Raw genomic sequence first — 57,010 nt, forward strand, 5'->3', positions numbered from 1 at the left:
GATGTATGAGTTCTTGGATCGTTTAATCGCTGTAGCATTACCGCGTATCCGCGATTTCCGTGGCATTAACGATAAAGGTTTCGATGGTCGTGGAAACTATACGTTGGGTATTACCGAGCAGATTATTTTCCCCGAGATTGATATCGACAAAATCAACAAAATACAAGGTATGGATATTACCTTTGTAACCAGTGCCAAAACGGATGTGGAAGCGTTGGAATTGTTGAAGCAGTTCGGATTACCATTCAAAAATCAAAATACGACAACTAATGGCTAAAGAAGGAATCAAGGCACGTGAAGTGAAACGTGCCAAGCTGGTAGCTAAATACGCCGAGAAGCGCGCAGCCCTGAAAGCTGCGGGCGATTATGTTGCGCTCGATAAATTGCCTAAGAATGCGTCGCCCGTTCGTTTGCATAACCGTTGCAAACTGACCGGCCGTCCTAAAGGCTATATGCGGCAATTCGGCATTTCGCGGGTTACGTTCCGTGAAATGGCACTGGCCGGAAAGATCCCGGGAGTAAAGAAGGCTTCTTGGTAACTCCGGCAATATATCAGAATTTTTAACCGATAGCAGGTCCGATGGCCAAGGTGGCCCAGGAAACCGTTATTACAATTAATAATATCAATGAATACAGATCCAATAGCGGATTACCTTACCCGAGTAAGGAATGCCATCAAGGCCAACCACAGGGTTGTAGAAATTCCTGCATCGAACCTGAAGAAAGAGATTACCAAAGTACTCTTTGACAAAGGTTACATTGCCAATTACAAATTCGAGGATGACAGCGTTCAGGGCTCTATAAAGATTGCGTTGAAGTACCATCCTGTGAGTAAAATTCCAGCAATCCGCACGTTGACACGTGTAAGTAAGCCTGGTCTGAGGAAATATGCGGGAGTGGATAGCATGCCACGTGTGTTGAACGGTTTGGGAATCGCCATTCTGTCTACCTCCAAAGGTGTGATGACAGACAAGGAGGCTCGCCTCCAGAATGTGGGTGGCGAGGTATTATGTTACGTATATTAATCAGGAGGAACACACAACATGTCAAGAATTGGAAAAGCGCCGATTGCCATTCCCGCTGGGGTGACAATCACCGTGTCGGATAAGAATCTGGTAACGGTTAAGGGGCCGAAAGGTGAGTTAACGCAACAGGTGGACCAAGATATCGAGGTTGGCCAGGAAGACGGCCAGCTGTTGGTGAAACGCCCTACGGATCAGAAAAGGCATAAATCATTGCATGGACTGTACCGTTCGCTGCTGAACAATATGGTGGTAGGTGTGACCGAAGGGTACAAAACCACTCAGGAATTGGTTGGTGTAGGATACCGCGCCAGCGCACAGGGGAGCACCTTGGATTTAACGCTTGGTTTTTCCCACCAGGTAGTGTTGATCCTGCCGAAAGAGGTGAAGGTTTCGACCACGGCCGAAAAAGGTAAGAACCCAACCATCACGTTGGAGTCTATCGATAAGCAGTTATTGGGCCAAGTAGCGGCTAAAATCCGGTCACTCCGTGCACCAGAGCCGTATAAAGGAAAAGGTATTAAATTTGCTGGTGAGCAACTACGCAGAAAAGCAGGTAAATCAGCATCCAAAAAATAGTAATCGTCATGGCAGGAAATAAAGTATCGCGTAGAGAACGCATCAAACAGGGGATCAGGAAACGTGTTTCAGGGTCGGCCGAGCGTCCGCGCTTGTCTGTTTATCGGAGCAATAAAGGTATCTATGCACAGGTAATTGATGACCAGGCGGGAGCGACCCTGGTATCCGCATCGACGAATAGCAAGGATTTTGCGGCTTCGGGCAACAAAGTGGAACAGTCTAAAGCCGTTGGCAAACTAATCGCCGAGCGGGCGTTGGCTGCGGGAATTAGTAAAGTGGTTTTTGACCGTAATGGGTATCTGTACCACGGCCGCGTGAAGTCGCTTGCCGATGGTGCCCGGGAAGCTGGTTTGGATTTTTAATTAGTTGAGAACATGTCATTAAGCAACATAAAAAGAGTTAAGTCAAGCGAAATCGAGTTGAAGGATCGCTTGGTGAGCATCCAGCGGGTAGCTAAGGTAACCAAGGGTGGTCGTACGTTCAGCTTTTCGGCCATCGTTATCGTGGGTGATGAGAACGGTGTGGTAGGGTATGGTCTTGGTAAAGCCAAGGAAGTAACCGAAGCTATTACCAAGGGAATCGACGATGCCAAGAAGAACCTCATCAAGGTGCCCATCATCAAAGGTACCGTGCCCCATGAGCAGTACGGCAAATATTCAGGCGGCAATGTATTGATCAAGCCGGCGGTGCATGGTACCGGTGTATTGGCGGGCGGTGCTATGCGTGCCGTGTTGGAAAGTGCGGGGATAACCGATGTATTGGCGAAGTCCTTAGGATCATCCAACCCACATAACGTGGTTAAAGCAACCATCGATGCGCTGTTGAAAATGCGTGATGCATATACCGTTGCCCAGCAGCGGGGCGTGGATTTAAACAAGGTATTTAACGGATAATCATCATGGCAAAGATCAGAATTACCCAAATCAAGAGTATTATTGACCGTAGCGAGCGCCAAAAGCGGACCGTTCAGGCGTTGGGGTTGAAAAGAATCAACCACTCCGTTGAAGTGGAAGCTACGCCGTCTATCATTGGGATGGTACGCAAGGTGAATCACCTTGTGGCAATAGAACAAGTATAACATACGTTTAATCGTTGTACCTGTATAGTGAAAGCGAAGGTACAGCACAATATCAATAAAGATGAACTTAAGTAATCTAAAGCCGGCGGCGGGATCAACAAAGACTAAAAAACGTGTAGGACGCGGTACCGGCTCAGGTCGTGGCGGTACGTCAACGCGTGGTCACAAAGGGGCGCAATCGCGGTCGGGCCATAGCACGAAAACCGGATTTGAAGGCGGTCAGATGCCGTTGCAACGCCGGGTGCCGAAATACGGATTCAAGAACCTGAACCGTGTGGAATATGTGGGCGTGAACCTCGACGTACTGCAAGGGCTGGTGGATAAGTTTAACTTATCAGCCATCGATTTCGAAACATTGACGTCGCACGGGCTGGTCTCTAAGAACGACTTGGTGAAGATCTTGGGCAGAGGGGAACTGACGGCCAAGGTGGAAGTAAAAGCACATGCATTTTCAGCTACGGCACAACAAGCGATAGAAGCAGCAGGAGGCTCGATTGTAAAACTTTAATACATGAAGAAGCTAATTACAACCTTGACCAATATTTGGAAGATCGATGATCTGAGAACGCGTATCTTGAATACGCTTTTATTTCTTTTGATTTATCGTGTAGGATGCCATATCGTATTGCCCGGTGTCAACCCTGCTGCGCTTCAGCATGAGGCCAAAGAAGGGCTGCTCGGATTGCTCGATATGTTTGCTGGCGGATCGTTTTCCAGATCGGCTATATTTGCATTGGGCGTAATGCCTTACATCTCGGCTTCCATTGTTGTTCAGTTGCTTGGTATCGCTGTTCCCTATTTCCAGAAGTTGCAGAAGGAAGGGGAGAGTGGCCGTAAAAAGATGACGCAGATTACGCGCTATCTTACATTGGCGATTACCTTGGTGCAGTCAGTTGCATACGTACGTACGCAGATCGATGGGGGAGCCAAGATGATTGCTGACCCGATGTTTACCATCCTATCGGCGTTTGTGCTGACAGCCGGTACATTGTTTGTGATGTGGCTTGGTGAGAAGATTACCGACAAGGGGATAGGCAACGGTATCTCGTTGATTATCATGGTCGGTATCATCGCCCAGTTGCCCAGCGGTATTACCGCTGAATGGTTTTCCCGGATGAGTACGGGCGGGGGCGGTCCCATTCCGTTGTTGCTGGAGTTTATTGCGCTGTTTTTCGTGGTTATTTTTACGATCCTTATCGTGCAAGGTGTGCGTAAGATACCGGTGCAATATGCCAAGAAGATTGTGGGCAATAAACAGTATGGTGGCGTGCGTCAGTATATCCCGTTGAAAGTGAATGCGTCGGGCGTCATGCCGATTATCTTCGCGCAGGCTATCATGTTTGTTCCGATGAGTATCGGGCAGTTCTTCCCCGATTTGCAATCGTCGTTTTTGACCTCGCTAAGTAACTATACATCCGTTACTTACAACGTAGTATTCGCCATTTTGATCATTGCCTTCACGTTCTTCTATACCGCTATTATGGTTAATCCGCAGCAGATGTCGGAAGACATGAAAAAGAACGGTGGGTTCATCCCCGGTATCAAGCCGGGGCAGGCAACCAACTATTTCATTGATGGGGTAATTTCGAAAATTACCTTTCCGGGCTCCATTTTCCTGGCCATCGTTGCGATATTTCCGGCAATAGCGAGCCTGTTTGGTGTAAACAACCAGTTTGCCCACTTCTACGGAGGTACGTCTTTGCTTATCTTGGTGGGGGTAGTATTGGATACGCTACAGCAGATCGAAAGCCATTTGCTGATGCGCCACTATGACGGATTGATGAAGACCGGTCGTATTCGGGGAAGAGCTTCCGCGGTGGGCACCGGCGCGTCACAGTCGGTCATATAGTTTTCGAATGTCTAAGGTATATTACAAATCCACTGAAGACATTGAACAACTGCGGAAGTCGGCTACCGTACTTTCGCAGTTGCTCGGTGAAATAGCGAAGGTCATCCGTCCAGGTGTAACCACGCTGTCATTGGATAAGTTGGCTTACGACTATATCCACGACCATGGCGGCCGGCCGGCATTTCTCAATTACAACGGATTTCCCAATTCATTGTGTATATCCGTAAACAACCAAGTTGTGCACGGTATCCCGGGCGATTATGCGCTCCGCGAAGGAGACATTGTATCCGTAGACGGTGGCGTTGAATTGAACGGGTATATCAGTGACTCGGCATATACCTTTGCCGTGGGCGAAGTAAGTGCCGAAGTAAACCAACTGCTGCGGGTAACCTTGGAGGCGCTTAACCTGGGTATTGGGCAGGCGACTAAGGGCAAACGTGTGGGGGATATAGCCTATGCCGTACAGGACCATGTGAGCCAGTATGGGTATGGGATTGTGAGGGAGTTGGTTGGACACGGTGTGGGTTTCAAACTGCATGAGAAGCCGGAGGTACCCAACTATGGAAAACGCGGCACGGGGAGCAAGCTTGAAGAGGGTTTGGTGATTTGTATCGAGCCGATGATCAATATGGGTAAAGCGCAGGTGAAGTTTTGGGACGACGGTTGGACGGTAAGCACGGCAGATGGCAAACCATCGGCCCATTATGAGCATATGGTAGCCATCCACAAGGGTTCGCCCGATGTGTTGACCACGTTTGCGTATATAGAAGAAGTTTTGGGCAAAAAGAATTGACTTTCAATTTTTTTTGGTTATCTTTGCAACCCTGTTTGTACAGGGGTATAATTAGATAATAATCAAGACTATATGGCTAAACAAGCCTCAATCGAGCAAGACGGAGTCATTAAAGAAGCGCTATCCAATGCCATGTTTCGTGTGGAATTGGAAAATGGGCATGAGATTATTGCCCATATTTCGGGTAAAATGAGGATGCATTACATTAAGATTTTGCCGGGCGACCGGGTAAAACTGGAAATGTCTCCGTATGATTTGACAAAAGGAAGAATAACATATCGATATAAATAGAGCAGGGCGACCTGCTTAGACAATAACATAAGATCATGAAAGTCAGAGCATCCATTAAGAAGCGTAGTGCGGATTGCAAGATTATCCGCCGCAAGGGTAAAGTTTTTGTTATCAATAAGAAGAACCCTAAGTTCAAGCAGCGTCAGGGATAATCGTAAATTACTACAACATTATATGGCAAGGATCGCAGGTATAGATTTACCTAAAAACAAAAGAGGGGAGATAGGCCTCACCTATATTTACGGAATTGGCCGCTCCACGGCTCAACGCATTCTGGATAAGGCTGGCATCGGTTACGATGTGAAAGTACAGGACTGGGATGACGAGCAATTGGGTGCTATCCGTAACGTTATCAACGAAGAGATTAAAGTAGAGGGGGCCCTCCGTTCGGAAGTCCAGTTGAATATCAAACGCTTGATGGATATCGGTTGCTACCGGGGACTACGTCACCGTAAACACCTGCCGGTTCGCGGTCAACGTACCAAGAACAACTCACGTACGCGGAAAGGGAAACGCAAGACGGTTGCAAATAAGAAAAAGGCTACGAAATAATAATTGAACGAATATAATGGCTAAAAGTAAAAAAGTAAGCAAAAAGCGCGTCGTTACCATTGAGCCGATTGGTCAGGCACATATCAACGCCACCTTCAATAATATCATTATTACGCTTACAAACAACCAAGGGCAAGCCATTTCTTGGTCTAGTGCAGGCAAAATGGGCTTCAGGGGGTCTAAGAAAAACACACCCTACGCTGCTTCCCAAGCTGCTTCTGACTGCGGTAAGGTTGCCCACGATTTGGGATTGCGGAAAGTTGAAGTTTTCGTGAAAGGCCCCGGTGCCGGACGTGAGTCGGCAATCCGTACGTTGCAGAACACGGGAATCGAAGTAACAGCGATCAGGGACATCACGCCGTTGCCCCACAACGGTTGCCGCCCTCCCAAACGTAGAAGAGTATAATTCAATAAATTTTTAAAGCTAAGATTCTTCAGCTATAGGCTGAAAGATACTTTAAAACCAATCGTCATATGGCAAGATATACCGGACCAAAGTCCAAAATTGCCCGTAAATTTAGGGAACCTATTTTCGGGCCAGACAAAGCATTAGAGCGTAAGAACTATCCTCCAGGGCAACATGGTGCGTCGAAACGCAGGGGAAAGCAATCGGAGTATGCCGTCCAGTTGCTCGAAAAACAGAAAGCAAAATATACCTATGGTGTATTGGAGCGCCAGTTTGCCAACTTGTTCGCGAAGGCTTCTTCCAAGCAAGGCATTACCGGTGAGGTTTTCCTGAAATTATTGGAAGCCCGGTTGGATAATACGGTTTATCGTTTGGGGATTGCCCCTACGCGTTCTGCTGCCCGCCAATTGGTCGGACACAAACACATCACCGTGAACGGTGATGTGGTAAACATTCCTTCTTACAGCCTTCGCCCCGGCGATGTGGTGGCCGTACGTGAGCGTTCCAAATCACTGGAGGCTATTGCCGATTCGGTAGCCGGACGTAAAATCAACAAGTTCAGCTGGTTGGAATGGGATGCCAACGAATTGTCTGGAAAATTCCTGAACTATCCGGATCGTACTGAAATTCCTGAGAATATCAAGGAAAACTTAATTGTGGAGTTGTACTCCAAATAAGTAATACACGAGAACAGCATAGCCTATTCGGGGTATGCTGCTCTTGTGGTAGAGCATTTTTGTAAACAATCATTAAGAATAATTAAATGGCAATCTTAGCATTTCAAAGACCTGATAAAGTTATCATGCAGAAATCGACGGATTTCGATGGCACGTTTGAATTTCGCCCATTGGAACCTGGTTTCGGTGTGACAATCGGTAATGCTTTACGCCGTATTCTATTGTCCTCACTGGAAGGATATGCAATTACGTCGGTTCGTTTCTCGGGTGTATCGCATGAGTTTTCTACCATCAAGGGTGTCGTGGAGGATGTTACCGAGATTATCTTGAACCTCAAGCAGGTACGTTTCAAGAAAACCGGTGAAATGGGTGATTCGGAAAAGGTGTTTATGGTTATCAATGGACAGGACCAAGTTACCGCCGGCGATATCACCAACTTTTCCAATAATTTCGTTGTATTGAATCCCGATTTGGTGATTTGCAATATGGAGAGTTCGGTGACATTGGAACTTGAACTCAATATCGCGAAGGGACGTGGTTACATTAACGCCGAGGAGAATAAAGTGGCTGATGGTCCTGTTGGCCTAATTGCCGTCGACTCGATCTTTACGCCCATCAAGAACGTAAAGTATACCATTGAAAATTATCGGGTAGAGCAAAAGACCGACTACGAGAAATTGTTATTGGATATTTCTACCGACGGTTCCATCCACCCGGAAGATGCACTGAAGGAAGCTGCCAAGATTCTGATTCAGCACTTTATGCTGTTCTCTGACGAGAATATGCTGCTTGAATCCCAAGCCAAAGAGGAAACCAAAGTCGTAGACGAGGAGATTTTGCACATGCGCAAGATTTTGAAAACCGAATTGGTTGATTTGGATTTGTCCGTGCGGGCATTGAACTGCTTGAAAGCAGCGGATATCCGTACACTGGCCGAACTGGTAACCTACGACGTGGCGGACATGCTGAAGTTCCGGAACTTCGGAAAGAAATCCCTGAGCGAAATCCAGGAATTGGTTAAATCAAAGGGCTTGTCGTTCGGAATGAACCTAGCTAAGTACAAGCTCGACGAAGAATAAATTTATATAATAGCGACCTGTTGCATAATTCCTCTTGGCAAAGAAAAAAGTAAAAAAGAAAAAGTTAAAAATTAGGCGAAGCGCTCATGTTTTTGACTTTTAGCCTTTGACTTTTAATTTCGAAAGAACGGTATGCACAAATTTTAACAACAAAATGAGACACGGAAAAAAATTCAACCATTTAGGGCGCACATCAAGTCACCGTAAGGCGATGCTGTCTAACATGGCAACATCGCTGATCAAGCACAAACGCATTACGACTACATTGGCCAAAGCCAAAGCGCTGCGCCAATATGTAGAACCATTGATTACCAAATCCAAGAACGATACCACGCATTCTCGCCGTACCGTATTCAGCTACCTGCAAGATAAGGAAGCTGTAACGATACTTTTCCGCGAGATTTCCGAAAAGGTGGCTACCCGCCCGGGCGGTTACACCCGTATCATCAAGTTGGAAAACCGTTTGGGAGACAATGCTGAGATGGCTTTTATCGAGCTCGTGGATTACAACGAGGTGTATAAGAAAGACGGTGACGCACAGGAGCGCAAGTCTACGCGACGACGTGGTGGCAAGAAGAAGGCCAGCGCTGCTGCACCTGCTGCGGACACAACGACTGAGGTTGCTGTAGATGAGAAACCAACAGCTGCTGAAGAAACAGTGGCGGAAGTAGAAGAAACGGCAGCCGAAGCCGCTCCAGCGGTTGACGACGAAGCGGAAACTCAGAATGAAGATAGCCAGGAAGAAGGCAAAGAGGAAAAGAAAGACTGAGTTTTTCAACGTTGACAAGATGTATGGAACCGGCTTTACTCAAAGCCGGTTTTTTTGGTTTTTATCAGTTCGTGTTTTTGCAAGTGGAAACCCATCGTAACTTGCGTATAGGTTTCCGGCTGCATATCAATTCAAGTTTATATCTTTACGCAGATGATTTACTCCATTAACAATCCTGTTCCTATATCACGGAAATCACAGGAGCTATTTGGTAAGAAAATGAAATTATTTGATGTTTATGCCATTAATCCCATAGAAATTGCACGTGGGGAAGGTTCAGTTGTATGGGACAGCGAGGGCAATGAGTACCTGGATATGTATGGAGGCCACGCGGTTATCTCCATCGGTCACACGCATCCACATTACGTCAAACGGATTACAGACCAATTACACAAAATAGGGTTCTATTCCAATTCCGTTGAGATTCCCGGGCAAACACAGTTGGCCGAATTAATCGGCAATGTTTCCGGAAAAGCCGGTTTTCAGTTGTTTTTGTGCAACTCGGGAGCAGAAGCCAATGAAAATGCATTGAAATTGGCGTCATTCTACAATAACCGAAAGAAGGTTATCGCCTTTACAGGCGCATTTCATGGCCGCACTTCATTGGCGGTGGCCGCCACCCACAATGCCAAAATTGTGGCTCCTGTCAACGAGACCGATCATGTAATATTCCTGCCCTTCAACGATACGGAAGCGCTGGAGGCAGCTTTTTCTTCGTATGGAAATGAGATTTCTTCGGTCATCGTAGAGGGAATTCAGGGCGTGGGCGGCATCCAAGTAGCTTCCTATGAATTTCTGAAACAAATCCGAGACCTTACGTCGCAATATGATTCGATTTTCATTGCCGATTCGGTGCAATGCGGGTATGGTCGTTCAGGCTCTTTCTATTCACACGACTTAGCCGGAATAGAAGCGGATATTTACAGCATGGCAAAGGGTATGGGTAACGGGTTTCCGATTGGAGGTATTGCTATTTCGCCCAAGATCAAGCCCTGGATAGGGATGCTGGGGACAACATTTGGCGGAAATCACCTGGCTTGTGCGGCGGCATTGGCCGTATTGGAAGTAATCGAGAAAGATAACCTTATTGAAAATGCGGCTGACGTGGGCACGTACTTAATCGACGAACTGCGAAAAATGGACAAAATTTCGGAGGTGAGGGGAAAGGGTTTGATGATTGGCATCGATCTGCCCGAGGAACTATCTTCGGTAAAGAAGAATTTGTTACTCAAAAACCGTATCTTCACAGGGGAGGCTAAGCCAAACGTTATCCGGTTGCTTCCGGCGCTGAATTTGACGAAAGCGCATGCAGATCGTTTTCTCGAAGCACTCGACGAGCGACTGAAAACAGATTAGAATTTAAGTTTAACCGCCAACGGGCGGACGATTTTGGATTTACGATGAAACAATTTTTTTCGGTGGCAGATGTAACCCATCTGTCGGATATGGTGGATGAAGCACTGCGCTTGAAACAGGCGCCATTTGCATACGAGCATTTGGGCAAGCGCAAGACATTGGGATTGGTTTTCCTCAATCCGAGTTTACGGACGCGACTGAGTACGCAAAAGGCCGCCTTGCAGCTGGGCATGGATGTGATGGTCATGAATATGGATAAGGACGGCTGGGCACTCGAAACGCGCGACGGTGTAGCCATGAATGGGACCACGGTGGAACATATCCGTGAAGCCGCCGCCGTAATGGGACAATACTGCGATGTATTGGGGATACGGTCTTTTCCGAAACTACAAGACCGCGATGCGGATTACAGCGAAGATTTATTTCACAAATTTAGCAGTTATTGCGGCGTTCCTGTGGTCAGTTTGGAAAGCGCTACACGGCATCCCCTTCAAAGTTTCACCGATTTGATCACCATAAAGGAACATTGGAAGGAGTCACGGAGGCCCAAGGTTGTTTTAGCGTGGGGCCCCCACGTAAAGGCATTGCCACAGGCGGTTCCCAACTCCTTCTCAGAATGGATGTGCCGGGCTCAAGCGGATGGGATGGTCGATTTTACGGTTGCACATCCGGCGGGGTATGCACTGGCTGACGAGTTTACGCAGGGCGCAGCGGTCACCAACACGTTGGATGAAGCGTTGTACGGCGCAGACTTCGTGTACGTTAAAAACTGGTCTTCCTACAAGGATTATGGCCAGATTTTACCGGTAAGTGGGCAGTGGATGCTGGATAATAGCAAATTAACGACAACGAATGGTGCCAAGGTAATGCATTGTTTGCCGGTTCGTCGCGATCTGGAGTTAGCAAGCGAGGTACTGGATGGTCCGCAGTCATTGGTTATCCAAGAGGCGGGCAACCGCGTGTGGGCAGCACAAACTGTCTTGAAGCGAATACTGGAAGGGAATTGACAGGCACCCCGTGGCAGCATTCGATTTTGGCACTGATTATACCCTGGAAAACGAAGTCGCGTTGCTTCGTCCATTGGTGAGCAATGACCATACTAGGTTATTGCCCTTCGCCTTGAATGAACCCGAGTTGTGGACTTACTCGATGGTATCTGCAGCAGGCCACGATGGATTGGAAAATTACCTGGCCTACGCAATCGCCGAACGTAAAAGTTGCCGGCAGTATCCATTTGTGGTGTTCGATAAGCGGGTAGGGCAGTATGCCGGATGTACGCGGTTTTACGATATTCGATTGGCAGAGCAGACGTTGCAATTGGGCTATACGTGGTATGGTACCCAATTTCAGCGCACGGGCCTCAACAGACATTGCAAATACCTGCTGTTGCAGTTCGCCTTTGAACGCATGGAGATGCAACGGGTTGAGTTTCGGGCTGATAATGACAACCAACGTAGTATTGCCGCCATGAAGGCAATCGGTTGCCACGAAGAAGGGGTGCTGAGGAGTAATGGCAAAAGACCGGATGGTAGCCGCCGAGACAGCATCGTGTTAAGCATTCTGCGAAGTGAATGGTTTGATACAGTGGAAGCGTCGCTAAAAAACAAGATATATTTGTATGGCAATAGATAAACTGTGGATCATTAAAATAGGGGGCAATATTATTGACCATCCCGAAGGGCTAAGTCGCTTTCTGGATCGGTTTGCCAGCCTCCGTGGGCGCAAGGTATTGGTGCATGGCGGGGGAAAGATCGCTACTCGCATAGCAGCCGATCTGGGTATCGAAGCTACGCTTGTTGCAGGAAGGAGGATCACCGACGAATCGATGCTACGGGTTGTGACAATGGTTTATGCCGGATTGACGAATAAGCAGGTGGTGGCTGCATTGCAGGCCCGGAAATGCAACGCGCTTGGCCTTAGTGGTGCAGATGGAAATACGATCAAGGCAGTGAAACGACCGGTCCATGAGATCGATTACGGATTTGTGGGTGATATCCTTCCGGCGTCGGTCGATGACGATGCAATCGCTTCGTTGATGGAAAGCGGCTTCGTTCCCGTATTCTCGGCCATCACACACGATGGGCAGGGACAGTTGCTCAACACGAATGCGGATACCATTGCCTCGGCCCTGGCTGTCGCACTCTCGTCGCGATACAACACGTCGTTGGTTTATTGTTTTGAGAAGGCGGGAGTACTCCGGGATGTGAACGATGCGGCCTCGGTGATACCTGAAATAAGAGCGGCTGAATTTGAAGAGCTGACAACTTCGGGCGTAGTCGCGGATGGGATGGTGCCCAAACTGCACAACGCCTTTGACGCCATCGCGAAAGGGGTGCATGAAGTGTGCATTGGCCATGCAGACGACCTCCATTTGTTGCACGAACAGCAGTTTGGTACGCGGATGGTGAAGTGATTTTAAACGGGCGGGGTTGGCAAGATCTTACGACTTACGACTAAAGATAACTTATGACTAAATAAAAATGGACAAGATAACAATCATCGGTGGTGGCAATATCGGCCTGTCATTGGCCAAAGGATTGGTCAATAAAGCTTACTGTAAAGCAGAAGACATTACGTTGACAAGGCGTAACCTCAAGTCGCTAAGCGAGGAGGCTGCCAGCGGGTTCAATGTGAGCGATAACAACAAGATGGCTATCTGTGATGCTAGCGTCATCGTACTTGCCGTTCTGCCCCAACAGCTTAAGAATGTACTCGAAGAAATTGCTCCGGCCGTTTCGCCAGAAAAGCAATTGATCGTGTCGGTCATATCGGGTGTTACCTGTGCAGACGTTCGGAACAAATTGGGCAACCATGTGCAGGTTATCCGAGCCATGCCGAATACCGCAATCGCTATCGGGCAATCGATGACCTGTGTCGCATCCGATAATGCTTCAGACGAACAATTAGAACGGGTTACCAAATTATTTGAAACGGTGGGATCCGTTGTTACGATAAATGAGGATCTCATGACATCAGCTACTGCATTATGTGCGTGCGGTATTGCATTTTTCCTCCGCAGCATCCGGGCGGCCTCACAGGGAGGGGTGGAAATCGGATTCCACGCGCACGATGCGCTGAAAATGGCCGTACAGACGGCCAAAGGTGCTGCTGACCTGCTCCTGCAAACACAGAGCCACCCTGAAGGAGAGATCGACAAAGTAACCTCGCCCAAAGGATGTACCATTGCTGGGCTGAACGAGATGGAACACAATGGTTTTAGTTCAGCATTCATCAAAGGGATTAAACTGTCTGCACGCAAAGCCGGGGGACTTTATAATGATTGAAGAATTGATACAGGACAGCACCGACCTATTGCGTGATCTGATCCGTATCCCCTCGTTCAGCAAGGAGGAGAGCCAAACGGCAGACACGATTGAGCGGTTTTTGCAGCAACGAGGTGTACATACTTTCCGCAAGAGGAACAACGTATGGGCGTTCAATAAATTTTTTGATGCAAGTAAGCCCACTGTCCTGCTCAATTCCCACCACGACACGGTGAAACCCAATACCGGCTACACGCGCGATCCTTTTTCGCCCGATGTGGCCGATGGTAAATTATATGGTTTGGGTAGTAACGACGCCGGTGGATGTTTGGTATCCTTAATCGCGGCATTCCTGCACTTTTACACCCAGGAGAAGCTCCGTTACAACCTCTGCGTCGCCGCCACGGCAGAAGAGGAAATCTCGGGCACCAACGGATTGGAATCGGTCGTCCCCGACCTAGGGCCATTGGATTTTGCCATCGTGGGTGAGCCTACGTTGATGCAGCTGGCCGTGGCCGAGCGTGGACTGATGGTGCTCGATTGTGTTGCACACGGAACGGCTGGCCATGCAGCCCGCGACGAGGGAGATAATGCCATTTATAAGGCGCTAAAGGATATCCAGTGGTTTACCAGCTACCGTTTCCCGAAGGAGTCTGAAGAATTTGGTGGTGTCAAAATGAGCGTAACGGTCATTCATGCCGGTTCACAGCACAACGTTGTACCCGCAACGTGCGAGTTCGTTGTGGATGTCCGGGTTACCGATGTCTATCGCAACGAAGAGGTGCTTGATATTATCCGTAAGCACGTAACCTGCGACGTGAAACCGCGCTCCGTACGGCTAAAGCCATCGTCAATACCCAAAGACCACCCCGTGGTACAAGCCGGGTTGGCGATGGGTCGCACTACATACGGTTCGCCCACCACCAGTGATCAGGCGTTGCTCGATATCCCTTCACTCAAGCTGGGCCCCGGCGACTCTGCCCGTTCCCATATGGCCGATGAGTTTATCTATCTCGATGAAATAGGGGCCGGCATCGCGCTGTATATCCGTATACTGGATCGCGTGGTTAAGGGCTGATACCATTCATTAGGTAATTTTTTTTCATGCGCGCATAGGGGTAACCTGCCTGTATGTTGTCTTGGTATAAATCAAGAACAATAAAATAGTAATCATGAAAAAAGTAATCTATTCAGTATTCAGTTTCGCCGTCGCATTGGTGCTATTTACGGCGTGTGATAAGGAAAGCATCGTCTCTGCCGATGGCCTTCCGAAAGATGCCCAGCTTTTTATTGCCCAGCACTTTCCGGGCCATGAAATTCTGCAAGTGGTAAAAGACCGTGACGACCTGAAGACCACGTATGACGTCTACCTAAGCGATGGCTTCAACCTGGATTTCGACAAAAAGGGGAAAATCCTCGGTGTGGAGGGAACCAGCAAGCTGCCGGATAGTGTGGTGCCCGAAAAGATACTGGCCTACGTGCAAGCAAATTTCCCCGACCACTTTATCCGTGATTGGGAGCTGGATGACCGGGGGCAGGAAGTTACCCTTTCCGATGGTATGGACCTCAAGTTTGACGGCGCCGGCAATTTCTTGCGCATAGACTAAGGCCGTCGCACCGTAACTTTTTCCTTCCACTTGCGTCAAAAACAGAAAAACGACTATGCTTGTTACAACAACACCGCAAGTGGAAGGACAAAAGATTGTAAAGTACATTGGCTTGGTCAGCGGTGAGACCATTATCGGTGCCAATTTCATCAAGGATTTTTTCGCTGGGATACGCGATATTGTAGGTGGCCGGTCCGGTTCATACGAAAAGGTATTGCGCGAGGCAAAAGAAACGGCCGTTTACGAAATGCAGCAATATGCCGCCTCCGTGGGTGCAAACGCAGTAGTGGGGGTAGACCTTGATTACGAAACGTTGGGCAGTGGTGGCAGCATGTTGATGGTAACTGCTAGCGGCACCGCCGTGGTGTTGGAATAACGACAGTTGCATTCGGGCGTTACTGCCCGAATGCGATTGATTTGAAGTTGAAACCACCTCGGTCGGCCCGTACACGCAGTACATGCTTTCCACGCGCCAGCTGAGGGATTTCCACGGCGAGATGTGTCCAGTGTTGGGCACCGCCTGTAGCCGGAACAACACTTGGATACGCCAACACTTGGCCATCGATAAGTATCGTAACGCGTCCCGTGGCTTTTTCGCTAGCTACTGTTAGCGTCAAACTACGAATCCCTTCATCCACCACATCTACCGTGTATTGCAGCCACTCACCGTCTTCGATATGGAAAACATGGTGGCCCGTTGAGTCTGGGAGAATGTCGACCCCATCATTACGGTAGCTGCGGCCGCGGTTGCCCTGCGTGTTCATGCCGGGGGTATAGTGGTAACTGGCGGTGTCTGTATCGTAATATGCGACCCCCTGCCGGCCCATATCGAAATTTACTGCGGGCAATATGGTTCCTGCCGCTATTCGGTTGTCTCCATAGGGCACCGCATCATGCGCATACACTTGCCGGAACATCGCGTCCACCACGTCGCGGTGAAAGATATTGTTTTCCAGTTTGAGGTTTTCCAGCCATTCATTGAGCGTTTGGCGCGCCTCTTCGGGCGATGGTTTTTCTCCCTTGCCAGCCCAATAATCCAGCAACTTCCCATAGCCGATGGGCTGTTTGATTTCGAGGGGCTGGTTGATGCCCATCTTTTTGTTTTGCCACCATGCCCAGCCGATGCCGTTGGTCTCGCATAGTTCGATGGCCTCGGTAAACCAAGTGTTGGAATTTTCACCTGATTCGCCCAGCCAAAGCGGAATGTTATGCTCATCGCGTAAGTCGATGAAGCGTTGGATGGCTTCCTTCACATTGGGGTTGCCATATTTGTGGAAACTCAGCACGAGGTTATCGTCCCATTTAGGGAATATGCCGTTATAGTTGTTTGCAAAGCCGTTGCCCTCCAGGAAAATGATATGGTTGGTATCCACTTCACGGATGGCGCGGGTCACGTCTACCAGGAATTTGCGTAGCGGAGCGTTGGTCTTTTCCGCCGTGCCCCTGAAATCCGTGGAATCCTCAAAGCCCCAGTTGGTTTCATTGAGTACATCATAACCCCCTATCCACTCCTCATTGGCATAGCGTTCGGCCAGTTTGCGCCAAAGGGCGATGGTTTTTGCCCGGTTCTCCTCGCTTTCCCAAAACGAAGGTTTGTCCGGGTCCCGGTCGGAGATGTTGAGGTCGTTGCCTTGGCCACCCGGGGCGGCATGGAGATCGAGAATAAGGTACATGTTATTGGCTTCACACCACGCAAGCAGGCTATCGGTCATCGCAAAGCCGGTATCCAACCAGGTATGCTCACCTGCCACGGGCTCCGCTTCCGCCGGTAAGGTATATAGGTTATAGTGCATGGGCAGCCGGATGGAGTTAAACCCCCATGCGGCCATGGAGTCGATGTCTGCCTTGCGGGTGTGGTTGGCAAGCCACTGGGTGTAAAACCGTTCCGTTTCCTCGGCGCCGATTACGTCTTCAATGTGTTCACGGATGCGGTATTGCTGTCCGATGAAGCCCAGCCGGAACATATATCCTTCCTGGAGCATCCACCCCCCCAAACCCATGCCGCGAAGGATAACGGTGTCGCCCGTGTTGTTAACGATGTGGTGGCCTTGTACTTTAAGGAAGTTTTTCGTGCGGGGACCGGAATTGCACGCGGTCAGCGCGAGGGCCAATAGGGATAGGAGAAGGAAAAGCGTCTTTTGCATGGTATAAGCAGTTTTAGAAAATGTAGGTGGCCACCGCTCCCTGTTGGAGGGTTGCTTCAAAATATCGCTCGCCATTTTTCACATGGAATGCTTGCACGGCGTTAGTTTCATTCAATACAATCAGTACGGTATCATCCGTTGGGGTAACGAATGCCACATTGGGCAGTCCGTCGATCTCACTGGATGCAATGCGTACGGAGCCCGGGCGGACAAACTTGGCCGCGTGGGCCACTACATAATATGCCGGGTTGCGGGTCACCTCGTCGCCGGCTATGGTAATGCCTCCGAGACACCGGTCGCAGCCACCACGGTCCGTATGTGGTTTATGGTCCGGCCCATTTGCCAGGTTCCATTCCAATACCGTCCGGCTCCAGTTGCGCGTGGCACCGATGGTCAGCTGTTTGGTATGGTAAGGCATATCGGTAGAAAGGTCGCCCGGAGCGCCCATCCACTGCTCGGTGAAATGCAGCTCCCTGTCAGGATGCTTTTCATGCACGGTAGAGAGGGCATCGATCGTGCCGCCATACAGGTGGAACGCCGAACCGGTGACATATTTCTTTGCATCGGGGTCATCCAGGATGCTTATGGGATAGTCTGGCCGGTCACAGTTGTGGTCATAGATGATGATTTTCGTGTCAATCCCGGCTTGTTCGAATGCTGGCCCTAAGTGGTTTTTTACAAAAGCACCCATTTCATCGGCGAGCATCAACAGGCTGGGATTATTTCCCGGATGGAGGGGTTCATTCTGTACGGTAACGGCATCGATGCGGATGCCTTCGGCCTGCATCTGTTCAATATAGCGCACAAAGTAGTTGGCGTACGCCGGATAATAGTCCGGCTTGAGGCTGCCGCCCCGTGTATCGTTCGATGTTTTCATCCATTTGGGTGGCGACCAAGGGGAACCCATGATTTTCAGCTCGGGATAGATGGCCAGGATTTCTTTCAATATAGGGATTACATCGTCGCGGTCTGGGCCGAGGTCAAACTGTATCAGCTCGGGATCGGTTTGGCCTTCGGGCAGGTCGTTGTATGAAAAAGGGAATGCGTTGAGGTCTGAGGCGCCGATACTCACGCGGAGGTAGCTTACACCAATGCTGGTGCCTTCGGTGCCAAAAAGCTCTCGGAGCAACGCTGCACGCACATCGGGCGACATCCGCATGAGGTGGTAGGCACTGCCGCCGGTGAGCGTGAAGCCAAAGCCATCGATGGATTGATAGCGATGGTCGCCGTCAATCTGGATGGTACGGACGTTGGCCTCCTTACCTGTATCCAAGGGGATGGCAGGTTGTTTTTCGAACAATACCGACCCATCGTGGGTATTGGTGAGCCAATTTTCGACCCCCGTACGGGAAGGCGAGCAGCTGCACGACAGTAGGGTCAACATTGCGAGAACGGCCGCGTTACGTCTTATCAAGGTTTTTGAAACGATCATTTCAGGTTAATAATGTATGGGTGCCGCGGCAGCCACGGCACCCGTATTGATTATACAATTTTCAAATTTGATGCTTTCCAATACAACCTCCATAGCTGCCGCCCCGTCTGTCGGGAAATTGCCCGGTATACGCATCAGCGCAGCGTTGGGGTTGGTATCGTGCCTTTTGAGCGGCCAGTGGCACCAGCCGATTCCGGCGTCTTCCAGTTTACGGATATTCTGGCGTAGCCAGTCATTCGTGTTTTCGCCCGTTTCACCTACCCAAACCGGCACGTTCAGCCTGTTTTTGAAGTTGACCAGGTTACGGATGCGGTTTATCTGGTTTGGATCGGGGTCCAGTTGGAGGTCGTCTGCCTCCGAAATCCAATAGCGGTGGGCGCTGTATATCAAGTTTTGGCTATTGGTAAAATCGCCCGGTAGTATCCCGTTGTAGTTGTTGCCCCATCCGTTTCCCTCTACCATGATGAGGTGGCTGTCGCCATTGGCCCGGATGGCGTTGATGATGCGTTCGTGGATGTCACGTATCCATTGGTTTTGCGGTACGTTGTTGGGCTCGTTGATGAGATCGTACCATGCAATGCGATCATCATCGATATAGCGTTTCGAAAGGGCTTCCCACAGTTTTACGGTAATATCCTGGTAGATGGGGCGCTGTTGGTTATCTCGGCCCAGCCAAAAGAGGTTGGGCTCAAAAACATCGGCGATGTTGACGTCAGTACCTTGGCCACCGGGGGCCGCATGCAGGTCGAGCACCACATAGAGGTTATTTGCACCGCACCATTCCAGCAGCTTGTCGATGAAGACAAAGCCGTCGAGGTCGTCCCGTACAAAAAGGCTCCCCGCATCGTACCAGGTGGCTAGTGCTTCGGTGTAGGCATCCAGCGAAATCTGTTCGCGGATCACGTCGTGGCGTACAGCACGTTGCTCCGCCGTGAGGAAAAGGTCATAATGCATGGGGAGTCGCACCGCATTGAATCCCAGCGAGGCGATGTAATCGATGTCTTTGCGGGTGACGAAATTGCTGCGCCATTGGCGGTAGAAGGTCTCTACCGCTTCCTCCGATAGGCCCGCGTTGTAATAAATACGTTTCATCTGCCATTGGTTGGCTGCTTTGCTTTGGTCGTGCGGGTTGAGCATGTATCCTTCTTGCAGCAACCAATAGCCCAGACCCACAGCGCGCAATACCGCTTCTTGGTTTTGCGCATTTACCACCTTACTGCCGTTGGCTTTCAGCCGGGAGAGCTCATCAAACGAAAGGGAAACACGCGGTTTGGGAGCAGGGGGTTCAGGTTGCTGGATGTTGGGCACGCGTGGTTCACCGTCTCCGCAGCCAAGGCCCAAGCAAAGGCCCAGTATCCCGATTGTCCGTTTGATCGTCATCATCGGCTGTATAGCCTCAATTTTCAAGTAAAGGGTAAACCCGCACGTAGTCTATTTCCATACTGGCCGGAAATATCGTTTCATCCACTCCCTGTTGCCCCCCCCAATTGCCTCCCACGGCCAGGTTGATCAACCAATGGAATTGCTGGTCGAACGGCCACACCTTGTAGCCCTTCCCTTCGTTCTGGAAGCTGAAAATCTGCACATCATCTACGTAGCCACGTATATAGGTGGGCGTCCAGTCCACGCGGTAGCGGTGGAAATCGGTCGTTGCCTGTTGGATTTTTTTAGTGCCGGTTTTCTGCGTTCCGATGCCATGATTATACGCTTCGGTATGCACGCTGATGTGTACCACGTCTTGGTCATAGCCCACATGTTCGAGGATATCGATTTCGCCCGATGCTGGCCATCCCCCATACTTCCAATCGGTGGGCAGCATCCAAACCGCTGGCCATGTGCCTACGCCTTGGGGTACTTTGGCACGTACCTCAAAGCGGCCGTAAAGGAAGTCCGCTTTTCCGCGGCTTACCAATCGGGCCGATGTATACGCCAATCCTTCGTGTTCTTCCTTGATGGCGGTAATGGTGAGGACACCGTTGGCTACGTGCGCGTTTTCGACGCGCTTTTCAGTATAGAATTGCAATTCGTTGTTGCCCCAGCCATTGTTTTGTGAGCCTACGTCGTACCCCCATTTGTCCCCGTCGGGCAGCCCCTCATACTCAAATTCGTCGGCCCATGAGGGAGATGCAGCAAAGGTATACTCTTTCTGCTGCGGAGGCTGCGGTTCGGGGATGTTCGGCGTTCTCGATTCCTTCCCGCAGGCAACGAGTAGCAAAGACACTAAGAAGAAACTGGTCATGCGATTAATGTTCATGTAACGTGTTTAAAACCTATTCATAGCAAGCCGATAGTTATATCGGCTTGCTAAAATAAACTTAAATAGCGGCGCGCAGGGTAAATGTCCACCACGTTCCACCGCCAATGTCAACTCCTACTTTCAAAATGTCGTATCCTTGTCCGCCGGCATTCTGGGTCATTTCGAGAATATCGTATGTAACCGAATTCCAAGTGGGTCCCGTCGTGGTTTCGCCTGCGTTGTGCACTTTTTGAAGGCCGATATGTGCCCCCACCCCGCTTACGGTCAGTTTACCGAGGTTACGTACCCCGCCGGTCTCATCTACGCTAAATGCAAACGCGCCTGAGGCCCATTTTTGCTGTGCCGCAGGCAGGTTGCTATTGGGTTCACAGCCGCTGGAGGCCGCACCGAGATAGCCGTCGGCATAGAAATCCCCCTTATTGTCATAGTTAAAAGTACCAGCTGCATCAAATACAAAAGTATATTCATCGTTAAACTCACAAGCGCGGCTGGTCACGTCGCCAGCTGTATTTTGCCACCAGGAGCCGTCGTCCGGGTTAGGTCCCACCTTATATGCGCCCGCGCCGGGGTTAAGCATCCATACCTTTTCGGTACATCCGGCGATGAAGCCGAGTGCCCGGTCGGGATTGCAGGCCGTGGGGTCACTTTGGGCGATGGATACCTGTTTGGTTGTCGTGGCGATACCTCCTGCGGTAACCGCCGTCAACGTCACGTCGTACTGGCCCTCAAACGTGAAGCGGGCAGACACGTTATCCCCTTTGAATTTTTGCCCCGTGCTTGTTTCCCAATAGGCAATGGAGCTGCCCGGGGTCTTGTTCACGAATACGAGCGTATTGGCGTCTTGGCCGGTCTGCACCTCAAAATCCGGTGTCGGGATGTTGCCCAAACTGTATTTGTCTTCCCTGCAGCCGTGCAGGGCGATGGCGGCTATCAATAGCCCACCCATCACGGCTTTGAGAGGGCGGGCAATTATCATTCTTTTCATAACTGTTTTCGGTTAATTGTTTTCCACTATTCGTTATCTATACGCTTCATGCTGTACCAGTTGGGTATTCAATAGCTCGTTGTAGGGAATAGGCAGTATTTCGTGCTTTCCTTCCACGAAGCCGCGCCCGCCTAGCACCGCCGGTGCCCGCCCGGATCTAACCAGGTCATACCAACGGTGGCCCTCGGTGGCCAGTTCTTTGCGTCGCTCCAGGAAAATATTGTCTAGCGTGACCGCTATAGGCCCAAGCCCCACGCGATCGCGTACAGCATTGAGCAATTGGTAAGCACGGCTGCCGGTGCCGGCCCCCTGTCCGCTTTCCACCAAGGCCTCGGCCTCCATCAAATAGGTGTCGGCTAGCCGAATCTCAATATAGTTCTGTGGGTAGTTCAGCTCGCGAACGCCATTGGTGGCGGCAAACTCGGTCAGTGGCGCATATTTTTGGATAAACCAACCCGTGTTCATATATCCCTTCTCGTATTGGGCTGCACCGATTTGTTCCAAACTATCCACGTCGGCTACCGTCACTTTAAACCGGGGGTCGTAGTGCAATAAATTATATAAGTCTTCCGTGATGGGGCAGAAGCTCCAACCCGAATAGTATGACGGTCCGCTATACCCCCGTGGGCCGAACATGACGGTAGCTACGTTGCCGTAAAATTGGCCCCATGCACCCCAATCCAAAGCGCCAACAGCCGAGTGTACGATTTCGAAGATCGATTCCGAATGGAATTTATTATCCGGGCGGAACACATCCCCAAAATCATCCAATAGGCGGTATCCATATTGGCTGGTTCCACCAGGTGTGCCGTTTACCTCGGCCAGTTGGGCTGCTGCTTCGTTCCATTTTTTCTGGTACACATACACCTTGCCCAGCAATGCTTGGGCAGCCCCTTTCGTTGCACGTCCGCCTTCCGTTGCCCCGGGTACAGTGGGTGGCAGCACGGCAATAGCGTCTTTCAGGTCCTGTTCCACTTGCGCATAAACCACTTCCGGAGCAACTTGTGTCTGTTCACGCATGTTGTCGGTAGTCAGCGGTTCGGTATAAAAGGGAATGTTGCGGAACAACCTGACGAGATCGAAATAATAGTAAGCACGTAGGAACTTGGCCTCGGCAATATACCGGCTGGCCAGTGCTTCATTCAACCCCGGAACCCCCTCATTGAGTTTTTTGATGTATACATTGGCGCGTGACACGCCCGTAAAGTTCCGGTTCCAATAGTCCTGCTGGGGGCCGATGGATTCATTGAGTGTATAATTGCTCCAACGTTGCCAGGTTTCCATATCATTGGGGCCACCGCCGCCAGCCACGTGGTCGTCTGATGCGGCGTTGACCGCACCGAAATTAAAGTAGGTCACGGCAGTTTGCCAGCCAACGGGGTCGTAAACCGATACCAAACCGGCAAAGGCCTCGTTCGGGTTACTGTAATAGGTATCTTCCATCAACGTCCCTTTTGGGTCTGGATTGAGGAATTCTTTGGAGCACGCGCCCAGTAAAAGCAATGCGGTGCCTCCCACGGCAAGATATAGCTGAAAAATCTTTTTCATGATATCAATGTTCAAGGTTTATAAAGAAAGATTGAGGCCAAACAAGAAAGAGCGCGCCTGCGGATACACACCGGTATCTATCCCCCAGATGTCGGGGCCACCGCCCACTTCGGGATCATATCCGGTATATTTGGTAAATGTGAACAGGTTGTTGCTGCTCACATAGGCCCTTACCTTACGGAGGCCGATTTTGCCGGTCAATGTAGTTGGCAAGGTGTATCCCAGTTGCAGTGTCTTAATCCGCAGGTAGGCACCGTTTTCCAGAAAGAATGCCGAGGGCTTGGCGTAGTTTTGATTGGGATCTGCCAGTGTAGCGCGGGGCTTATCATTGGAACTTCCTTCACCCACCCATCGGTTCAGGTACTTACTATGCCAATTGGCGCTCGCCACGTCGAGGCGACGCAGCCCCTGGAATATCTTATTACCCGTGGCACCTTGGCCAAACACGAGCAAATCAAAGTCGCGATAAGCCACATTCAATGTTAACCCATAGGTAACTGTAGGCATCGGGTTGCCCAAAAATGTCCGGTCGTCGGCATTGATCGTGCCATTCCCGTCTAAATCGGCCCATTGGAAATCGCCGGGTACAGCGTTCGGCTGGATGCGGTTTCCTTCCGGACCGGTATAGGCATCGATCGCAGCTTGGTTTTGGAACACGCCCAAGATTTCGTATCCATAAAATGAATTGTATGCGTGTCCCGGTACGGTACGTTGCAACCCATGCACGAAATTCTGTATACCGCCGGCACCGTCTTCGATGAAATCAACGTTTTCGCCAAGATATGTAACCTTATTGGTCGAGTAGGAGATGTTTCCATTGGCGTTGAGGTTAAAATCGCCAACCGTTTTCCGGTAGCCCAACTCAAATTCGACACCCGTGGATTGCAGATTTGCCAAGTTGGCCGTAGGTCGGCCCACACCCACGTATCCCGGAATATCCACCTCCCTTAGAATGCCAGACGTCTTTTTCTCATACCAATCGAACGAAAAGCTCCAATCGCTGAACAACGAAGCATCCAGACCGGCATTTAGTTGGCTGGTTTCCTCCCATGCCAACAGTGGGTTTGCAGGGGCATTGGGGCTAGCTCCTATATACATGTTATCCACGCCGAAGATGTAGTTGCGTCCGCCGCCCATGCCAATAGTTGGTACGAAGAGGAAATTACCGATATTGTCATTCCCCACCACACCATATGAAGCCCTGATCTTGAGGTTGTTTAGGATGTTGTTGGGTGTCCAAAACTCTTCATTGGTCAACACCCACCCCACCGATGCGGAAGGGAACACGCCATATTTCCGATCGGCACCGAAGCGCGAAGATCCATCGCGACGGACGATACCCGTGAACAGGTATTTTTCCTTGTAATCATAGACAATCCGGCCAAATAGTGATGAAACATTGTGTGTGATGCCGTCATAAGCGCTAGACAAGCGATCCGATACCGGTACGGATAGGTTGAAAGTAGCTTCATCGAAACTATTGGCAGGAATGTTATTGTACGTGATGAAGACGCCGCTGGTCAGATTTTCGAAATACGCACCTTGGCCCAACAGCACGGTGAAGTTATGGTTGTCGATGTTGCGGCTGTAAGATATGGTATTTTCTAAGTTCCAATTGAAACCCTGTTCACGTCCCCTGTTAAAGGCGGTTGTTGATCGGTTTTGGGTTGCGCTCAGGTAGTAGATACCATCAAAACTTTCATTGCCCCACCAAGCAAGCTTTGCGCCCACCGTTGAGCGTATGCGTAGCCCCTCGATGGGCTCAACTTCAGCAAATACGTTGCCTACAATGTTGTGTGACCAGCCGTAGTTACCCAGCCGGGTATCTACGTAAGCCAGCGGATTGGTCATTTCCTGCGCGTTCAGCGGTACACCGTACGGATTGCCGTTTGCGTCACGTACCACTGGTTGGTTGCTATACGGCACTTGATTCAACATGTCGGGGTCGGTTACGATGATGGGGCTAAGTGGCGACAAATTGATTGCTGAACTCAACGGACCGCCAAATTCGGTGTTGGGATTCAATGACCCTTGGCTTTTGATGAATGAGTAGCCTAGGTTCTCCCCAAACCGCAGCCAGCTCTTTACCTTATGGTCTGAATTGACACGGACATTATACCGGTTATAGTTAGAAATCTCGGGAGTAACCACCCCGTCCTGTCCGAAATAACCGAAAGACGTGTAGAACGTAGACTTCTCATTTCCCCCACTGATGCTCAACTCGTGGTTTTGGATGGGAGCGTTATCGTCAAAAATTGTGTTTTGCCAGTTTGATCCCTCGCCCAGCGAAGCAGGGTTCGGATAGATTATGCTGCCGCCGTCATTCAATGAAATCTCATTTTGGAGTGTGGCATATTCTGTCGCATTAAGTAAGTTGAGTCGCTTTGCGGGGCCCTGCGTGCCGTAGTAGCCGTTGTAACTTATAGCCATTTCTCCTGCGCGGCCTCTTTTCGTCGTAACCAAAATGACCCCCGCTGCGGCGCGCGTACCGTATATGGCCGCCGAGGCCGCGTCTTTCAGCACTTCAACAGATTCAATATCCGAAGCGTTTAGGTAATCGATACCGCCGGCATCGACCACTACGCCGTCTACCACATAGAGCGGTGTATTGTTATTTAGCGTGGTCACGCCGCGTACACGGATGGTGGCTCCCGATCCGGGAGCACCCGAGTTCGCTGTAATGGTCACGCCTGAAGTGCGCCCTTGCAGCGCGGTTTCCAATCGGCCTACTACCTGGTTTTCAATGTCAGCGGCGCGAACACTCGTAATCGCTCCGGTGACGACACTTTTCTTCTGCGTGCCGTACCCAATGACCACCACCTCTTCCAAGGTACTCAAATCCTCTTCCAACGATACGTTGATGGTCCCGCTGTTATCGACCACTCTATGTTGCGTGGCCATGCCCATTTGCTGGAACACCAATGTCGACCCGGCCCCGGGCACGGTAATCGAGTAGTTGCCCGCATCGTCTGTACTGGTCGCTGTGTTCGTGCCTTGTACGGTCACGGTTACGCCGGGAAGAACTTTTCCGTCTGCAGCGGCGGTCACCGTACCCGATACTTGAAGGGTCTGCGCAGCAAGCGCAAACGGCAAAAAGCACATACATAGCATCATCAATGCATGTAAAACTCTTTCTTTCATAATAACTGATATTATTAAATGGGTTAAAAAATTGGTTCACTGTGTCTCGCCCATCTATGGCAGAGGCACGAAACAAAACTAGCCGATGTAACCTGAAATCCCGGCAGAACCACCTGCTACAATACCCCTACAAGCAGTACAAAAAACGAGATGAAAGGGTTGTTTTAGGCCTACAATGCCCCTACATACATTATTTAATGTATTGATAAGCAATGGATTGGAATCAACGTGTTTTTATTGCCGAAATCGGTTATGCTTTGGCCGCTATGTGTAACAAAAACTCATAAAGGTTCTGCTCCGGGTCAAGCTGGAGTTTCTTGCGCAGTCGGTACCGGCCCACCTCCACTGCCTTGATGGTAATGTTCATCAGCTGGGCAATTTCTTTGGAAGATAGGTTCATCCGCAGGAAAGCACATAGCTTAAGCTCGTTGGGGGTAAGGTCCGCGTACTGTTCCTTCAGGTTGGTGAAGAACCCTTCGTTTACATGATTGAAATGTACGCTGAACTGTTCCCAGTCTTCATCGGTCCGTTCCGCGTTGCGGATGAGGCGGATCAGTTGTCGGAAGTTGATGGTACTATCGCTGAAATTGTGCTTTTTTACCACGGAGAGGATGGTTTCCTTGATTTTGGCGAGTACCTCACCGCGCTGCACCAAGTGCATGGTCATGTTGGCCAGCTCTTTGTTCTTGAAGTCTATTTCAGCCTCCAATTTTTCATTTTTCAGTCTTACTACTTCTTTTTCGCTTCGGTCAAGCTCCAGTTGGTTTAGGTACAATTCGCGCTCATGTTTTTGCTGCAGCTTCCGTTTCTGCCACTTGAATAGGAGGAAGATTAGCAGGCAAATCAATACCAGGTAAATCGTATAGCTTACCGCATTGGCATACCAGGGTGGCTTTATCGCAAAGTGGTAATCGCCTACGGTCGATTCGTTTCCCTTTGTATTTCTGGATTTCACTTTGAAAACATAATTGCCCGGAGATAAGTTGGTATATTCCTTTTCGCTGCGGTTACTCCACGTAGACCATCCCTTGTCAAACCCTTCGAGTATATAGCTGAATTCCACATTGTCTTGTTGGTCGTACAGGGTGGTAGAGAACGAAAAGTGGAAAGAGTTGGATTGGTAGTCTACCGTTGGCGATGCAATTTTGCTTGTTTTATGTCCACCATATAGCGTTCGCTCTTGCTTGTCGCTGTCTATTACCGTTACCAAACTGAGTAATACGTCGGGCCGGCTGATTGCTGCCTTGTACCGTTTGTAGTTGAGGTGGATGGCCCCTTTATTGGCCCCTATGAAAATATTCTCATCGTTCAATGCATAGATATTTTCGAAGCCACCCAATATTTTGCCGTTCAATTCGGGGAAATAAGTGATGGTAAACGGTACGTCGCCGTTCGGCTGGCTAAAGTCGGCCACACCCAGCTTTTTATGGCTCACAAACCACACATTCCCATTGTCGTCTTCCTTCAGGTATTGGAGTTCCATTCCCTTGAACTGTTCATAAAATACCGGGGAGGGAATGAAGCTGTCTGAGTCTGCATCATATTCATAGATGCCATCATTGGTTGCTACCGTGATTTCATTTTTTATCAAGAACAGGTAGTTGTATAGGGTAGCGGGTAGACCTTCCGCTTCGGTGTATGTTTTCTGGTGGCTTACGCTCGTATAGTCATCCGATAGCTGGAATTTGAAAATACCCCGGTAGGGATGCGATGCCCAGATGGCGTGGTGGCGATCGTCATAATGGATAAACCGCAGGGATTCGTAGGGGCCGTCTATACGTCCGACATCGAAAAAGCCGCTGCCGCTGTCAAAGGCAAGGTGCTGTAGGCCGAGGTATGTGCCGGCAATGACGTGTGGGGAGGGGAATACGCGCGATACGGGCTGGAATAACCAGGTACCGGGTATGGCGAAAATGTTGTGCGCTTCCCGGCCCGCGATCTCAAACCCCCCATCTTCATGCCCCATCAGCAAACGGTTGTTAATTTCATTGAGCCCCCATACCTGTCCTTCCGTATTATTCACTTCGGTGAAGTCGGCATGGGAAAGGCTGATGTCTGATTGGGCGGCGTCGATGGGTGAGGTATATAGGCCGTTGGATGTGCCGATATAGAGCTGTCCATCGAAAAGCCGTATGGCGTAACTGCTTGTGGGGTTCGTTTTGTTGGGTTGGATGTATTTGACGGCACTGTTTACCGCGATAAAATCAATGCCGTCATCGAGGGCCAACCAAAGGTTTTGGTTGCGATCGATGAATACACCGCGGACATTGTTTTTTTGCAGCCCTTCGCCGTATACATATTGTTGTACCAGCCTATTTGCACGGTCCATGATCAGCACACCCGCAGATGTGGTGCCGAAGACAAACCAGTCTGTATTTACCGGGAGGCCACAATAGATGCGGTCGGCCGCAAATAAGCGGTCGAATGGTGTTTCTTTGCGAATAAGCGTGTTGTGGGTAAGGTAATAGAGTCCGTTTTTCAGGGTAGTCACCAATAGCGTATCCTGGCTGTACGGCATAATGCCCGTTACCACATTCCCTTCCAGACCTGCGTGGTTGGCCAGTGGTTTCCAAATACCCGCATCGTACCGCATGATGCCTTGGTGCATGGCTTGCGCATAGAGAGCTCCTTCGGCCACGCCAAGGAATTGCCATTCGGTGGCTACCTTATCTACCGTCATACGCCCATCCTTGCAGTGCAGTATTTTGGTATTGGTTCTGAAGAACACTTCATTACCCCGTACCGCGATGTCCCACACATCGGCAAACTTACGCTCCGCTTCGGGGATGAGTTGAACCATGGAGTGATATTGGAGTCTCCCCATGGTATCTGCCTCGAAATAACCCAGCTCATCCTGCCCACCTACATATATGCGGTTATTTTTGTCAATGGCCACCGACCGTACCACGGTGGCATTGGGCAACGGGAAGATGCTCCAGTACCGGCCATTGAAAGTAAGTAGCCCTTCGTTGTTGCCAAAATACATAATACCCTGCGAGTCTTGGGCAATATCCCAATTCTGCAATCCACCCTTGTATTGGTTATTATTATAATTGATGATTTGGGGGATGGCTACCCGGTGTTGGGCGAATCCGTGCAAAAACGTGGCGACAATACAGCAAAAAATAAGTAGGGTTCTTTTCATGGACTACCGTCAGAAAGGCAAAGGTAACGATAATTGGATAATTTGAGTGTTTTGAGTAAGTTTGTGTCAGATACTTAACAACAAACAGATTCGCATGGCCCAAAGAGTATCCCCATTCTTGTTGGGATTGCTTGCTTTACCGCTGCTACTGGTGGTGCCTGCCTATGCCCAAAGCCAAGTGTCCCTTATCCCCAGGCCCACCCTTGTAGAAATGCACGAAGGTGCCTATGTATTCCCTTCCACCACGCCTGTGGCTGCTTTTGAATCCTTTATGGAGGTGGCCAGCGTATTGTACGACCACCCAGCCGTAAATTTCATGGCTGCCGAACGTATCAAATCACACAAGCGTATCCCTGAGAGCGGAGTGCGGCTTGTTCAGGCACGTGCCGAAGATCGGCTAGCCAATGATGCTTACCGTTTGGTGGTCGATACGTCGGGTATCGTTATCACGGCCCACCAAGCACCGGCCATGCTCAACGGCCTATTTACGGTGCTACAATTGGCTTACACGCAACCCGATGGTCGCCGGTTACCGGCGATGGTTATTGAAGACAGACCGCGGTTTGGCTACCGCGGGCTGCACCTCGACGTGTCCCGGCATTTCTACCCGCTTCCTTTTCTGAAAAAGTTCATCGATCTGATGGCGCTGTATAAGTTCAATACGTTCCATTGGCACCTTACCGATGCGCCCGGCTGGCGGCTGGAAATCAACAAATACCCAGAGCTAACCCGACGGGCGGCCTGGCGCACCCACCCGGTGTGGAAGGATTGGCAGCGTAATGGGCAACGCTATCTAGCAATGGGCCAACCCAACGCCAGCGGTGGCTACTACACGCAGGCCGAAGCCCGTCAATTGGTTGCCTACGCAGCGCGGAAGGGGATCACCATTATCCCCGAAATCGAGATGCCAGGGCATTCTGAGGAGGTATTGGCCGTGTATCCCGAGCTTTCGTGTTCGGGTAAGCCCTATCATAACAGTGCCTTTTGCATCGGTAATGAAGCCACATTTACGTTCCTTACGGACGTATTGTCGGAGGTAATGGCTATTTTCCCTTCCGAATACATCCATGTGGGAGGCGATGAAGTTGATAAAACGGCATGGGCAGCGTGTGATAAGTGCAACGCTCGGATGGAGCAACTGGGCGTGGATAGCGTAGATGCGTTACAAGGCTACTTCGTAACCCGTATTGATAGTTTCCTGCGGGCAAACGGGCGGAAACTAATCGGTTGGGACGAAATGATGGAAGGTGGGGTGCCGCCGGGCGCTACGGTAATGAGCTGGCGTGGCGAAGCCGGCGGCCTGGATGCGGCAAATGCCGGGTACGACGTGATCATGACACCCAATTCACACCTCTATTTTGATTACTATCAAAGCGACCCACAAACGCAACCGAAGGCAATAGGGGGCTACACACCTTTATCGGCGGTTTATGCGTATGAGCCGATACCGAATGGACTCGCTGCCGATAAAGTCAAGCATATCCTGGGCGCACAGGGAACTACCTGGACGGAGTACATGCCCACTACGGAACAGGTAGAATACATGGTATTTCCGCGTGCGCTTGCCCTCGCCGAAGTGGTGTGGACGGACCCTGCACGGCGCGATTGGGACCATTTCAATAAGCGGTTGCAACAGCACTATCAACTGCTACAGCGTTGGCAAGTAAACTATTACCGCCCGTCATACGCCGTTGGTATCGATGTGGATTTCAATGCCGATACGTTGACGAATACCATTTCGTTCGCTGTGGAACAATACGAGACAGGGATCCGTTACACCACTGATGGACAGGATCCGGATGCCCGGTCGGCACTGTATACCAAGCCCATTGAACTGGCTATGCCCGCTACCATTAAGGCTGCCTATTTTGTGGATTCGGCACGTGTAGGCCCTATCGCTACGGCCAAAGCGGATATCCACAAGGCGATCGGCAAAAATATCACTTATCAGACCGGATGGGCCGCGGCCTATCCTGCCCAAAAAGACAGCACGTTGCTCAATGGCCAAAAAGGAGGGAAATTAGCGGGCGGGGGCCAATGGCAGGGTTTTGCGAACAATATGGATGTTACCATCGATTTCCAACGCAGGGAAGCCATCAAGTCGGTAGCGATTGATTTTTTGCAAGATACATTGGCCCATGCCCATTTGCCCAGTGATGTGACGGTACTCCTTTCGGACAACGGCAAAAACTTCCGGGAAGCCGGCACCCTTATCACAGGAGGAGCCCCAACGGATCCTTCGCGTAGGGTTGAGACCTATGCCTTCAATTTTGATGCTGTGCAGACGGCACGGTATGTCAGGGTGGTGGCTACCAACGCACAAAATGCCTTGTTGTTGACCGATGAGGTAATTGTGTATTGATTTTGCTGGTTAGGCGCTGACGGGGCAGGTTTCATCCGAAAAGTGGAATGTTTTCCTTAACCTCGTGGTAAAGCTTACCGGTCTTATCCAGATCATCGGATTGGAGCACGTTGAAACAGCGTTGTGCTGCTTTTGGTAATTTCCCGCCGTATCGCTATGTTTGCATACCCAATAGCGCTAAATGATACCGGAGACCCCATTAGAAAACCTATCTGCATCGTACCCCATTACCATGGGCGATCAGGGTGTTTTCGAACAGGTTTTCCGCACCTACCACAAGTCCCTGTGCTACTATGCCCAGCGCATGGTTACAGACCAGACCGCGGCTGAGGACCTCGTATCGGAGGTGTTTATGAAATGCTGGAACGGACGTGTCGCTTTTGACAATGAAGAACATACTCGTTTTTTCCTATATCGGGCGGTGCGCCATGCAGCTATCAATCATTTGAAGGCCGCACAGCGAAGTGCCCAAAAACATCACGATGCGGGCAACGAGTATGACGGCACGGAGGAAAGCCATCAAGAGCGATATATCCGTAGTGAAGTGTTGCGCACCATTTACAACCAAATCGAAACCCTGCCCAGCCAGGAGCGGACGGTCTTATTGCTTTCGCTTCGTGAAGGTAAGAAACTACAGGAGATTGCTGACGAATTGCGGCTTTCGCTGCAAACGGTAAAAAACTGCAAAGGCCGTGCCCTGCGGCGGCTCCGCACAAAGCTGTCGGTGGAAGATTTCATTACCTTGCTTGTAGTATTATCGTACCCATTTTCTTGAGTGTGCTAATACGGCCGTAAAAAATATTCTTTTCCATAGGTACTTTTTTCGTTGGCTGTTGTATTGGTTGTAGATGGACGATAGAGAACGATATAACGAAGATCAGCAGGCAGACCGGATTAGCCGGACATTGGCCCGCCTTATGCATGGCGGCGAGCTCAATGAAACCGAACAATCGGAGCTGAAACAATGGTTGCTTGCAGACGAAAGGCATCAGGCACTTTTCGATTCGCTCGGTAGCGGTCCAGCATTGGTTGATGCGCTGTCAACCTTCGCCAAAGCCGATACGGACGCGGCCTTTGCGCGCGTTCGGGAGCAGTGGGCCGAGCCGGCGCTACGGAGTTCAGGTAAGGTACGTAAGTTGTTGCGTTGGTTGCCCTATGCAGCGGCAGTGGTTGTGGCAATCGGCACCGTGATGTGGTATATCCACAAAGAAGGTGGTGTACAGCCGCCGGAAATTGCCCATACATCAACGAAAGATATTCCCGCCGGTGGCAACCGGGCAGTCCTTCAGTTGGCCGATGGCCGTACCATCAATTTGGACGAAACCCAAACAGGTATCGTTGTAGGTGGCGATGACATCACCTACCTTGATGGAACCTCGGTAGCGACCTCTCTGGTCGCTGACGATGAGGTTGATGCCGAAGAGATGGTATTGTCTACACCCAAAGGAGGTACCTACCAAATTGCACTTCCCGACGGTTCGAAGGTATGGCTCAATGCCGCATCGACATTAAAATACCCATCCCGATTTTCTGCTAAAGAACGAGTTGTGGAACTGGTCGGGGAAGCGTATTTCGATGTGGTAAAAGATGAACGAACCCCGTTCAAGGTCGTTAGCGCAGGCCAGACCGTCGAAGTGTTGGGTACGGAATTTAATGTATCCGCCTACCCGGATGAGGAGGCCATCAACACCACATTGGTAGAGGGAAGTGTGCGTGTAGCATTGGCGGGCGGTGACCAGTCGCCTGTCGTCATACGTCCCGGCCAACAAGCTACCACGCACAAATCGTCTCTTAACGTCAGCGAAGTGGATATCTTCGACTACACCGCTTGGAAAGACGGCATCATTGTGCTTAATAGTGCCCGATTGCCTGACGTGATGCGGCAAGTAGAGCGGTGGTACGATGTGGCAATTGCGCTTCCGGCGTTGAAGACGGATAAGACCGCTTATGTAATCATCAATAGGAATGAAAGCCTGTCAAGTGTGCTGAAGGCACTTGAAGAAACTTATGGAGTGAAACTTAAACTAGAAGGAAGGAGGGTTAGCCTTATCGATTAAGAGGGACTTTTTCAACCGCGGGACTTGGTCACGCGTCTGTCGCAACGAAGAAGCCGAATTTCGACTGACCCTCGAAATCCGGCGGTTGTCGGGCAGAAAACCAATTACTGAACGTATATTTTTTTCTAACCAACAGTACAAACATAATGAATGATAACCATTATGCCAACTATCGCTCACGGCTTTTTTTCCGGTGGTCAGTCTTTGGCAAAGTGCCTTTACAAGCACTCCTGATTATGAAGCTAACGATTTTACTTACCTGTGTGCTATGCTTCCAATCGCTGGCTAGTGCTTTTGCACAAAAAGTAGATATCCAAGTCAACAACAAGTCACTCAAATCCGTCATCCAGCAGTTGCAGCGGCAAAGCGGGTATTCTTTTGTCTTGGATGAGGCTTATTTTACCCAGGCCAAGCCGGTTACATTATCATTGAAAGGCGTGGAAATATTGGATGCACTGCCGTATGTGTTTGCCGACCAGCCTTTTGACTATCAGGTAGAGGGCAAGGTCGTGTATTTCGCCCCTAAGCGAACGGCAAGCCGTACAGATTCACATAATTTACAGCAACAACGTGCGGTAACCGGAAGGGTTACGGATGAACAAGGGAACCCGTTGGAAGGGGTGACGGTAAGACTGAAAGGTACGAATGTGGCAACAACGACGAATGCTGAAGGTACTTACAAAATAAATGATGTAAGTAGTGGAAGTGAGATTACGTACAGTATAGTTGGCTTTGATTCGATGGAAATCCGCATAGTTGATAAAGTCACTATTAATGTTTCGATGAAGGCAACAGTGAGTGATATCGAAGAAGTGGTGGTTGTAGGATATGGCACGCAAAAGAAGAGCGATTTAACCGGATCGATTCATCGTGTAGACGCATCTCAGTATGAGACACAGTCTACAACGAACTTAATCGATATGTTGAACGGCACTGTTGCCGGGTTTAACTCTAATCAGGGCAGAACCGCAGCGGGCGGCGGATCGACAGAGATCAGAGGGCCCAATTCAATTGCAGCCAGTAACAGTCCGTTGCTGGTATTGGACGGAGTGATTTTTAATGGTAATATCAGCGATATCAATCCGTCTGATATTGAAACAATCGATATCCTGAAAGATGCCAGCGCCGCGGCAGTCTTCGGCGCGAGGTCCGCGGCGGGCGTTTTAATCATCACGACAAAAAGGGGCAAAATCGGTAAACCCGAAATCAGTGTATCGGCCGATGCCGGGCTTGTTGGTACTACACATCTGGTGAATTCTTTCGGGCCGGCTGCCTATTTACAGGCGAGAGCTACTGTTTTAAGGCAAATTTACCCGAATAGACCGTACGAGTATTATACAAATCCTGATCAGTTGCCCGCTAACATTACCCTGAATGAATGGAAGAATTATGACATTACGCCGTCTGACGATCCGGTCGGGATGTGGCTGAACCGTCTGTCGCTCTCTCCGGAAGAGCAGGAAAATTATCTGGCCAATAAAACCACCAACTGGTCTGACCTGGTTTTTCAAAACGGAATACGGCAAAATTATGATGTAAGCATCGCCGGTGGAGGAAAAGATGCGCGGTACTTTTTCTCGGGTGGATATACGCATAATGAGGGTAATGTCGTCGGAGACGTATTTAAAACATTCAGGAGCAGAGTAAACATTGATACCGATATCGCGTCTTTCTTAAAGATTGGTGTAAATGCCCAATTTAAGGATGAAGATAATAGTGCTGTGCCTGCTTCATTTGATACCAATTATGAAAGGCAGAGCCCCTACGGGAAGGTGTATAACGATGATGGAACCATGACTTGGTTCCCTAATAATGACAATATTGCCGCAAACCCGCTGTCTTTAGCTACTCACCGTGATAAGTTTACAAAAAGACAGGCTCTTTTCGCTACTTTTTTTGCCGATATAGCCCTTCCTTTTGATATTTCCTACAGGGTTTCTTTCCAAAATCGGTATGCCTGGGTAAAAGACTACCTTTTCGATCCTCTGGAGACTGCACGGGGTGCTAACAATGGCGGTATCGGAAGTCGGAACAATAGCTCCATTAACGAATGGATGGTGGATAATATCCTGAATTGGAATCGTACTTTTTCCGGTATCCATAAGTTTGATCTGACATTTCTGTTTAACGTGGAAAAGTATCAGGGATGGTCCGATTCCCAGCAAAACCTCCAGATAATGCCAAGTACTGTTTTGGGATACCATGCGTTGCACGCCGGGAGCCATCCTACGCTGGAAAATGATGATAACTACAGCACCGGCAACGCATTGATGGGGAGAATAAACTATTCGCTTAAAGATACCTATTTGCTTACAGCAACACTGAGACGGGATGGGTACTCCGCTTTCGGCGCGTTTAATCCATATGCTGTTTTCCCATCGTTAGCGGTCGGGTGGAGGGTGTCAAACGAATCCTTTTTTAATAAACAGGTAATCAACGATCTGAAACTTCGGTTTTCATGGGGTGCCAATGGAAACCGGGATATCGGCAGGTATGCGGCCTTAGCTACCTTAGGCTCCACCGACTATTTGTATGACAATACGCCGGCAAGCGGTGTCAACAGTACCAAAATGGAGAACGCCGGTCTGCGTTGGGAAAAAACAGGAGCGCTGAATGCCGGGCTTGATTTCGGTATACTGGGTAACCGTATTTCGGGCTCGATAGAAGGCTACCACATGATAACCACCGATCTTCTTTTAGATCGGTCATTGCCGAGTATCATCGGCTATAACAGCGTGACGGCTAATCTCGGAAAGATCAGGAACAAGGGGGTTGAGCTGACGATCAATTCAGTGAACATCAATAGGGAAAATGCCTTCCAATGGAACTCGTCTTTTGTATTCTCTTTAAACAGGAACCGGATTCTTCAATTGTATGGCGATATGGTTGATCTGACAGACGCAAACGGGAATGTTATCGGACAAAAGGAAGCGGATGATGTCGGTAATCAATGGTTTATCGGGCAGGCGTTGGATCGGATATGGGACTATGAATTGCTCGGCATCTGGCAACCAGACGAAAAGGACCGGGCGCAGGTTTTCGGTAGGGTTCCCGGAGACCACAAATTGGCGGATATCAACGGGGATAGTGTTCTTTCCCCGCTGGAAGACAAGGTGTTTCAGGGGTATGCGCGACCGAGGTACAGGCTTGGTTTCCGGAATGATATTTCTTTTCTCAATGGTTTTCAGCTTTCGTTTTTTATCCGGGCTGATGTAGGATTCCATCGGAATAATCCGTTGTACAAAAATACCCATTTCCTTGACCGAGTCAATTATTATTCCGTTCCATACTGGACACCGGATAACCCCGGCAACGATTGGCCGAGATTGGATCCTACCGTCTCTTCTCCTGCTTTCAATGTTTGGAAAAACAGCTCATTCATACGACTGCAGGATCTTTCTCTCGCGTATAATATACCTGGCAGTAAACTGAAAAGGCATGGTCTGCAGCGCGTCAGGGCTTACGTTGCACTGCGGAATTACGTTACGTTGACCAGCTGGAACTATTGGGACCCGGAAACGGGGAATGCTCCAATGCCAAAAAATGTGACCGTTGGACTCGACTTCTCTCTCTAATTTCACCTTATTAACTTTTTGAATCATGAAATCAACTATAGTGCTGTTGTCATTGCTGGTGTTTTGCTCGTGCGGGAAAAGCTGGTTGACACCAAAACCATTGTCGTTTTTTACACCTGAAAGTGTATTTGTAGACAAAGCCGGAATGGACGGGCTATTGCTGACCCTTAGAAGGGATTTGCGGAACGACTTTTACGCACCATCCCCCACTAATCTGGCGCATGAATATATTTCTTCTGACTTAGCGGTGGCAGCTGAAACAGCAGCAGCTACCACCCAGAATTTCGATAGACAAGTGGTCCCGACGGGAACCGGGTCTTCCGATTTTTTCAGAAGCTGGACCCAGGCTTTTCAAGCCATCAAAAACGCCAACATTGTCATCTCAAGGATCGATATTCCTGACTGGGATGCTGATAACGATAAGAACGAAGTGCTGGCGGAAGGCTTTTTCCACCGGGCATATTGGTATTATCGGCTGGTGCATCAGTTTGGCGATGTGCCGTTTATCAATAAAGAACATGTAGCGCCTAAAATGGATTTTTATACCCATTCAAGAAAGACAATTCTGGCAAAAATACAGGCAGATATGGAATTTGCTGTACAGTGGCTGCCCGAAATTGTTGAGCCAGGTAAGGTAAACCGGGCGGCGGGCCTCCATTTACTGACCAAGATATGTTTGGCCAATAGTGCATTTGTACAGGCGATAGATGCTGCCAGTGCGGTTATAAATAACGGAAGATATAAGCTGATGACTCAGCGATTCGGCATCGTAGCGGGAGACAGCAGATTTAATGTAATCTGGGATTTACATCAGAAGGAAAACAAGAGTCTCAGTAATAATACGGAAGCGATATTGGTGGTTCAAGATAAGTATGGGTTTCCGGGGAGTACAAACGGAACGCAAACGTTAAGACAATATACGCCCTGGTGGTCGAATAATACGTATTTGAAAGATCCGGACGGCAGGCGGGCATGTATTGACACCAGAGGTAACTGGCAGGTCCTTGCATTTGGCAGAGGAGTAGGACAGCTCAGGCCGTCAAACTATTATCAATACACTATCTGGAAGGATATCTCTGATTTAAGACATGACACGGACACGAACTGGATGCCCGTTTCCAAGATCAGATACAATAATCCGGCCTCAAAGTACTATGGCCAGGTGTTGGATATTCGGTATTCGAATCCACAGGATACGTTCAGGGCATATTATGGATGGCCACATTATAAATTGTATGTAAGTGACGAAAGAGTGCCCGACCAGCCAATCGGGGGGAATGCAGACTGGTATGTGTTTCGTTTGGCAGAGACGTACCTGCTTCGGGCGGAAGCGTATCACTGGGTCGGTGAAAACCAGAAAGCCGCTGAGGATATTAATAAGGTAAGACAGCGAGCAAAAGCGTCGCCGGTTTCTCCAAGTGAGATCTCAATTGCCTATATTTTGGATGAGCGGGCCCGGGAGCTATATGCTGAAGAGCCCCGGAAAACAGAGTTGACACGAATTTCCTTTATAATGGCTGACAACAACCGGAACGGATATGCTATCGGAAACTTTTCGACAAAAAACTTTTGGTATGATCGGGTACTGGCAACAAACTTCTATAACACAGGGCTGCAATGGGGGTTAAATGAATATAAGATGAGTCCATTCCATGTTTTATGGCCTGTTCCACAAAATGCAATTGATTCAAATACCGGTGGAAGGATTAACCAGAATGCCGGATATCCGGGAACGGAGAAGAATGTTCTCCCGCTTACGGAAATAACAGATCAGCAGTAGTGTGAATGCTTTATGTTTAATTCATATGAGAAAACCACTTTGTTTCTTTTTGATTTCACTGGCAATGGCCAGCGCGGGTGCACAAAACATACCGGGTCCGAACATCGTTTTGATCGTGGCTGACGATTTAGGGTACAACGATCTTTCCAGTTATGGCCAATCGCGGTTTTTAACACCACATACGAACAGGCTTTCAAAGGAAGGTGTTCGTTTTACCGCGGCATACTCGCCTAGCGCTGTTTGTTCGCCCACAAGATATGCTATTATGACGGGTACGGACCCATTCCGGTCTTATCATCATTCGCACGTATTGTTCAATGGCGAACCGTTGGTGATAAAAAAGGATCAGATGACGATTGCTTCATTTTTAAAGAAGTGTGGCTATGTTACCGGTATAGTAGGCAAATGGCATCTTGGTTTGGGCGACGCCATGCCGCGCGATATCAATGAGCCGGGCAGGGGCCCCAACGACGTGGGGTTTGACTACTCATATATTGTTCCGGATGGTCATAATATGTATCCCCGATATTACATCGAAAACGGAAAGCCTGTGGTTGAACCAGGGATTACATTTGATTCGGAAGCGGTGATGCTGGACAGGGTAGGTTATAAGTTAGTCCAGCACAGGCCTAAAGGGGAATGGCCGAACCTGCGGCCGGACAGCACGATCGGGAGACGGTTGGTTGATAAAGCGGTTGAATTTATTGAAACACAGAAAAAGCCGTTTTTTCTTTATCTGCCTGCTTGTGCGATTCATTTTCCATTGGCGCCGGATAAAGAATTCGTCGGTAGAAGCGGGATTGGTAAGCATGGAGATTTTGTTCTTGAATTTGACTGGTTGGTTGGTGAGGTTATGCAGGCACTTGACAGGAATAAAATTGCCGGAAACACTTTATTGATAGTGACCAGTGACAATGGCGGATACGGACCTTTGGTGTCATTTGACCATAATCCTGCATTTCCATGGCGGGGAAAAAAAGGAGATGCCTGGGAAGGGGGAACGCGGGTGCCGTTTATTGCGAGGTGGCCAAACCACATCGCAAGAGGACGTATATCGCATGAGCGTATATCGTTGGTTGATTGTTTTGCGACAATGGCCGCCATTACGGGCTCAACATTGCCAAGGGATGCTGCGCTTGATAGCTTCAGCTTCTTACAACTTCTTTTACATGCGGGCGCACAGTCTGACCGGCCTTACCTGGTAACCGGTACCAGGGGAATGAAACAAATGGCGATCCGGGAGGGGAAATGGAAACTCATTTTTGAACCAGAGACGGATAAAGCGCAGTTGTACGATATCGTAACAGATCCGGAGGAAAACAATGAAGTATCAGGGTCCAACCCTCAAATGACAATGTACCTGAAAAGCACGATCAAAAATTATCTTGAATCAGGTAGTTCCAGGCCAGGCGCGGCCGGAGCCACTAAATCTGTCAAAGAGCTATTTCGGGAACGGGAAGCGAGAAATCAATTTATTTCAGATGAACTTAAACACCAGATATGACGGAAATTTTTCGACTAAGAGCAGTTTGCCAGCTGATACTGGCTTTGCTGCCGGTATGCGCTTCATTCGGACAGGCAGATAAAAGTTTTTTGAAGGAACCTCAACTGATACCAGACCCGGGAAACTATTACAAGTATTCACCGGACAGCCGAAGGTTCACTGGCATACCGAGTTTGGCGATTACATGCGATGGACGGCTATATGCTACCTGGTATGCGGGATCGACGCCCGGTGAGGACGCCAATAATTATGTAGTATTGGCTACAAGTGATGATGCTGGCAGGACATGGGAAGAAATCCTGGTGGTCGATCCGGACAGCAAAGGGGCTGTAAGAGCTTTTGATCCGGAAATATGGGTTGCCCCTGACAATGCGCTTTGGTTGTTTTGGGCACAGACGATAGGACACGACGGGACAACAGCGGGTGTATGGGCGATAAAAGCCAATGATCCTGAGAGCAAAACCCTGCATTGGACGATGCCTGAACGCCTGACAGATGGAGTTATGATGTGTAAACCAACCGTGCTATCGAACGGTGATTGGTTGTTGCCTGTTTCTACATGGCGCCTCACAGCGGAGAGTGCCAAGGCGGTTGTATCAATCAATAATGGAAAGAGCTGGACCGTTAGAGGGGCATGCGATGTGCCGGAACCCGACAGGAACTACGATGAACACATGATTGTAGAACGACTGGACGGTTCGCTCTGGATGCTGGTGCGTACCCGATATGGTATCGGTGAAAGTGTCTCTGAAGATGCCGGACGAACATGGAGCGAATTAAAACCATCGCTAATAGCTCATACAAGCTCCCGGTTTTTTGTTCGCCGATTGCAATCAGGTAGGTTACTCCTTGTTAAACATGGTCCGATTCTTACAAAGACAGGACGATCTCACTTAATGGCCTTTGTGTCGGATGATGATGGTATTACCTGGTCAAAAGGCTTATTATTGGACGAAAGGTCCGGAGCATCTTACCCCGATGGACAACAAGCACGAGACGGAACCATTTATCTGACGTATGACTACAGCAGGACGGGTGCCCAGCATGTTCTCCTTACAAGTTTTACCGAAGAGGGTATCTTGTCGGCTGATCACGACGAACAAACGGTTAAGGTATACAACAACCGGAGAATAATAAGCCAAGGCGGCCGATAACCATAAAACCATTTTTGTGAGCAAATATTTAGTGAGTTGCGATTGGGGCACTTCATCGTTGCGTATCCATTTGCTGGACTCCGAAAGCCGTAACATTATTGATAGCGATCACTCGGGCCAGGGTTGTGCGGTTTTTTACGAAACGTGGATAGAGACGGCATGCGGACATCCTCCTGCTGGTAGCAGGGACGGATATTACCTTGGTTACCTGCAGTCGAAATGGAAACCGTTGTGTGCGCGTAATCATGTAAACCCGGAAAACGTTCCGGTTGTCATATCTGGTATGGCTTCTTCCAATATCGGCATCATGGAACTCCCCTATGCTATAACTCCTTTCGCGATTGATGGGACAGAAGCAGTTGTTCACGAAATACCTAGCAACCAAACTTCCAATATCATTCTACTCATTTCCGGCGTTCAGCACGGAGACGAAGTGATGCGGGGAGAGGAAACTCAATTGGTCGGGATACACGATACGCTGGTTCGATTGGACAATTCGAGAGGTGTTAAGGTAATTCTGCCGGGTACCCATTCTAAACATGTCATAGTGAACAGACGCCGTGTTACGGATTTCAGCACCTATATTACAGGTGAACTGTTTGCAATATTATCTAATAATGGGCTTTTTAAAGACGCAGTCGAGAAGTGTGCTATAACCAGAGAAGCTGATGGCAGGTTGTGGGATGCCTTTGACGCTGGTATTTCTGTTGCGAGGGATGCCGACATATCTACCGCCTTGTTTCGGATACGCACCAATCGAATTTTCGATCGTTATGACAAACAGGAGAATTACCAGTACTTGAGCGGAATGCTGATCGCCTATGAGTTAGGAAATTTGCTATCTGATAGACACCAGCCGATTGTACTGTGCGCTGGAACAAACTTATGCCGACCCTATGTACGCGCTATAGACCACTTGGGCTTGGGTTGTCGTGTCCACCTCGTAGATCCATACGAAGCGGATATGGCCGCCATCCACGGACAATTACGGATCGCAAACCACTGCATAAATAAAATATGATACAAGTATTCAATTATTCTATTTTCGAAGCAACGCCTATTATCGGTATTGTCCGAAATATTCCCCAACATACTGTCTTGGAAATCCTACCGAGGTATTTGGCAGCCGGGTTGACAACCATTGAAATCACCATGAACTCGCCGGAAGCACTATCGATAATCCGACAAGCTGTAAAGTATTTTGGAAAAACGCTTAATATCGGTGCCGGCACGGTGTGCCAAACAAGCGAATTGGATGCCGCACTGGACGCCGGAGCGGCGTTCATTGTCACGCCCATCATTGACTCGGATGTAGTTTTGCGATGCAAGCAACACGGAGTTCCGATTTTCCCCGGTGCCACGACACCGACGGAGGTATACCATGCATGGAAACTTGGAGCGACCATGGTCAAACTCTTTCCTGCAGAGTCTTTAGGTGCAAAGTACATCCAAAGCCTAAGAGGGCCATTTCCGCACATTCCTCTTCTCGCCACTGGCGGAATCAACATTGATCACTTACAAGGTTACTGGTCGGCAGGCGTGGAGGGCTTTGGCATCGGCTCACCACTATTTCCCAGCAAACTGGTGAAAGAACGTGATTGGCAAGCGCTTGAGAAGCACTTTGTTGCCTATGCCTCCAGGATGAAAGAACTTGTGTCTAGCGGAAAAGAAAAGATTGGAATATGAAAATCAAGAACTATCGTTGGCTCATTGTCGGCCTGCTGTTGATTGCCACGACCATCAACTACTTGGATAGGCAGATTATCGGTCTGCTGAAGCCTACACTGGAAACCGAATTTGGATGGACAGAGACCGATTTTGCCCATATTGTGATGGCGTTCACAGCGTCATATGCTATTGGATTACTGCTATTTGGCAGGCTCACGGACGTGGTCGGTACCAAATGGGGATATACTATTAGTGTGGTGGCCTGGAGCCTAGCCGGAATGCTACACGCAGCGGCTCGCGGTGTTGGTGGTTTCATTGCCGCACGTATTGGCTTGGGTATTGGTGAGGCCGGAAACTTTCCCGCCGCGGTAAAGGCGGTCTCGGAATGGTTTCCTCAGAAGGAGCGGGCTTTAGCCACGGGAATATTCAACGCGGGTACGAGTATTGGCGTAGTGACGGCTCTTTTTTTAACACCTTGGATTCTCTCGCACTATGGATGGCGGGAGGTGTTCTGGATTACTGGTGGCCTTGGTTTCGTTTGGCTGCTGTTCTGGTGGTGGTTGTACGCGCCCCCCGAACGTCAATCGAAACTGAATGAAGCAGAACTAGCGTACATCAAACGTGGGCAGGAAAACAGTACCGATGTAAACGAAAAGCCGATTCGCTGGACGAAACTGTTTACGTTCAGACAGACGTGGGCAGTTATAACAGGTAAATTGTTGATTGATCCGATTTATTGGTTTTTTTTGTTCTGGCTGCCATCGTATTTCTCATCGAGATTCTCCCTTGATTTGACCAAGCCAAGCTACGAGCTCATGGTTATCTATGCGGCTACAACTTTTGGTAGCATTGGGGGTGGATATTTTTCTTCGTTGCTGATTAAGCGAGGAATGGGGGTGCTCATGGCTCGCAAAATAACACTTCTGATTTTTGCGGTATTAGAAGTTTCCATCATCCTTGCACAGTTTGCATCCAGCATTTGGATGGCCGTAGGTCTCATCAGTCTAGCAGTGGCAGTTCATCAGGCATGGGCTACGAATATCTTTACGTTGGCCTCCGACTTATTTCCGAAGTCGTCAGTCAGCTCCGTTGTAGGTATCAGCGGGACTGCGGGAGCAATAGGGGGTATCCTCTTTCCAATATTGGTGGGTTACCTACTGGATAGCTATAAGTTGCAAGACAACCTCAATGGTGGTTACAATCTGCTGTTCACAATCTGCGGGTTCACATACCTCTTGGCTTGGGTATTGATTCATGGTTTAACTAAGAATTACGGTAAGAACGGCTACTTAAAATCGACTATTGAGAAATGAGTATAGTCACGATATATATAATATGGGGTTTCTGAACGGTATAGATGCTTGTCAGACCCTACTGTTGAGCAGAAGGTGGAAGAGCTGCGTAGGGCGATGGTTTCCGCAAATGGGCAAATGTTGTCAAAGCTCACATTGCCTTCCTTGACCTACGGCCATTCCAACGGTGAAGTCGAGGGGAGGGAAAAGTTCGTCTCGTCGCTAGTGTCTGGCAAATACCGATTTCTGGATATTCGGCTTTCGGGCCAGGAAGTAATAATGTCAGGGGATGTAGCTGTTGTACGGCATCAGTTGGATGCGGAAGCAGCTGATGCAGGCAAGCCCCAAAGATCCATCAGGCTGCACGTAATGATGGTGTGGCAACGGAGCGGTTCGGATTGGAAGTTACTAGCAAGGCGGGCTGTTAAAGGGTGAGCTGAGGTTGGCATAGAGAAGTAGCGAGATGCTTATTAAATGGCGATAGGTTAATCCCTACACCATCGTGCCCTTGCGGAAGACAACTAGGTTACCTAGTTTTACAGCATGCAACTCATTACCGTTTACACCATTGCCGAAGCGGCCTGCCTCATTACAGCACTCTATTGCCTGCGCAGAGAGGGTTGGAACATCTGGGGGCTCCAACGCGCATACCTTGCCGTAGTCCTTGCCACCGAACTGGTAGGAACCTATATGCGCGGTGCGGCCATCAATAACCTTCCGCTTTACAACATTTTCATCCTCATTGAGGGGGCGGCCATCAGCACGGTCCTACGTGGTATGTTGCAGCCGTTGCTGCACCGCCACTTAGGTCCTTCGTTTTGGGGATGGCTTGTGCTTTTTGGCAGCGTATGGGCGTTGGAATGGTCAACCAGCCCGGCCGAATACGTGTATCTCAATTATACGGTGGCGTTGATGAGCTTGGTGTTTTTCGTGGCATGCGGCATTTACTTTTACCGATTGCTGCTCACCACGCCGCAACGGAGCATTAGCCGCCACGGCCCCTTCTGGTGGGTAAGTGGCACAGCTATCTTTTACCTGGGGGGCTTTATGGTCAACTTGGCGCTCGATCTGCTCATCGAAGTTCCGGTGTATGTTGATACGGTTCTTTTACATGACATCATCAATGGCGGGCTTAACCTCGCTCTATATAGCTTATGGGGGTACTCTTACATTACCAGATTCCTAAATCCAAGTTCGTAATCCTTATTGCCGGCGGCACCGTGCTCGCAGTGCTTTGCGCATTGGGGGTAATAGCTATCGTGAAACTCTATGCCAGCCGGCTTCGTGCGCTGGAGGCTGAAAAGCGGCTCGCGCAATTCGAAGCAGCGGAGAAGACCCGGCAGCGGATCGCTGAAGACCTCCATGCCAGCATCGGGCAATCCATCGCGGTGGCAAAGGCGCTGGTGGCTGATCTCCTTGAACAGCATCCGGAATGTGCCGCTGCATTGCACAGTCTTTATAACCAATTGAACAGTGGTATGGAGGATCTGCGACAGCTTTCTCAGGCATTGCATGGTGAACGATTGCTCGAAACAGGGATTCTAATTGCCATAAGAACCGACATCGAACTCGCTGAACGGATGAATGGATATGTTATCAACAGTTCCTTGCCCGACGAGGAATTGCCGCTGTCGCATGAAACGAAATTAGCACTATATCGGATGTTACAGAATGCAATGGCAAATATCTACCGCCACGCGCAGGCGAGCCTTATAGACATAACCTTACAGACAGATGAAGGGGGAATTACGTTAATCGTAGCCGATAACGGGGTAGGATTCGATCCCGATCAGGAGCAGCAGCACCCCAGCTTGGGGCTGGATAGCATCCGGCAACATGCGGCACAATTGGGCGGCCAAGCCACCATCCTTTCTGCCGTTGGCAGGGGAACTACCGTAACGATACACTTACCACATACCATAGCAGATGAATGAAGAACAGACAAAAATCCGGTTGGCCATCGTAGACGACCGGTCGGTGAGCGTAGACAACCTGCGCCGGGCCGTCTCCGATAAGCAGGATGTTGTACTCTCCTTTACGGCCACCAACGGCATTGACTTGCAAGAGCAGATGGATATACACGGAGCCCCCGATGTAATACTGCTCGATGTAGAGATGCCGCTGAAAGACGGTTATAAAACGGCCCAGTGGTTGCGACAGTACTACCCCGACGTGCGTATCATCGCGATAAGTATTTTTGCCGAACCTGCGGTGGTTTCGGGGATGATCCGCAGCGGCGCGCACGGCTTTTTGCCGAAAGGTTCGCCTTCATCTATGGTTTACAGCGCTATCAAGGAGGTCGTCGAAAGAGGCGTGTTGCGTAATGCGTATGCCGACGGTGAACCATCAGTAGCGCCGGCCAATCCGGACGGTGGTATGCGCCCCGAAACGCTGACCGTACGGCAAATCGAATTGATGCACCTGTGCGACTCGGACGATACCTTCGAGGTAATTGCCGACAAGATGTGCTTATCCGTACATACGGTGAAACGCTACGCCAGCGAAATGTACCATCTTTTTGGCGTGCATAGCCGTCCGGCATTGCTGCGCGAGGCCCGGCGGCTCGGGCTGCTTCCCCTAGATAAGTAACTGATCTATCCATTTATAACCTACCATGAATAAGCACGAATTGACCATCGAGATTATTGAAAAGCTAACCGAACTGTTGGAAGTGACCAAAGACATCCGCGAGTTCATGCCACGCCGCAAGCCATCAACCAGTGAGCCGCCCCAGTTGGTAGATAATATCTGGGTGATGGAATTCCTGGGAATAAAGCGCACGGCATTCTACGAAAATGTGTGGCGAAAGGAACTGACACCCGTCAGAAAAGTAGGCCGAAAGGAATATTACGATAAAAAAGATGTATTTGAGCTGCTAAGGAAGAAGGCTGCTTAACGACCGACCGTCGGTAATAGCCCATTTCCATACGGGGATACCGTAGAACCGGCTAACGATAAGCCATAGCCGGCTGGAAGTAGCCGAATCCCGATAGGGGATGGCCCGTCACCGGCCGGTGACGGGCCATTTCCGGTTGGGTGCGGGCCATTACCGATGCCAGATCGGTCGAAGCCGGTCGGGAATAACCCATACCCGATCGGGGATAAGGCATTGCGGGGCGGGCACGCACCACTTCCGGTCGGTGGCGCACCGCAAACAGCCGGTGGCCGTTCATTCATGACCAAATACGTGTCGCTGTTGGTCGGTGATTACCCATTTCCAATCGGTTATGGTTTATTTCCGGTCCGTTATGATCCATTTCCGTCCGGTTATGATTCACTGTCGGTTGGCGGCGGTGCATTCCCGACCGTTGCCGCCCCATCCGCGTCCGGCGACGGACCATCCCCGGCCGGAAATGGCGCATCTTTAATCGGAAATGCGATAAAACCGATCGGTTTTCCGTCCGTTGTTGTTCGTTTCCGTCCGTTGTTGTCCGTTGGTTTTGAGTGGGTTGTGTTGGGTTGTATGTTTGTTTCGAACGGCAGGGGCAATGGAGCGCTGCCGCTAAAGAAATAGATCATGCATCAACAAACAATTGTTCGAAAGCTGCATCCGCGGGATTATGTAGATAGCCTGCACGATGCCGCGATGGCGCGGGAGGCAAGGCCGTTCCCGTGGCCCTGGGTAGGGGTTCCCCTACTGCTTATCCTTTTCCTGTACCTTGGCCCATTGCTATGGTGGATAGACGCCACCGCCGCCGTGCCCGATATCGGCGTGCTGAGCCTCGTGGTACTGGCGGCATTGGCTGCCATGTTCTTCTGGCTGCTGGCCGCCTGGCTGGCATGGGCATTTTTCAAGCGCCTCGCCGGTTTCGACCGCGAGGATTTCCGTTCATCTTTCAACACAATGAAGCCATGGAAACAAATGGGTTGCTATTTGTCGGTATCGCTATCGCTCTTCTGGGGGCTGGTGGTGGTACTGGCCGCACTGATGTAGGGAAACCGGGAGCGCTTACCGCCAACGCCTTGCCCCAAGTATACGCGGCCGAGATCGGGGTGCGCGAAGCGACGGGCAATAACGACGGCCCGCGCGTAGTGGCGTACCTACGCTACTGCGGCCTGGCAGAAGGCTATGAATGGTGCGCGGCATTTGTAAGCTGGTGCCACGGCCAGGCAGGATACCCCGGGCCCCGGAATGCCTGGGCGGCGGCGCTATTCCCCTCAGAAAGGACCGTCTGGGCAAAGGCAGGGGCAACTGCGGGGGGAACGCCCCGTGCGGGGGATGTGTTCGGCATTTACATAGCCAGCAAAAAGCGCATCGGCCATTGCGGATTCGTAGATGGGTGGAACGGCAAATGGTGCATTACGGTGGAAGGCAATGTAAGCAATGCCGTGGTGCGGAAACGGCGGCCCGTCCGTACGATCCACGCGGTTTCGCGGTGGCATTGATAGGAATTAAGCCGTGAAGCGGCACAACCGGGGCAGCGCGCGCTTATTAGCTATACCTCGGTGTAACGCAAGCGGGATTTTGATAATAATACAAAAAAAGTAAAAAAATGAAAAAGAGAACAGCCAGAGGTGGCTTTAAAAACATCAAAGACAATGATTTGCTCAATTTGGGCGGCACGGTGCTGCTGGCCATGGAGAGCAATGCGAATTTTACGACGCCCGATCCGGATTTGGCAGTCGTGCAAGCGGCGTATGACGATTACAAGCTCAAGCTGGAGACCGCCAGCAGGCAGGGCAGTCCGCTGGATAAAAGCGTGAAGCGCGATAGCAAGACCGCACTCGTGGGGTTGCTGAAACGGTTGGCGTTTTATGTGAATACCGTGGCGGATGGCGACCTTTCCATCGTGCTCAGCTCGGGTTTCCCCGTGGCGGGGCTACCCACTCCGCTCATGCCGCCCGGTATACCGGAGCGTTTGCGGCTGTTGGACTACCTGCAATCCGGGCAACTCAACCTCGAGTTCGATCCGGTGGAAGGGGCTTGGTTGTTTGAAATCTGCGTATCCAGCGAAAAGGATGCGGCGGGCAACATCATCTGGCCGGAGCCGTTCATCAGCCGGAGCCGGACAGGAAACATCCTGGCACCGTTGGAGGTAGGGGTACGTTACTACGCGCGTGTCCGCGCCCGCAATGGGTCTGGCGTGAGTGACTGGTCCGAACCGGTATCGCAGCTAGTGCGCTAACAACCTGGAGGCACCGCCAACACCCCTACTTCACGGTGAGGGCACGGCGGTGCCTTTTTATATACATCTGAGCACGAGTTGCGGCAAACCATCGGCATTTCGCCTCGCCCCACGGGTATATCGCGATTTACCAGCAATCGCACCAGCAAACACAAGATTCGGGCACCACCCGGCAAACGCATACCACGGTGGGGGAGCAGGTATAATCCGTATCCGACTACGCTTTCACACAAGAAGCCCACGTGGAAAAAACAAGTATGTTTCAATCTAGTCGGTTATTGATTATCGCTGTTGTTTTGATGCTGCTTTTATTTTTTTGGATGAAGCGTAGGTTCTGGAACTAATATGCATGCTCACTCCTGTTGTCAATAAAGGTAACTAACTCGAGACGATTAGGTTCGGTGATTCGATAGATTAAGGAAGTTTGCTTTGATATAACGCACTTACGCAGTCCTTTTTTCTTCTGCGAAGAGGGACAAAGATGTTTATGTTTTATCAAAAGGGATAATAAACGCTCTACCTCAATGATGAAATTGTTTACTTCTCGTATAGTCCAATGGTCGAGCAGATAGTTAATAATCTCCAAATAGCGAGATTCAGCTTCTAATGACCAGTATATTTGGAGGTCTTCAGCCACGAGAAGAAAGCAATGCATTAATCTTGCTTACCACTTCGTCATGGCGGCTTGCAGCTCCTTCATTTAACTGTTGTATACCACGATCTACCGATTTCTTGTCCTGTTCGGATAGCTCATCCCACCAATCCGCTTTTGTAGTAGCCATACTTTTGAAAATGTCTTCCACGTATTGTAAAACAGATCGGTCTTCGGTTTCTACGACCAATCGATGCAAACTATTTTTCAATTCGGCTATTGTAGCGGCCATAATTTATGTCCATTGAATGAATACATACAAATATAAACTTTTTGTCTAATAGGTGCAAACCTGCACAAACTCCCGTCAAAACGGAGTGCCATTGGCAATGGTGATTGATTAAATAGGTTGTTGCTACATTTAGGGACGTTACCCGAGGCAAATACTACACATTCGTGCCCTTTACACTTAGTCCCCTAAACGTTAGGTTTGATGTATGAAAAACACACACTTACTAACCACATGCGCAGGTGCCATCGCCATGACCTTGGCAGCTTGCATGGGCGGATCAGATGCGCATTCCGTTCACGATGAAACTGCCATTTACAACACCGGTTTACCCGCAGGCATTCCCGATTCGGCGTGGGTACCCGTGGCCGAGGCCCGGCAAATGGTAGCCAACTACGCCCCGCGGGCCGGCTATGTAGACCGAAACGGCCAGCAGCTGCTCAATACCCGTTGTGTATGGATACCCCTGGAATACCTCGAAGGCATGATGGGCCGGTTGCAGCAGGAAGGGGGCGATGGGTTGCGCATCTATTTAGCCGCGTACGACAGCACCTACCATGAAGCGGCACGTACGGAGCATTTACCCCCTGAGGCCTGGTGGGGCTACAATACGGTACTCTTTACTTCCACGCGCGACAGTGTGGCCAACGGCCAGCATTTCCACCGCGATTATTTTACCAATACGGCCACCCCCGACGGTATGGCATCGTCTTCCGGCGGATTTATCGTGGCCATGGAGCCGGTGAACCGCGGTGGCATATGCCCTCCGCCCGATAAGTGCAAAGACAAGGGCGCGCTGCTGTTGGGCGACGACGAGTAACGTAACCGGGTAACCCTTAAATCGGACAATGGTTGACGCGTTCCTTTTCTATTGGAAGCAGTATACCCCGTTGGATGGCAGGCACCGGCAATGGCTGCATCAACACGGGGTGTCATTGTCGCATGTTCCGCAGGGGTGGACACTCCACAGCGAAGGAGCGCGCAACCATTATCTGTTTTTTGTAGCCAAGGGGTTGCTCGCTGGCGTGAGCTGGGATGCCGATGCACGGCGCCGTATCCATATGCTGGCACCTCCCGGGCACAACCTGATGGGTACACGTAATTTCTATACAGACAAACAGGTGCCCTATGACATCGTGGCGTTGCGGGCCAGTGCCGTATTGCGCCTACCCGTAGATGCGCTCAAATCCCTGAAAGAGCAGGATACAGCCGTAGCCGAACTGGTTGCGGTGCTCCGCGAGAAACAGCTTAAACAACACCTATTACACAATGCCATACTACAGATACACCGCGAAGGCGATCGCTACCGCACATTCGAACGTTATTTCCACGAGTGGACCGGCCAGCTCACCCTACAGGAAATGGCCGAATACCTGGCGATGTCCGTAGCGTCCGTCAAGCGGGCGAGACGCGGGAATATCTAATCCGAAAGAGGCGCTGTAGAGCTCGTTAAGGGCGGCAGCTATGTCTACTTTTGGAACCATGAGACGCTTTTTAACCTATACGTCAATCCCTTCACTGCTTATCGGCTGCTTGCTACTTTGGCGGGGCATCCACGACGTGTGGTTTATCGACGAAACACGGGTGCAATGGGAAGGGCAGACACTGCCCCAACGCTGGAAGGAAACCTTACTGTGGGTGCACCTTGGCATGCAGGTTAGCATCGGCACCGGACTTTGGGCAAGCGCTTTTTGGCGACCGCTCCGGCCCTATGCCTTGGGGGGTGCAACGCTATTGTTTGCCATGTATACGGTATATAGCGAGCTAGCGTTACTCGAACGCCTACCGCGCAAGCCGTGTGCCTGCATTGGCTGGTGGGAGGGTAGCACCTGGCCGTGGCTGGTAGGCGCCAATGCGCTGTTGTTTTTGATTACGGTAACGCTAATCATAAAAACAGTTTCGGAAAGGAGGGGTGCGATGACTTAGGTAACGACCTGCATGAACCAAGGGGTGGCTCTTTGGAGAATGCCCCGGACAACGGGATGCCGGGAAAACCAGAAGAACCGAAATTCAAATTTTTTAGCATAAAAACTTACAGTTATGCGCAAGTACTTAGTTTTAGGTTTATTGAGTGTCTTTACCTTGATTGGTGGCACGGCAATGGCGGCTGGTTTGTTGGTGAAGGCATCCATGGATTTTTACTACACCGGCCCCGCCGATGAACCCGATAAATTCTTCGAAGAGGAGTATTGGGAAGAAGGGGTTTCCGACTTGTGTACGGGGACTGCTAACGTCCCATGCCATCTAACCGAAACGGATCGGCCAGCGTTGATTAACCGACTTGCTTCATACGGTGGAAATGAAGGATTGTTGATAACGGCGGCGGGAAAGCGTTCGTATTGATACGTGTACATCCCAGTTTAATATCAAACCGGGAATTTTCTTGAGAATGAACAGAACGGGAGGCGGGATGACCGCCCCCCGTATTTTCATTGCCGTGGATTTTGCGCTATCCCAGCTTGCTCCACGACGTCGTCGGGTATCAATAGCGCATACCGGAGATCGCCGGGTGGCAAGTGGTGGGATTGTCCGTCGATTTCTCGCGTCAACGTGATTCCTGCGCCTTCCTTGTTCAGGCGCTTTACGTCTATCCAACGTAACCCACGGAAAGGCAATTCGCGTCGCCGCTCGTCAAGTACCAATGACAGCACTTCCTGTGGTGATTGTGCTGTCATCGGAACGAACTCGTCCGCGCGGATACGGTGCGCCAGTAGGTGGTTTACGTCGGCCATCGCACTAGTCACGTCACCTGCTCGGGCAGCGCATTCCGCGCGGATAAGCAACGCTTCACTTACGGACAGGCCGGCAAATAGGCTCGGTCCGCCTGAGTACTGTCCATTGAGCGTGAAAGTACCTGGCTCGATTTCCCGAAACAGGATTTCTTTTCGCAGGTCTTCCGTATCGTAAAGATTTATTAACTCTGGCGCAATCTGCATTGTGCCAGGCAAAAGATGCGGATAGTTTTGGTACGTTGCATGCAGGATGTTTTCAGGGTTGAGGTCCGTGATAGGGGTAGGTGATGTCGGAGAAAGGTTATTGAAATCCATCAGTTCGCTATGAAGCTGCAAGCACGAATCGGCATAAGTGAATGCCTGTGGGTATTGACGCATAGAAAGGTATACGCGTGCTAATAAACCATAAGCGGCAGGCTTACTGACGCGATAGCAGTTGATGGAGGCCATCGGAAGCAGGGAAATGCTTTTATGCAGGTCTTTCAGTATTTGGTTGTAAGTGTCCAATAAGGTAGACCGGCTGCTTGACTGGGTGAAGTCTGCTTCCAAACGTAAGGGGATACCCAATTCCTGTGCGGCAGTATTTGCATCGAATGCCTGTGCCCATATTGAAGCAATGTTAAGGAAACGCATGGCCCGGAGCACGAGCGCTTGCCCCTTGACATAGTTCCATTCGGCGACATTCGTTGCCGAACGCGGGATATTGGGTAATGCATCGAGGACTGTGTTGCACCAATAAATCATCTGGTATTGGGTGGCCCAATCATTGGACCCCGTGATAAGGTTGGGAAACGTAGGGCCTGGATTCCATGTATATTGGTGCCGATAATCTTCGCGTAGCGCAACATAGACGGCATCCGGCAACAGGTAGTCCGTGCTGCTGCTTTCGCCGGCGGGGCTGAATCCCTGGTTCATGACGGAATGGTAATCCAGCAATGCCTGGACATGCTCTACTTTGTCGGGCAAAACGAATGCCTTGTCAGATTTCTCGTCCAAAAACTGTTCACAAGATGTAAATGCGACAATCAGAAGTGGGCAGGAGAGGTAACGTAAGGTGAATTTGATGGTCATGTTGTTTTTGATTAGAAGTCAACGGTAATGCCTAAACTGTAGCTACGGGGCGTGGGAATGGCGGAAGGTGCGGCGAAATCGGGGTCAATGCCAGCACCGTTAGCACACCATAGCAGACCTAGATTCGTGGCGTTGGCGAAGAGTTGCAATTTTTTGAAAGGTAACGCAGGGATATTTGCTTGGCTGAATTGATATGCTAGCCGGACAAACTGAAGACGGATATGGCTACCGTTTTCCATGAGTATCTCTGACCGGCCGTAGAAACTGTCGCGTTGCGAAACTGCGGGATAGACCAACGATGGTACATTGGTGTTCAATTCGTCACCGGGTTGCTGCCAGCGCTGTGCAAAATCACCATGCTGACTGTTGCCGCCATTATATAGATCATAGTACGAAATGCTGCTCCGCCGGAACGCATAGCCGAGCCGGAAATTAACGGCAGCATGGATGCTGAAATTACGGTAAGAGAACGTGTTGCCTAGATTGCCAAACCATGTCGGTATTGCTGAACCAAAATAGACCAAATCGTCTACGGTGAGGCTACTGCTTGTGATAGCCCGGTAATCTTCGCTGATTTCGCCATCAACAAAACCCCTCGGGTTGCCCGTTTCTGGCGAAAGGCCAGCCCATCGGTATGCATAAAGTCCGTTGGCCGAACGTCCGGGAACACTAGTATTTCCTTGCGTCCCAAAGCGCTGTCCAACAATTGAGGAGGCCCTGTTTAGGAAATTGTTGTGAGTAACTTTATTGTCGGCGTAGCTCAGATTGAGTAGGCTCTCCCAGCGTAGCGTGCCGATGAGGTTCCTGCTCGTAAGGGAAAGATCTATTCCCTGAGCCGACAATTCGCCGACGTTTCGTGTAATGCTTGCTCCTACCCCTCCGGTGTAATCAAGTTCCGACGGGCCAAAAAGGTCGTACGCATTTTTCCGGAAGTATTCCAAGGTACCGCGAAGTCTGGCGCCCTTTGTTTCAACATCAATGCCCACATTGAACATCCGTGTTGTCTCCCACCGTAGTTCTGGATTGGCGAATTGCCCTATATACGCATAAGGTGTATTCGTGCGATTGTTGGTGTTGCTGAAGTACGCCAGCGTGGTCACTGCTACCATGGCCGGATTAATGTTGCCCGATGCGCCGTAAGTTGCCCGCAGACGTAGCACTGGGATTAATTCACTGTTGTAAAAAGGTTCATCTGACGCGTTCCAGAGGCCACCGACCGACCAAAACAGGTTCCATTGATCGTTAGTGCGAAGGCCAAATAAGTTGGAAGCGTCACGCCGGACGCTCATGGAAACGCCGTATCGGTCGTTATATTGGTAGGCGCCATTGGCAAAAAATGAGAGGAATCGCGTCACCGACTCGCGAAAATAGCGATTATCCGGAATAGGTGCCCGTTGGCCGGTGGCCGAAATAGGATAGAGACCTTTCAAGTCGACGGCCTGGAATGTTAAAACATCGGAATCGTATCCATATGTTCGGTAGGCCGACTGCGTATTTGCTACGTGTCTAGCTTCTGCAGCAACCAATGCGTCTACCCGATGCCGACGCCAAGACTGTTGCAGTATGGCCTGTACACGCAGCTGATGGGCTTGAAGCACCGCTTCCGAGCGGTCAAGGATATCGCCGTAAGGTACTTCCAAGACTAAGTTGCCATTGTCTACACGTGTATAACGGTTGATGAGGTCGCGTGTAAAAAAGCTGCCCACACCCGATTGCTCCCATCCGGTGGCCTGCTGCTTTTCGTACTGATAATAAGCCGCTAAATTGAACGAAGGAAAAATTTGCTGTGAAATGTGGGTGTTAATCAGCATATCAGCGACGCTTGAATGGTTGTC

60 protein-coding genes (2 of these 60 running past the window's edge) are annotated in these 57,010 nt (G+C 50.0%); 47 read left to right on the forward strand and 13 right to left on the reverse strand.

The window, feature by feature from the left end; all coding sequences use genetic code 11:
* From rplE to ACEVG1_RS04295, 25 genes are all read left to right on the forward strand, one after another.
* Positions 1 to 277: the 3' portion of a 50S ribosomal protein L5 gene (gene rplE / locus ACEVG1_RS04175; RefSeq protein WP_374742304.1), read on the forward strand. 293 nt of this gene lie to the left of the window's left edge; 277 of the gene's 570 nt are visible here — the last part of the coding sequence; the start codon falls outside the window, past its left edge; its stop codon occupies positions 275 to 277.
* Entirely contained in the window at positions 270 to 539 is a 270-nt protein-coding gene (rpsN, locus tag ACEVG1_RS04180) for a 30S ribosomal protein S14 (RefSeq protein WP_374742305.1), read from the forward strand. The genes rplE and rpsN overlap by 8 nt, the downstream gene beginning before the upstream one ends.
* An 87-nt stretch (positions 540 to 626) precedes the next feature.
* Entirely contained in the window at positions 627 to 1,025 is a 399-nt protein-coding gene (gene rpsH / locus ACEVG1_RS04185; RefSeq protein ID WP_374742306.1) for a 30S ribosomal protein S8, read from the forward strand.
* A gap of 18 nt (positions 1,026 to 1,043) precedes the next feature.
* The gene (gene rplF, locus ACEVG1_RS04190; protein WP_374742307.1) at positions 1,044 to 1,601 is read left to right on the forward strand and encodes a 50S ribosomal protein L6; all 558 of its coding nucleotides are present in this window, start codon (positions 1,044 to 1,046) and stop codon (positions 1,599 to 1,601) included.
* Between the two features lie 2 nt (positions 1,602 to 1,603).
* Entirely contained in the window at positions 1,604 to 1,963 is a 360-nt protein-coding gene (rplR, locus tag ACEVG1_RS04195; protein WP_374742366.1) for a 50S ribosomal protein L18, read from the forward strand.
* A 12-nt stretch (positions 1,964 to 1,975) separates the two neighbouring features.
* Positions 1,976 to 2,494: a 30S ribosomal protein S5 gene (rpsE, locus tag ACEVG1_RS04200; protein WP_374742308.1), complete on the forward strand. Its 519-nt coding sequence runs from the start codon at positions 1,976 to 1,978 to the stop codon at positions 2,492 to 2,494.
* A 5-nt stretch (positions 2,495 to 2,499) separates the two neighbouring features.
* Positions 2,500 to 2,679 (forward strand): 50S ribosomal protein L30, encoded by a 180-nt coding sequence (gene rpmD / locus ACEVG1_RS04205; RefSeq protein ID WP_374742309.1) that lies wholly within the window; start codon positions 2,500 to 2,502, stop codon positions 2,677 to 2,679.
* 61 nt (positions 2,680 to 2,740) lie between these two features.
* Positions 2,741 to 3,187 carry a 50S ribosomal protein L15 gene (rplO, locus tag ACEVG1_RS04210; protein WP_374742310.1) on the forward strand — a complete coding sequence of 149 codons (447 nt, stop codon included), beginning with the start codon at positions 2,741 to 2,743 and terminating at the stop codon, positions 3,185 to 3,187.
* Between the two features lie 3 nt (positions 3,188 to 3,190).
* Positions 3,191 to 4,528, forward strand: coding sequence for a preprotein translocase subunit SecY (gene secY, locus ACEVG1_RS04215; RefSeq protein WP_374742311.1), 1,338 nt, complete (start codon positions 3,191 to 3,193; stop codon positions 4,526 to 4,528).
* Positions 4,529 to 4,535: 7 nt separating this feature from the next.
* Positions 4,536 to 5,321 (forward strand): type I methionyl aminopeptidase, encoded by a 786-nt coding sequence (map, locus tag ACEVG1_RS04220; RefSeq protein ID WP_374742312.1) that lies wholly within the window; start codon positions 4,536 to 4,538, stop codon positions 5,319 to 5,321.
* Positions 5,322 to 5,393: 72 nt separating this feature from the next.
* Positions 5,394 to 5,612: a translation initiation factor IF-1 gene (gene infA / locus ACEVG1_RS04225; protein ID WP_013665023.1), complete on the forward strand. Its 219-nt coding sequence runs from the start codon at positions 5,394 to 5,396 to the stop codon at positions 5,610 to 5,612.
* Positions 5,613 to 5,647: 35 nt separating this feature from the next.
* Positions 5,648 to 5,764 (forward strand): type B 50S ribosomal protein L36, encoded by a 117-nt coding sequence (gene ykgO / locus ACEVG1_RS04230; protein WP_013665024.1) that lies wholly within the window; start codon positions 5,648 to 5,650, stop codon positions 5,762 to 5,764.
* Positions 5,765 to 5,786: 22 nt separating this feature from the next.
* Positions 5,787 to 6,164, forward strand: coding sequence for a 30S ribosomal protein S13 (rpsM, locus tag ACEVG1_RS04235; protein WP_325640117.1), 378 nt, complete (start codon positions 5,787 to 5,789; stop codon positions 6,162 to 6,164).
* Between the two features lie 16 nt (positions 6,165 to 6,180).
* Positions 6,181 to 6,570: a 30S ribosomal protein S11 gene (gene rpsK, locus ACEVG1_RS04240; protein WP_374742313.1), complete on the forward strand. Its 390-nt coding sequence runs from the start codon at positions 6,181 to 6,183 to the stop codon at positions 6,568 to 6,570.
* A gap of 68 nt (positions 6,571 to 6,638) precedes the next feature.
* Positions 6,639 to 7,247 (forward strand): 30S ribosomal protein S4, encoded by a 609-nt coding sequence (rpsD, locus tag ACEVG1_RS04245; protein WP_374742314.1) that lies wholly within the window; start codon positions 6,639 to 6,641, stop codon positions 7,245 to 7,247.
* Positions 7,248 to 7,333: 86 nt separating this feature from the next.
* Positions 7,334 to 8,326, forward strand: a complete 993-nt coding sequence (locus ACEVG1_RS04250; protein ID WP_374742315.1) for a DNA-directed RNA polymerase subunit alpha — start codon at positions 7,334 to 7,336, stop codon at positions 8,324 to 8,326.
* Positions 8,327 to 8,480: 154 nt separating this feature from the next.
* Positions 8,481 to 9,095 carry a 50S ribosomal protein L17 gene (gene rplQ, locus ACEVG1_RS04255; RefSeq protein ID WP_374742316.1) on the forward strand — a complete coding sequence of 205 codons (615 nt, stop codon included), beginning with the start codon at positions 8,481 to 8,483 and terminating at the stop codon, positions 9,093 to 9,095.
* Positions 9,096 to 9,314: 219 nt separating this feature from the next.
* A complete protein-coding gene (locus ACEVG1_RS04260) occupies positions 9,315 to 10,451 on the forward strand; it encodes an aspartate aminotransferase family protein (protein WP_374742317.1) in 1,137 nt (378 codons plus the stop codon).
* Between the two features lie 44 nt (positions 10,452 to 10,495).
* Positions 10,496 to 11,458, forward strand: coding sequence for an acetylornithine carbamoyltransferase (locus ACEVG1_RS04265; protein ID WP_374742318.1), 963 nt, complete (start codon positions 10,496 to 10,498; stop codon positions 11,456 to 11,458).
* Between the two features lie 10 nt (positions 11,459 to 11,468).
* Complete coding sequence (locus ACEVG1_RS04270; protein ID WP_374742319.1) at positions 11,469 to 12,083, forward strand: GNAT family N-acetyltransferase; 615 nt, start codon at positions 11,469 to 11,471, stop codon at positions 12,081 to 12,083.
* On the forward strand, positions 12,070 to 12,864 hold the full coding sequence (argB, locus tag ACEVG1_RS04275; protein ID WP_374742320.1) for an acetylglutamate kinase: 795 nt from the start codon (positions 12,070 to 12,072) through the stop codon (positions 12,862 to 12,864). Before ACEVG1_RS04270 ends, argB begins: the two co-directional genes overlap by 14 nt.
* Before the next feature lie 67 nt (positions 12,865 to 12,931).
* Entirely contained in the window at positions 12,932 to 13,735 is an 804-nt protein-coding gene (gene proC, locus ACEVG1_RS04280; protein WP_374742321.1) for a pyrroline-5-carboxylate reductase, read from the forward strand.
* Entirely contained in the window at positions 13,728 to 14,792 is a 1,065-nt protein-coding gene (locus ACEVG1_RS04285; protein WP_374742322.1) for a M20 family metallo-hydrolase, read from the forward strand. The genes proC and ACEVG1_RS04285 overlap by 8 nt, the downstream gene beginning before the upstream one ends.
* Positions 14,793 to 14,886: 94 nt before the next feature.
* A complete protein-coding gene (locus ACEVG1_RS04290) occupies positions 14,887 to 15,321 on the forward strand; it encodes a PepSY-like domain-containing protein (protein ID WP_374742323.1) in 435 nt (144 codons plus the stop codon).
* Between the two features lie 55 nt (positions 15,322 to 15,376).
* A complete protein-coding gene (locus ACEVG1_RS04295) occupies positions 15,377 to 15,697 on the forward strand; it encodes a heavy metal-binding domain-containing protein (protein WP_374742324.1) in 321 nt (106 codons plus the stop codon).
* 19 nt (positions 15,698 to 15,716) lie between these two features.
* Here the strand turns inward: ACEVG1_RS04295 and ACEVG1_RS04300 are convergent, their stop codons facing one another.
* The 8 genes from ACEVG1_RS04300 to ACEVG1_RS04335 all read right to left on the reverse strand — a co-directional run bounded on the left by ACEVG1_RS04300 (position 15,717) and on the right by ACEVG1_RS04335 (position 29,973).
* Entirely contained in the window at positions 15,717 to 17,465 is a 1,749-nt protein-coding gene (locus ACEVG1_RS04300; protein WP_374742325.1) for a cellulase family glycosylhydrolase, read from the reverse strand.
* A 13-nt stretch (positions 17,466 to 17,478) separates the two neighbouring features.
* Positions 17,479 to 18,849 (reverse strand): glycoside hydrolase family 30 beta sandwich domain-containing protein, encoded by a 1,371-nt coding sequence (locus tag ACEVG1_RS04305; protein WP_374742326.1) that lies wholly within the window; start codon positions 18,847 to 18,849, stop codon positions 17,479 to 17,481.
* Positions 18,850 to 18,903: 54 nt separating this feature from the next.
* Positions 18,904 to 20,280, reverse strand: a complete 1,377-nt coding sequence (locus ACEVG1_RS04310) for a glycoside hydrolase family 5 protein (RefSeq protein WP_374742327.1) — start codon at positions 20,278 to 20,280, stop codon at positions 18,904 to 18,906.
* A 13-nt stretch (positions 20,281 to 20,293) separates the two neighbouring features.
* The gene (locus ACEVG1_RS04315; RefSeq protein ID WP_374742328.1) at positions 20,294 to 21,151 is read right to left on the reverse strand and encodes a family 16 glycosylhydrolase; all 858 of its coding nucleotides are present in this window, start codon (positions 21,149 to 21,151) and stop codon (positions 20,294 to 20,296) included.
* A gap of 61 nt (positions 21,152 to 21,212) precedes the next feature.
* Positions 21,213 to 22,139: a hypothetical protein gene (locus tag ACEVG1_RS04320; protein ID WP_374742329.1), complete on the reverse strand. Its 927-nt coding sequence runs from the start codon at positions 22,137 to 22,139 to the stop codon at positions 21,213 to 21,215.
* A 33-nt stretch (positions 22,140 to 22,172) separates the two neighbouring features.
* Positions 22,173 to 23,687 (reverse strand): RagB/SusD family nutrient uptake outer membrane protein, encoded by a 1,515-nt coding sequence (locus ACEVG1_RS04325; protein ID WP_374742330.1) that lies wholly within the window; start codon positions 23,685 to 23,687, stop codon positions 22,173 to 22,175.
* Between the two features lie 18 nt (positions 23,688 to 23,705).
* A complete protein-coding gene (locus ACEVG1_RS04330) occupies positions 23,706 to 26,828 on the reverse strand; it encodes a SusC/RagA family TonB-linked outer membrane protein (RefSeq protein ID WP_374742331.1) in 3,123 nt (1,040 codons plus the stop codon).
* A gap of 250 nt (positions 26,829 to 27,078) precedes the next feature.
* Positions 27,079 to 29,973 (reverse strand): triple tyrosine motif-containing protein, encoded by a 2,895-nt coding sequence (locus ACEVG1_RS04335; protein WP_374742332.1) that lies wholly within the window; start codon positions 29,971 to 29,973, stop codon positions 27,079 to 27,081.
* Between the two features lie 94 nt (positions 29,974 to 30,067).
* Here ACEVG1_RS04335 and ACEVG1_RS04340 point away from each other — a divergent pair, with 94 nt between their 5' ends.
* The 15 genes from ACEVG1_RS04340 (at position 30,068) to ACEVG1_RS04410 (ending at position 48,261) form a co-directional block, all read left to right on the forward strand.
* Entirely contained in the window at positions 30,068 to 32,335 is a 2,268-nt protein-coding gene (locus ACEVG1_RS04340) for a family 20 glycosylhydrolase (protein WP_374742333.1), read from the forward strand.
* Between the two features lie 181 nt (positions 32,336 to 32,516).
* Positions 32,517 to 33,110 carry an RNA polymerase sigma factor gene (locus ACEVG1_RS04345; protein ID WP_374742334.1) on the forward strand — a complete coding sequence of 198 codons (594 nt, stop codon included), beginning with the start codon at positions 32,517 to 32,519 and terminating at the stop codon, positions 33,108 to 33,110.
* Between the two features lie 73 nt (positions 33,111 to 33,183).
* Entirely contained in the window at positions 33,184 to 34,392 is a 1,209-nt protein-coding gene (locus ACEVG1_RS04350) for a FecR family protein (protein ID WP_374742335.1), read from the forward strand.
* Between the two features lie 236 nt (positions 34,393 to 34,628).
* Positions 34,629 to 37,967, forward strand: coding sequence for a SusC/RagA family TonB-linked outer membrane protein (locus ACEVG1_RS04355; RefSeq protein WP_374742336.1), 3,339 nt, complete (start codon positions 34,629 to 34,631; stop codon positions 37,965 to 37,967).
* Between the two features lie 85 nt (positions 37,968 to 38,052).
* Positions 38,053 to 39,747 (forward strand): RagB/SusD family nutrient uptake outer membrane protein, encoded by a 1,695-nt coding sequence (locus ACEVG1_RS04360; protein WP_374742337.1) that lies wholly within the window; start codon positions 38,053 to 38,055, stop codon positions 39,745 to 39,747.
* Between the two features lie 25 nt (positions 39,748 to 39,772).
* Entirely contained in the window at positions 39,773 to 41,251 is a 1,479-nt protein-coding gene (locus ACEVG1_RS04365) for an arylsulfatase (protein ID WP_374742338.1), read from the forward strand.
* Complete coding sequence (locus ACEVG1_RS04370) at positions 41,248 to 42,405, forward strand: sialidase family protein (RefSeq protein ID WP_374742339.1); 1,158 nt, start codon at positions 41,248 to 41,250, stop codon at positions 42,403 to 42,405. Before ACEVG1_RS04365 ends, ACEVG1_RS04370 begins: the two co-directional genes overlap by 4 nt.
* Positions 42,406 to 42,421: 16 nt before the next feature.
* Positions 42,422 to 43,426, forward strand: coding sequence for a 2-dehydro-3-deoxygalactonokinase (locus ACEVG1_RS04375; protein WP_374742340.1), 1,005 nt, complete (start codon positions 42,422 to 42,424; stop codon positions 43,424 to 43,426).
* Positions 43,423 to 44,091, forward strand: a complete 669-nt coding sequence (locus ACEVG1_RS04380) for a bifunctional 4-hydroxy-2-oxoglutarate aldolase/2-dehydro-3-deoxy-phosphogluconate aldolase (RefSeq protein WP_374742341.1) — start codon at positions 43,423 to 43,425, stop codon at positions 44,089 to 44,091. Before ACEVG1_RS04375 ends, ACEVG1_RS04380 begins: the two co-directional genes overlap by 4 nt.
* Entirely contained in the window at positions 44,088 to 45,386 is a 1,299-nt protein-coding gene (locus ACEVG1_RS04385) for an MFS transporter (protein ID WP_374742342.1), read from the forward strand. The genes ACEVG1_RS04380 and ACEVG1_RS04385 overlap by 4 nt, the downstream gene beginning before the upstream one ends.
* 48 nt (positions 45,387 to 45,434) lie before the next feature.
* Positions 45,435 to 45,800: a nuclear transport factor 2 family protein gene (locus ACEVG1_RS04390; RefSeq protein WP_374742343.1), complete on the forward strand. Its 366-nt coding sequence runs from the start codon at positions 45,435 to 45,437 to the stop codon at positions 45,798 to 45,800.
* Positions 45,801 to 45,908: 108 nt separating this feature from the next.
* Positions 45,909 to 46,565, forward strand: a complete 657-nt coding sequence (locus ACEVG1_RS04395; protein WP_374742344.1) for a hypothetical protein — start codon at positions 45,909 to 45,911, stop codon at positions 46,563 to 46,565.
* On the forward strand, positions 46,520 to 47,299 hold the full coding sequence (locus ACEVG1_RS04400; RefSeq protein WP_374742345.1) for a sensor histidine kinase: 780 nt from the start codon (positions 46,520 to 46,522) through the stop codon (positions 47,297 to 47,299). The genes ACEVG1_RS04395 and ACEVG1_RS04400 overlap by 46 nt, the downstream gene beginning before the upstream one ends.
* Positions 47,292 to 47,954, forward strand: a complete 663-nt coding sequence (locus ACEVG1_RS04405; RefSeq protein ID WP_374742346.1) for a response regulator — start codon at positions 47,292 to 47,294, stop codon at positions 47,952 to 47,954. The genes ACEVG1_RS04400 and ACEVG1_RS04405 overlap by 8 nt, the downstream gene beginning before the upstream one ends.
* Positions 47,955 to 47,979: 25 nt before the next feature.
* Positions 47,980 to 48,261: a hypothetical protein gene (locus ACEVG1_RS04410; protein ID WP_374742347.1), complete on the forward strand. Its 282-nt coding sequence runs from the start codon at positions 47,980 to 47,982 to the stop codon at positions 48,259 to 48,261.
* 52 nt (positions 48,262 to 48,313) lie between these two features.
* Here ACEVG1_RS04410 and ACEVG1_RS04415 read toward each other — a convergent pair whose 3' ends face one another.
* On the reverse strand, positions 48,314 to 48,538 hold the full coding sequence (locus tag ACEVG1_RS04415) for a hypothetical protein (RefSeq protein WP_374742348.1): 225 nt from the start codon (positions 48,536 to 48,538) through the stop codon (positions 48,314 to 48,316).
* A 94-nt stretch (positions 48,539 to 48,632) separates the two neighbouring features.
* Positions 48,633 to 48,884, reverse strand: a complete 252-nt coding sequence (locus ACEVG1_RS04420) for a hypothetical protein (RefSeq protein WP_374742349.1) — start codon at positions 48,882 to 48,884, stop codon at positions 48,633 to 48,635.
* Here ACEVG1_RS04420 and ACEVG1_RS04425 point away from each other — a divergent pair.
* The 3 genes from ACEVG1_RS04425 (at position 48,883) to ACEVG1_RS04435 (ending at position 50,491) form a co-directional block, all read left to right on the forward strand.
* Positions 48,883 to 49,299, forward strand: coding sequence for a hypothetical protein (locus ACEVG1_RS04425; protein WP_374742350.1), 417 nt, complete (start codon positions 48,883 to 48,885; stop codon positions 49,297 to 49,299). The genes ACEVG1_RS04420 and ACEVG1_RS04425 overlap by 2 nt on opposite strands.
* Positions 49,218 to 49,751, forward strand: coding sequence for a CHAP domain-containing protein (locus ACEVG1_RS04430; protein WP_374742351.1), 534 nt, complete (start codon positions 49,218 to 49,220; stop codon positions 49,749 to 49,751). The genes ACEVG1_RS04425 and ACEVG1_RS04430 overlap by 82 nt, the downstream gene beginning before the upstream one ends.
* 107 nt (positions 49,752 to 49,858) lie before the next feature.
* Positions 49,859 to 50,491, forward strand: a complete 633-nt coding sequence (locus ACEVG1_RS04435) for a fibronectin type III domain-containing protein (RefSeq protein WP_374742352.1) — start codon at positions 49,859 to 49,861, stop codon at positions 50,489 to 50,491.
* 629 nt (positions 50,492 to 51,120) lie between these two features.
* Here the strand turns inward: ACEVG1_RS04435 and ACEVG1_RS04440 are convergent.
* A complete protein-coding gene (locus tag ACEVG1_RS04440) occupies positions 51,121 to 51,375 on the reverse strand; it encodes a hypothetical protein (RefSeq protein ID WP_374742353.1) in 255 nt (84 codons plus the stop codon).
* 205 nt (positions 51,376 to 51,580) lie between these two features.
* On the opposite strand from ACEVG1_RS04440, the gene ACEVG1_RS04445 reads away from it, so the two are divergent.
* The 4 genes from ACEVG1_RS04445 to ACEVG1_RS04460 all read left to right on the forward strand — a co-directional run bounded on the left by ACEVG1_RS04445 (position 51,581) and on the right by ACEVG1_RS04460 (position 53,715).
* On the forward strand, positions 51,581 to 52,192 hold the full coding sequence (locus tag ACEVG1_RS04445) for a hypothetical protein (protein WP_374742354.1): 612 nt from the start codon (positions 51,581 to 51,583) through the stop codon (positions 52,190 to 52,192).
* 28 nt (positions 52,193 to 52,220) lie between these two features.
* A complete protein-coding gene (locus ACEVG1_RS04450) occupies positions 52,221 to 52,796 on the forward strand; it encodes a Crp/Fnr family transcriptional regulator (RefSeq protein WP_374742355.1) in 576 nt (191 codons plus the stop codon).
* Positions 52,797 to 52,854: 58 nt separating this feature from the next.
* Entirely contained in the window at positions 52,855 to 53,298 is a 444-nt protein-coding gene (locus ACEVG1_RS04455; RefSeq protein ID WP_374742356.1) for a MauE/DoxX family redox-associated membrane protein, read from the forward strand.
* A 114-nt stretch (positions 53,299 to 53,412) separates the two neighbouring features.
* On the forward strand, positions 53,413 to 53,715 hold the full coding sequence (locus tag ACEVG1_RS04460; protein ID WP_374742357.1) for a hypothetical protein: 303 nt from the start codon (positions 53,413 to 53,415) through the stop codon (positions 53,713 to 53,715).
* An 86-nt stretch (positions 53,716 to 53,801) separates the two neighbouring features.
* On the opposite strand, the gene ACEVG1_RS04465 is transcribed toward ACEVG1_RS04460, so the two are convergent.
* A complete protein-coding gene (locus tag ACEVG1_RS04465; RefSeq protein ID WP_374742358.1) occupies positions 53,802 to 55,175 on the reverse strand; it encodes a RagB/SusD family nutrient uptake outer membrane protein in 1,374 nt (457 codons plus the stop codon).
* A gap of 11 nt (positions 55,176 to 55,186) precedes the next feature.
* Positions 55,187 to 57,010, reverse strand: partial view of a SusC/RagA family TonB-linked outer membrane protein gene (locus ACEVG1_RS04470; protein WP_374742359.1) — the 3' portion only. Its footprint extends 1,374 nt past the window's final position; the window shows 1,824 of its 3,198 coding nt (coding positions 1,375–3,198); its start codon lies off the right edge, out of view; it ends in the stop codon at positions 55,187 to 55,189.

The sequence above is a fragment of the Parapedobacter sp. 2B3 genome (assembly GCF_041925275.1).
Taxonomy (GTDB): Bacteria; Bacteroidota; Bacteroidia; order Sphingobacteriales; family Sphingobacteriaceae; genus Parapedobacter; species Parapedobacter pyrenivorans_A.

Bases quoted from the DNA above. Each gene is read 5' to 3' on its own strand.
- ACEVG1_RS04385 (WP_374742342.1), top strand. From the start codon at position 44,088: ATGAAAATCAAGAACTATCGTTGGCTCATTGTCGGCCTGCTGTTGATT.
- rplF (WP_374742307.1), top strand. From the start codon at position 1,044: ATGTCAAGAATTGGAAAAGCGCCGATTGCCATTCCCGCTGGGGTGACA.
- argB (WP_374742320.1), top strand. From the start codon at position 12,070: ATGGCAATAGATAAACTGTGGATCATTAAAATAGGGGGCAATATTATT.
- ACEVG1_RS04320 (WP_374742329.1), bottom strand. From the start codon at position 22,139: ATGAAAAGAATGATAATTGCCCGCCCTCTCAAAGCCGTGATGGGTGGG.
- ACEVG1_RS04335 (WP_374742332.1), bottom strand. From the start codon at position 29,973: ATGAAAAGAACCCTACTTATTTTTTGCTGTATTGTCGCCACGTTTTTG.
- proC (WP_374742321.1), top strand. From the start codon at position 12,932: ATGGACAAGATAACAATCATCGGTGGTGGCAATATCGGCCTGTCATTG.
- ACEVG1_RS04370 (WP_374742339.1), top strand. From the start codon at position 41,248: ATGACGGAAATTTTTCGACTAAGAGCAGTTTGCCAGCTGATACTGGCT.
- ACEVG1_RS04355 (WP_374742336.1), top strand. From the start codon at position 34,629: ATGAAGCTAACGATTTTACTTACCTGTGTGCTATGCTTCCAATCGCTG.
- ACEVG1_RS04460 (WP_374742357.1), top strand. From the start codon at position 53,413: ATGCGCAAGTACTTAGTTTTAGGTTTATTGAGTGTCTTTACCTTGATT.
- ACEVG1_RS04300 (WP_374742325.1), bottom strand. From the start codon at position 17,465: ATGCAAAAGACGCTTTTCCTTCTCCTATCCCTATTGGCCCTCGCGCTG.
- ACEVG1_RS04350 (WP_374742335.1), top strand. From the start codon at position 33,184: ATGGACGATAGAGAACGATATAACGAAGATCAGCAGGCAGACCGGATT.
- ACEVG1_RS04305 (WP_374742326.1), bottom strand. From the start codon at position 18,849: ATGTTGACCCTACTGTCGTGCAGCTGCTCGCCTTCCCGTACGGGGGTC.
- ACEVG1_RS04380 (WP_374742341.1), top strand. From the start codon at position 43,423: ATGATACAAGTATTCAATTATTCTATTTTCGAAGCAACGCCTATTATC.
- ACEVG1_RS04365 (WP_374742338.1), top strand. From the start codon at position 39,773: ATGAGAAAACCACTTTGTTTCTTTTTGATTTCACTGGCAATGGCCAGC.
- ACEVG1_RS04310 (WP_374742327.1), bottom strand. From the start codon at position 20,280: ATGATGACGATCAAACGGACAATCGGGATACTGGGCCTTTGCTTGGGC.
- ACEVG1_RS04430 (WP_374742351.1), top strand. From the start codon at position 49,218: ATGGAAACAAATGGGTTGCTATTTGTCGGTATCGCTATCGCTCTTCTG.
- ACEVG1_RS04295 (WP_374742324.1), top strand. From the start codon at position 15,377: ATGCTTGTTACAACAACACCGCAAGTGGAAGGACAAAAGATTGTAAAG.
- ACEVG1_RS04325 (WP_374742330.1), bottom strand. From the start codon at position 23,687: ATGAAAAAGATTTTTCAGCTATATCTTGCCGTGGGAGGCACCGCATTG.
- ACEVG1_RS04445 (WP_374742354.1), top strand. From the start codon at position 51,581: ATGAAAAACACACACTTACTAACCACATGCGCAGGTGCCATCGCCATG.
- ACEVG1_RS04250 (WP_374742315.1), top strand. From the start codon at position 7,334: ATGGCAATCTTAGCATTTCAAAGACCTGATAAAGTTATCATGCAGAAA.
- ACEVG1_RS04450 (WP_374742355.1), top strand. From the start codon at position 52,221: ATGGTTGACGCGTTCCTTTTCTATTGGAAGCAGTATACCCCGTTGGAT.
- ACEVG1_RS04290 (WP_374742323.1), top strand. From the start codon at position 14,887: ATGAAAAAAGTAATCTATTCAGTATTCAGTTTCGCCGTCGCATTGGTG.
- ACEVG1_RS04410 (WP_374742347.1), top strand. From the start codon at position 47,980: ATGAATAAGCACGAATTGACCATCGAGATTATTGAAAAGCTAACCGAA.
- rplQ (WP_374742316.1), top strand. From the start codon at position 8,481: ATGAGACACGGAAAAAAATTCAACCATTTAGGGCGCACATCAAGTCAC.
- rpmD (WP_374742309.1), top strand. From the start codon at position 2,500: ATGGCAAAGATCAGAATTACCCAAATCAAGAGTATTATTGACCGTAGC.
- secY (WP_374742311.1), top strand. From the start codon at position 3,191: ATGAAGAAGCTAATTACAACCTTGACCAATATTTGGAAGATCGATGAT.
- ACEVG1_RS04285 (WP_374742322.1), top strand. From the start codon at position 13,728: ATGATTGAAGAATTGATACAGGACAGCACCGACCTATTGCGTGATCTG.
- rpsN (WP_374742305.1), top strand. From the start codon at position 270: ATGGCTAAAGAAGGAATCAAGGCACGTGAAGTGAAACGTGCCAAGCTG.
- ACEVG1_RS04330 (WP_374742331.1), bottom strand. From the start codon at position 26,828: ATGAAAGAAAGAGTTTTACATGCATTGATGATGCTATGTATGTGCTTT.
- ACEVG1_RS04345 (WP_374742334.1), top strand. From the start codon at position 32,517: ATGATACCGGAGACCCCATTAGAAAACCTATCTGCATCGTACCCCATT.
- ACEVG1_RS04425 (WP_374742350.1), top strand. From the start codon at position 48,883: ATGCATCAACAAACAATTGTTCGAAAGCTGCATCCGCGGGATTATGTA.
- rpsH (WP_374742306.1), top strand. From the start codon at position 627: ATGAATACAGATCCAATAGCGGATTACCTTACCCGAGTAAGGAATGCC.
- ACEVG1_RS04260 (WP_374742317.1), top strand. From the start codon at position 9,315: ATGAAATTATTTGATGTTTATGCCATTAATCCCATAGAAATTGCACGT.
- rpsD (WP_374742314.1), top strand. From the start codon at position 6,639: ATGGCAAGATATACCGGACCAAAGTCCAAAATTGCCCGTAAATTTAGG.
- rpsM (WP_325640117.1), top strand. From the start codon at position 5,787: ATGGCAAGGATCGCAGGTATAGATTTACCTAAAAACAAAAGAGGGGAG.
- ACEVG1_RS04340 (WP_374742333.1), top strand. From the start codon at position 30,068: ATGGCCCAAAGAGTATCCCCATTCTTGTTGGGATTGCTTGCTTTACCG.
- ACEVG1_RS04400 (WP_374742345.1), top strand. From the start codon at position 46,520: ATGGGGGTACTCTTACATTACCAGATTCCTAAATCCAAGTTCGTAATC.
- ACEVG1_RS04415 (WP_374742348.1), bottom strand. From the start codon at position 48,538: ATGAACGGCCACCGGCTGTTTGCGGTGCGCCACCGACCGGAAGTGGTG.
- rpsE (WP_374742308.1), top strand. From the start codon at position 1,976: ATGTCATTAAGCAACATAAAAAGAGTTAAGTCAAGCGAAATCGAGTTG.
- ACEVG1_RS04405 (WP_374742346.1), top strand. From the start codon at position 47,292: ATGAATGAAGAACAGACAAAAATCCGGTTGGCCATCGTAGACGACCGG.
- ykgO (WP_013665024.1), top strand. From the start codon at position 5,648: ATGAAAGTCAGAGCATCCATTAAGAAGCGTAGTGCGGATTGCAAGATT.
- ACEVG1_RS04440 (WP_374742353.1), bottom strand. From the start codon at position 51,375: ATGGCCGCTACAATAGCCGAATTGAAAAATAGTTTGCATCGATTGGTC.
- ACEVG1_RS04455 (WP_374742356.1), top strand. From the start codon at position 52,855: ATGAGACGCTTTTTAACCTATACGTCAATCCCTTCACTGCTTATCGGC.
- rplO (WP_374742310.1), top strand. From the start codon at position 2,741: ATGAACTTAAGTAATCTAAAGCCGGCGGCGGGATCAACAAAGACTAAA.
- ACEVG1_RS04395 (WP_374742344.1), top strand. From the start codon at position 45,909: ATGCAACTCATTACCGTTTACACCATTGCCGAAGCGGCCTGCCTCATT.
- ACEVG1_RS04315 (WP_374742328.1), bottom strand. From the start codon at position 21,151: ATGAACATTAATCGCATGACCAGTTTCTTCTTAGTGTCTTTGCTACTC.
- rpsK (WP_374742313.1), top strand. From the start codon at position 6,181: ATGGCTAAAAGTAAAAAAGTAAGCAAAAAGCGCGTCGTTACCATTGAG.
- ACEVG1_RS04465 (WP_374742358.1), bottom strand. From the start codon at position 55,175: ATGACCATCAAATTCACCTTACGTTACCTCTCCTGCCCACTTCTGATT.
- ACEVG1_RS04265 (WP_374742318.1), top strand. From the start codon at position 10,496: ATGAAACAATTTTTTTCGGTGGCAGATGTAACCCATCTGTCGGATATG.
- map (WP_374742312.1), top strand. From the start codon at position 4,536: ATGTCTAAGGTATATTACAAATCCACTGAAGACATTGAACAACTGCGG.
- ACEVG1_RS04420 (WP_374742349.1), bottom strand. From the start codon at position 48,884: ATGATCTATTTCTTTAGCGGCAGCGCTCCATTGCCCCTGCCGTTCGAA.
- infA (WP_013665023.1), top strand. From the start codon at position 5,394: ATGGCTAAACAAGCCTCAATCGAGCAAGACGGAGTCATTAAAGAAGCG.
- ACEVG1_RS04435 (WP_374742352.1), top strand. From the start codon at position 49,859: ATGAAAAAGAGAACAGCCAGAGGTGGCTTTAAAAACATCAAAGACAAT.